This is a genomic window from Neobacillus bataviensis LMG 21833 (assembly GCF_000307875.1).
Taxonomy (GTDB): Bacteria; Bacillota; Bacilli; order Bacillales; family Cytobacillaceae; genus Neobacillus; species Neobacillus bataviensis.
In genome coordinates this window covers 1-43,708 of sequence record NZ_AJLS01000007.1, presented here as the reverse complement: position 1 = coordinate 43,708, position 43,708 = coordinate 1, and the positions used below count along the sequence as shown (strand labels likewise).

The 43,708-nt window shown below is 42.3% G+C and carries 28 protein-coding genes; 10 read left to right on the top strand and 18 right to left on the bottom strand.

From position 1 onward, the window contains the following. Positions 1-869, top strand: an 869-nt coding sequence (locus tag BABA_RS01325; RefSeq protein ID WP_007083313.1) for an LPXTG cell wall anchor domain-containing protein, incomplete at its 5' end; no start/stop codon positions are given. 113 nt (positions 870-982) lie between these two features. On the opposite strand, the gene BABA_RS01320 is transcribed toward BABA_RS01325, so the two are convergent. Then, the gene (locus tag BABA_RS01320) at positions 983-1,741 is read right to left on the bottom strand and encodes an N-acetylmuramoyl-L-alanine amidase (RefSeq protein ID WP_007083312.1); all 759 of its coding nucleotides are present in this window, start codon (positions 1,739-1,741) and stop codon (positions 983-985) included. Between the two features lie 256 nt (positions 1,742-1,997). After that, positions 1,998-6,278, bottom strand: coding sequence for a bifunctional 2',3'-cyclic-nucleotide 2'-phosphodiesterase/3'-nucleotidase (locus BABA_RS01315; protein ID WP_007083311.1), 4,281 nt, complete (start codon positions 6,276-6,278; stop codon positions 1,998-2,000). 459 nt (positions 6,279-6,737) lie between these two features. On the opposite strand from BABA_RS01315, the gene BABA_RS01310 reads away from it, so the two are divergent. Continuing rightward, a complete protein-coding gene (locus BABA_RS01310; RefSeq protein ID WP_007083310.1) occupies positions 6,738-7,331 on the top strand; it encodes a hypothetical protein in 594 nt (197 codons plus the stop codon). 32 nt (positions 7,332-7,363) lie between these two features. Here BABA_RS01310 and BABA_RS01305 read toward each other — a convergent pair whose 3' ends face one another. Next, entirely contained in the window at positions 7,364-8,272 is a 909-nt protein-coding gene (locus BABA_RS01305; protein ID WP_007083309.1) for a CPBP family intramembrane glutamic endopeptidase, read from the bottom strand. 324 nt (positions 8,273-8,596) lie between these two features. Here BABA_RS01305 and BABA_RS01300 point away from each other — a divergent pair, with 324 nt between their 5' ends. After that, positions 8,597-8,905: a DUF4359 domain-containing protein gene (locus tag BABA_RS01300; RefSeq protein ID WP_007083308.1), complete on the top strand. Its 309-nt coding sequence runs from the start codon at positions 8,597-8,599 to the stop codon at positions 8,903-8,905. A 17-nt stretch (positions 8,906-8,922) separates the two neighbouring features. On the opposite strand, the gene BABA_RS01295 is transcribed toward BABA_RS01300, so the two are convergent. The 3 genes from BABA_RS01295 to BABA_RS27080 are packed head-to-tail and all read right to left on the bottom strand — an operon-like array spanning position 8,923 to position 11,783. Then, positions 8,923-10,689, bottom strand: a complete 1,767-nt coding sequence (locus BABA_RS01295) for a hypothetical protein (RefSeq protein ID WP_007083307.1) — start codon at positions 10,687-10,689, stop codon at positions 8,923-8,925. Then, positions 10,682-11,641, bottom strand: a complete 960-nt coding sequence (locus tag BABA_RS01290; protein WP_007083306.1) for a hypothetical protein — start codon at positions 11,639-11,641, stop codon at positions 10,682-10,684. The genes BABA_RS01295 and BABA_RS01290 overlap by 8 nt, the downstream gene beginning before the upstream one ends. After that, a complete protein-coding gene (locus BABA_RS27080) occupies positions 11,634-11,783 on the bottom strand; it encodes a hypothetical protein (RefSeq protein ID WP_157273071.1) in 150 nt (49 codons plus the stop codon). The genes BABA_RS01290 and BABA_RS27080 overlap by 8 nt, the downstream gene beginning before the upstream one ends. A 203-nt stretch (positions 11,784-11,986) precedes the next feature. On the opposite strand from BABA_RS27080, the gene BABA_RS01285 reads away from it, so the two are divergent. From BABA_RS01285 to BABA_RS25910, 7 genes are all read left to right on the top strand, one after another. Further along, the gene (locus tag BABA_RS01285; protein ID WP_007083305.1) at positions 11,987-13,768 is read left to right on the top strand and encodes a vWA domain-containing protein; all 1,782 of its coding nucleotides are present in this window, start codon (positions 11,987-11,989) and stop codon (positions 13,766-13,768) included. Positions 13,769-13,852: 84 nt separating this feature from the next. After that, on the top strand, positions 13,853-17,245 hold the full coding sequence (locus BABA_RS01280) for a tubulin-like doman-containing protein (RefSeq protein WP_007083304.1): 3,393 nt from the start codon (positions 13,853-13,855) through the stop codon (positions 17,243-17,245). A 291-nt stretch (positions 17,246-17,536) separates the two neighbouring features. Next, positions 17,537-19,894 (top strand): hypothetical protein, encoded by a 2,358-nt coding sequence (locus BABA_RS01275; protein ID WP_007083303.1) that lies wholly within the window; start codon positions 17,537-17,539, stop codon positions 19,892-19,894. A 26-nt stretch (positions 19,895-19,920) separates the two neighbouring features. Beyond that, positions 19,921-21,198 carry a vWA domain-containing protein gene (locus BABA_RS01270; RefSeq protein ID WP_007083302.1) on the top strand — a complete coding sequence of 426 codons (1,278 nt, stop codon included), beginning with the start codon at positions 19,921-19,923 and terminating at the stop codon, positions 21,196-21,198. Positions 21,199-21,218: 20 nt separating this feature from the next. After that, on the top strand, positions 21,219-21,857 hold the full coding sequence (locus BABA_RS01265; RefSeq protein ID WP_007083301.1) for a hypothetical protein: 639 nt from the start codon (positions 21,219-21,221) through the stop codon (positions 21,855-21,857). Between the two features lie 13 nt (positions 21,858-21,870). Beyond that, complete coding sequence (locus tag BABA_RS01260; protein ID WP_007083300.1) at positions 21,871-23,139, top strand: TRAFAC clade GTPase domain-containing protein; 1,269 nt, start codon at positions 21,871-21,873, stop codon at positions 23,137-23,139. After that, positions 23,136-25,922 carry a GAP1-N2 domain-containing protein gene (locus BABA_RS25910; protein ID WP_007083299.1) on the top strand — a complete coding sequence of 929 codons (2,787 nt, stop codon included), beginning with the start codon at positions 23,136-23,138 and terminating at the stop codon, positions 25,920-25,922. The genes BABA_RS01260 and BABA_RS25910 overlap by 4 nt, the downstream gene beginning before the upstream one ends. A gap of 231 nt (positions 25,923-26,153) precedes the next feature. On the opposite strand, the gene BABA_RS01250 is transcribed toward BABA_RS25910, so the two are convergent. The 12 genes from BABA_RS01250 to essC all read right to left on the bottom strand — a co-directional run bounded on the left by BABA_RS01250 (position 26,154) and on the right by essC (position 43,229). Beyond that, positions 26,154-30,572, bottom strand: coding sequence for an Ig-like domain repeat protein (locus tag BABA_RS01250; RefSeq protein WP_007083298.1), 4,419 nt, complete (start codon positions 30,570-30,572; stop codon positions 26,154-26,156). Between the two features lie 15 nt (positions 30,573-30,587). Beyond that, a complete protein-coding gene (locus BABA_RS01245) occupies positions 30,588-31,136 on the bottom strand; it encodes a hypothetical protein (RefSeq protein WP_007083297.1) in 549 nt (182 codons plus the stop codon). 1 nt (position 31,137) lies between these two features. After that, positions 31,138-33,093 carry a protein kinase domain-containing protein gene (locus BABA_RS01240; RefSeq protein WP_007083296.1) on the bottom strand — a complete coding sequence of 652 codons (1,956 nt, stop codon included), beginning with the start codon at positions 33,091-33,093 and terminating at the stop codon, positions 31,138-31,140. Between the two features lie 6 nt (positions 33,094-33,099). Next, entirely contained in the window at positions 33,100-33,879 is a 780-nt protein-coding gene (locus BABA_RS01235; RefSeq protein ID WP_007083295.1) for a PP2C family protein-serine/threonine phosphatase, read from the bottom strand. Positions 33,880-33,912: 33 nt separating this feature from the next. Further along, a complete protein-coding gene (locus tag BABA_RS01230) occupies positions 33,913-35,160 on the bottom strand; it encodes a DUF6382 domain-containing protein (RefSeq protein ID WP_007083294.1) in 1,248 nt (415 codons plus the stop codon). Between the two features lie 81 nt (positions 35,161-35,241). After that, positions 35,242-35,544 (bottom strand): pore-forming ESAT-6 family protein, encoded by a 303-nt coding sequence (locus BABA_RS01225; RefSeq protein ID WP_007083293.1) that lies wholly within the window; start codon positions 35,542-35,544, stop codon positions 35,242-35,244. A 39-nt stretch (positions 35,545-35,583) separates the two neighbouring features. Next, positions 35,584-35,886 (bottom strand): WXG100 family type VII secretion target, encoded by a 303-nt coding sequence (locus BABA_RS01220; RefSeq protein WP_007083292.1) that lies wholly within the window; start codon positions 35,884-35,886, stop codon positions 35,584-35,586. A gap of 15 nt (positions 35,887-35,901) precedes the next feature. Beyond that, positions 35,902-36,093, bottom strand: coding sequence for a hypothetical protein (locus BABA_RS01215; protein WP_007083291.1), 192 nt, complete (start codon positions 36,091-36,093; stop codon positions 35,902-35,904). 18 nt (positions 36,094-36,111) lie between these two features. Continuing rightward, positions 36,112-37,575 carry an Mbeg1-like protein gene (locus BABA_RS01210; protein WP_007083290.1) on the bottom strand — a complete coding sequence of 488 codons (1,464 nt, stop codon included), beginning with the start codon at positions 37,573-37,575 and terminating at the stop codon, positions 36,112-36,114. 5 nt (positions 37,576-37,580) lie between these two features. Beyond that, positions 37,581-38,255 carry a hypothetical protein gene (locus BABA_RS01205; protein WP_007083289.1) on the bottom strand — a complete coding sequence of 225 codons (675 nt, stop codon included), beginning with the start codon at positions 38,253-38,255 and terminating at the stop codon, positions 37,581-37,583. A gap of 104 nt (positions 38,256-38,359) precedes the next feature. After that, on the bottom strand, positions 38,360-38,611 hold the full coding sequence (locus tag BABA_RS01200; protein WP_007083288.1) for a hypothetical protein: 252 nt from the start codon (positions 38,609-38,611) through the stop codon (positions 38,360-38,362). Beyond that, the gene (essC, locus tag BABA_RS01195) at positions 38,604-43,229 is read right to left on the bottom strand and encodes a type VII secretion protein EssC (protein WP_007083287.1); all 4,626 of its coding nucleotides are present in this window, start codon (positions 43,227-43,229) and stop codon (positions 38,604-38,606) included. Before essC ends, BABA_RS01200 begins: the two co-directional genes overlap by 8 nt. Between the last annotated feature and the right edge of the window lie 479 nt (positions 43,230-43,708).

Genomic DNA, 43,708 nt, shown 5'->3' with positions numbered 1-43,708 from the left:
CTGGCGATGTTTATGATGAAAAGGATGTTACAAGTGACGTATATCAAGACTGGGCAAATTTGTATCAAACAAATGAAAGTGGAGATTTCGAACTAGATTATTCGAATATCTCAGAAGACCTAGCATTAGGAGCTTTTATTTCAAGTAGTGAAAAAGAGAAAATTTTAAAAGAAAATCCAAATGCAAAAGTCATTGTAAAAAAAGGGAATTTAGTAGTAAGCTTTCCATTAAATATGTTACCAATTGACCAAGACTTTGCACTAAATATTTTGAAAGATAGTAAAGACTATGCTAATTCTTTAAGCCCAGTTTATGATTTCATTATTGTTAAAGATGACAATACATTCGTAAAAGAATTTAAGGATCATCCAGTACAATTAAAATTTATCATTGATCCATCCAAGGTTACTAACTGGGATGATGTGAAAGTAAAATATATTGATGATAAAGGCGTCATGCAGGATGAAGTAATTAAGATTATTAGCATTAATAAAACAACAGGTGAAGTTGTTGCTGAAGTTACCCACTTTAGTAAATATGGTGTATTCCAAATCGCTTCTTCCACGAATACCGGTTCTACCGACAATGATACTTCCAATACTGGTTATACCGATAAAGGTTCTTCCAATAACGGTACTTCCAATACTGGATCTACAAATGGAACAGCTAGTGGCAGCACATCAACAAGTCAAACTTCGACAACTACAAACACTAACTCTGGTTCTACCAACAGCGTTTCAACAGCTGGGAATACATTACCGGACACTGCCACAAACAGTTTCGACCTATTAGCCCTTGGACTTTTATTAATTAGTCTAGGTGGTATTGTATTATTTGTTAGAAGGAAAAACTCCTTAAAAGTAAATTAATAGTAAAAAGGGATATAACTTAATCTACTAAGTTATATCCCTTTTTTATCCATCATAACTTGATTCTTGTATTTTTTATGCTTATGCAAAGTTTCAGCATAGGGTTGAACTGATTAGTTTCTAATCAATGATAAATACTGTCCATTATTACCAAATATCCAGTTGGCCCCGCCTACATTATGCCAATCATTTACATTTGCATATACATCGAATATTTCTCCTTTAAGAGCTTTTCTTGTGACTGCTGCTCTTAGATCGGGAGCCTGTCTAATATTCAATCCATCAACAATAACCTTTACTTTACCAATTATCCCATTGTCAGTAGGTACGTAAGGGGCCACTGTTTCCCCCAACAGTTGGGAAAAAACTGCTGCTGGAGGCTGGGATCCATTGACAAGGCCTATGAAATCATTCCATGTTATACCCTTTTCCCCACTTCGAAGATTTCTTGGACAGTTCTTGCCTGTCCAGTGATTATGTTGGACGACATTTGAGATTGAAATATTGAATTGTCCCATCAGTTGCTTTGTAACTTCAGCTGTGTTCTGAACCGCCTTTCGGAAATCCCCATCGGAATTAACGCAAATTTCAATATGAATGGACAATTTATTACCTGATCCGTTACGGCCATCCCCAGCAGCCCAAGCTATTTCATTGAACGGGATGGATTGAATTGCTTGCTGATCATCAATTTGAAGGTGCCATGATGCGGAACGGTCATTTCCCCGCTCTTGTAATCGAGCGTGGGCGTTTGCATTTGCTCCTGCATCCGGATTGTCTGTTTCATGGATGGTAATGTATTTAGGGGTCATTTTTATGCCCGGGCGAGTATCCTTATTAGACGCAGGAATAAATCGTTGAATAATATTCATACATATCCTCTCCTTTAATTAATATATATGCAAAAGGCTCAAAATTGGTTAGGGGTGTGCCAAATTCCTTCTTTTTTAGGCAATAGAAAAGGTGCCCCATCATTATGGCAACACCCTTTCTCGATTCTATTAAGATTGTAATCGTCGTCTGTTTCGAATCATTAAGATTATCGCAATGGCATACAGCAACACTCCCCAAAGGAAGAGGTAGTTAAAAAAAGCAACCTCACTCCATAAGGAGCAAGGTTGCTTTTAATTATGCTTGTAATTTACGTCTTCTTCTAATCACAACTGTTAAGCCTGCTGCCACAAATAATATCCCTAAAATTAGGAAGTTATACATATTCGTTGCTGTATTCGGTAAGTCTTTTCCTTTAACAGGTGTTGGTGTGCTTGCCGATAATTGTGTTTGGTTTCCAGCTACTTCAAATACAGTAAAAATGCTAAAGTGGTTCGTTTTCACTTCCACTTTTCCATTACTATAAGTGGCACCAGGAACTAGTTCCCAAACCTTCGCTGTTTCATTATAATAGTAAACTTTTAGATTATTAGTGTTTTTAACTTTGCTAGGATCGACATTAAATGTCAATGTAATTGGTTCAACAAACTGATGAATTTCCTTGCCATCAATTATAATCGTAAATTCATAAACTGGAGATTTTGCATTGCTCATGTCTGACATACGATTTAATTTTACAGCAAAATCTTTACCCTCAGATAGAATACTTAAAGGAATGGATAGCTTCACATTATCATTATTCACAGATAATGGGATCCCTTTTTCTATCAGTTGAGCAACTTGCTCTTTTGTTAATTTTAGAATAATAGATTTTTCTTTACCTAAATCAAAGGATAAACTCCCTTTTTCCTTTGCTGCCTTTTCAAGTGCTACTGTAAGTTCGTTTGTATTCACTGTTGCTTGTCCGGCATTTATCACTGGTTTTACCATTACCACAGTTCCATTTACAGGCACTTCCGGAGTAGGAACCTCTGGTGTAGGAACTTCTGGTGTAGGAACTTCTGGATCAGTAACTGAATCTGCAAGGGCTATTCTGCCTTCAATTTGTGCTGTAATTGATCCCTTTTGTGCTTTTACGTAATTGATAGATGCATCTAGGTCAGTCATCCATACTGTACGCTCTTTTCCTTGCTTAAGAACGACAAACCCATCTCCGCCGTCTGCCATAAAGTTATTCACAGCGACTGAATATATAGCTTTAGGGTCAATCTTTTTCCCATTTGGAAGGAAAATATCAAGAACTTTTTCCCCAATTGGTAATTTTTCTGACCAAGTATATTTCAGGCCGGAAATCTGCATTATCTTTGCACCATTTGTTGACCATTGTTGGTTCAGTAATGTTCTGACTTGTTCACCCGTTATTTTCAATGTAACCAAATCATTGCCAAACGGCTGAATGGCGAATAAATCTCCCCATGTAATCTGACCCTTTTTAAGGTTATCGCGGATACCGCCTACATTCATAAAGGCAAAATCCGTTTTAGTTACGTCACGCATACCATCGGCAATGAGGTTACCTAGTGCCGTTTCACCTGCGGCGTTCGCTGTACGAGTGATTTCGACTGCAGCTTCGCCAACAACTTGTCCCGTAATTGGGGCAATGTCAGCTTTGTAAGCATCAAGTTCTGCTTTAATTTTTGCATCTGGTGTAATTCCCTTTTGGAATGTTGATACAATCTCAGCTTTTTTCGACACGATATCATGTGTAACAGGGTCGATTGTTAAATCCACATCAGAGAAGGCAGTGCCATACGAATAAGATTGTACAAGTAATTTTCCATTTACTGTAGAATTTAAATATTTATGGTCGTGGGCACCAAAGATTACGTCGACTTCATCGTCTACCTTTTTGGCCATATCCACTACTTTTCCAGTTGGATTTGAGCCATCTGTTGCAGATGTTCCAGGATCATGAGCAAGAACTACAATGGCCTTTACGCCTTTTGACTTTAATTCTGCTGTATATTTATTGATTGCCTCTACTTCATCCGTAAATTTAACTCCGGCAACACCGCTTGCTGTCACAATGCTTGGTGTTTCTGTTGTAACAACACCGATAAAGCCAATCTTTTGTCCGTCTACTTCTAAAATTTCATATGGTTTCAAGATGTTCTTTCCTGTTTTTTCATACACGACATTGGCCGCAACATACGGGAATTGAGCACCTTCAAATGAACCATACTTCTCAGCAGTCGCTGTATGTGGTCCGCCATTGATTAGGCGCAGCATTTCCGTTACACCTTCATCAAATTCATGGTTACCAATCGTACCAATATCAAAGCCAATTTCATTTAGGAAACGAATAGTAGGTTCGTCCTGCAATAGTGCAGATACCGGGCGGCTTGCTCCAACCGCATCCCCTGCTTGCACCATCAAGGTATTGGCTGGGTTAATGGCTTCTCTTTGTTTTAGGTAAGCAGCCAAATATTCAATTCCCCCAACTACTTCCCCGTTTACTTTTGATGTGTAATCTAATTGTCCATGGAAGTCATTGATTCCTAATAATTGCACATGGACATCTTTTCCAATTGAATAAATACCCCATGTACCAGCACTGTCTTTTTCTGTACCAATTGTTTTAATTGTATCAGACTTGTCAGCATATACTTTTGCTTCAGGAGCCGATCTAAATGTTAATTGAACGGTTTTATTAACCGGAGCAATCGACCAGTTATTATCTGCACTAGGGTTAACAGTTCCTTGTTCTTGAATATAGTTGACTAATACTTGTCGGCTTTCATCCGGTGAATTGACTACAACTTTTGCAATTCCGCCTTTAAGTCCTGGGAAGTCGCCACCACCACCGGCACGATAGTTATTTGTTGCTACAATAAATTTCTGATCATCCTTAACAGGTGTCCCATCAGGCATGGTTAAGCTGATAATACGGTGGGAATCGGCATCGGCTAAAACTCCTTTTGCCGTATATCTAGCCGGTTTTGTAATATCAACCTGATAGTTGACACCATCAATTACATCAAAGTTATAGGATGGAAATGACTCATCAATAATATTTTGCGGATGTGCGTCATTCGGATTGACTGTTTTAAATTGTCCAGCAGACATTTCCAGCCATTCTCTAACTGTAGATCCGGTCACCTCTACCGCTTTAAGGGTATTAGGGTATAAGTACAAATCATTGGCACTTTTAATAGAAAGATCGCCTGTAGCAATATTTGTGTAATATCCAGGGCCACTTCGCCCGCCTGCTTTAAACGGAGCTCCTGCAGATAATACCGGGATATCAATTAATTCAGGATTCTTTTCAGCAATCCATTTTTTTACATAGGCAGTCTGAGCATTGTTCACAATTTGTATTGTCGGGTCGTCTTGAACTTGAGCAAAATAGCTGTACAATGGAGCGGACGTTTTTCCAATTGTTCCACGAACATACTCCAAAGTACCTTCGTGTTCCACTTTTACATCATCAATAATTTTTTGATCCTGAGCAGTGTCTGCTGCTACAGCACGATTGACTGATTTCGAGGCAGCTTTATCAGCCGTCCATTTTCCATCTTTTTGTACTAATGCTAGATCAAGTACCCCTAGGTTATTTCCCCAGAATCCTGCTTCAACAGCTGGTGTACTGTTAAGATGGCCAGTTTTATTGTCAACACCCGTTTTACCATCAAATGAAGCATCTCCAGGGAAGTTCACATGGGCATGTCCAAATAGAAGGGCATCAATACCGGCAACTTTACTCAGTGAGTAAACGGCATTTTCAGCTTCCATTTGACCATCATTGGTAACATCACAACCGGAGTGTGCAATCGCCACAATGACATCTGCGCCATTATCTTTCATTTCTTTTACATATTTATTGGCTGTATCAACGATATCTTTGACAATTACTTTTCCAAAAAGATTATCGCGATCCCAATTCAAGATTTGTGGCGGTGCAAATCCGACAACCCCAACTTTTATTGTAGATTTATTGCCGTTTGCATCAATGATTTCTTTATCAAGAATTTCGTATGGCGTGAAATAATTTTGATCATTGTCAGGGTTTTTGTCCCCATCATCTTTATAAATATTCGCATTTACGATTGGAAAATCAGCTTTCTTAGTGACTTGGTTTAGATAGTCCAAGCCATAATTGAATTCATGGTTTCCAACAATTCCTGCGTCATAATCTAAGTAATTCATTGCCTTGATAATCGGATGTGTTTCGTCTGCCTTAAGCGGATTGACTTTAGCTACATAGTCTGCAAGCGGATTTCCTTGAATCAAGTCACCGGCATCAAATAACATGGAATTTTTTGCTTCAGATCTTGCTTGCTGAATCAATGTTGCTGTTTTAGATAATCCAAATTTAATGTCTTTGCCAGAATCAAGATAATAATCATAAGCGAGTACATTAGAGTGGAGATCTGTAGTTTCCAAGATACGCAGAGTGGCTGTGTTGGATGCGGCTTCTGCGCTTACTTTATATGTATTAAATGGAGCAGCAATGGTTGTAAACATTAAAGCAGCTGTTGCGATTTTGCTTATTTTGCCGAAATATGTTCTTTTTTTCATTCGGATGTGCACCTTTCCTTTACATAGTTTTCCAGCTTCTGAAACAACAATTTTTAAAGAAATCCTCTCCTTTTTAGGTGATCGACAAAAAGCATACTTGTAAACGCTTTAATAATAATTTAATGTAAATAGACTTGTGTCGAATTCCTAAGAATCTCATACTCTCTTATTATATATTGCCGAATTGTGAACGAAAAGAGAAATTTTTATTAAATATTATAATTCCTTCCTGTTATAATATGGTAATTTGATAAATGGCTTCTGATGCTTAAAACAACAATAATCCTCATTTCTCGGGAAATACCACTGATTTTCGGCAGTATATTTCGATTCGAGTCGAATGGTAATGAAAAAATGGTATCGAATTTAATGAATTTGGAGAATAATTGGTTTTTTTGTCGCATTTTATAGTAAAATAGTAATAGTTTTTCATCTATTCGTGAGGACGGAGGGCTGTGGATGCTGACTGCTGCTCAACACAAATTGAAACGGGAACTCGAAGAATTGCAGGCAAACGCCCTATTCCACTCCGAACCCGAACCCTTTCCACCCGCACGGAAGAATGTGATGAAAAAGCGGGTCTATATAACCATGGGAATTTTGGCAGTGATCGTCATTTGCTCATTTTTTATGATGTCGATTTTGACTCCCAATCATAAAAAAATTGTTTCCTATTTATCAAGTGAGCAACAGTATTATCGAAAAAGCGAGAAACTGTTTAGCGAATATACGTTAGGTGACGAGCAAATAAAATCAGACCAGGATGCACTTTTGAAAAAAGTATCTATTCTCGAAACGCCTTCTGGTTTGAAAGACCATAAACAAGATGTGCTAGATGTGATGGAACAGCAGAAAGAAATGCTTACCCTATTTGCCAATTCAGGAAATAGCAACTTGCTAACTCTAAACAAAAAATTAATGGAATTGCATGTTAAGCAAGAACTGGCACTGGATAGTTTGCTAAAGGTTTTTAAGCGTGAGAAAATGAGGTACATAATAAATGAAGATGGCACAATTCAATATTGGGTAGATGGTAAAGTCTATACATATTAAAAAGGGGTTCCGTAGCTACACGGAACCCCTTTTTAGGATGATTCGACCGCTTGCCCCATTTCAGCTACTTCCAGCTGATGCTTCAAACGACTTTGATTTACTTTTTCTAACGTAAAAAGAATGACATGCACAACTAAAATAGCTAGCGCAAATAGTTCAACGGCATAATCGATATAGTACCACGACAATGTGGCAGTAATATCGTATAGTGCATGAACGAGGACGGTCACCCATAGGTTTCGTGTCCAAAGAAGTATTAAGCCAAAGATGAGTCCCATGTTGGCAAAGGTGACAATGGCGCCAATGCGCACCGACCATGGCTGCTCGGAATCTAGCGTATGGTCGATCCCGAACAGGATAGAAGTGAGAAACAGCGCGCCCATCAGGAAGATGTCTCTGCGGCCGCTCGCCCACCTTCGCGGAAATACCTTTTTAAAAATAACAAGCAGAAGAATGATATAGGCGAGGCGCCAAACCTCTTCTAAACCGGCAAGTGTATCGGCATATAGATCATAGCCAATCGTATCTATTTTTTCGAAAAGTGACCAAACAGCTTCGTCTGCAGTGGCACCGCTACCTACTCCGGCAGCCATCTGAATTTCGGTATAGTCTTGAACATAATGATCATAATCCGTGTTAAAGTCTTGAAACGTATAGGTTGAAAACATATTGATGACCGTGCTGCTTAGGAAGAAAATCAAGAAGGCCCCTGTGAATTGAAGGGTAAGCTGCCGTTTCGTTTTCAGTTGGGCCGTCGGAGGTTGAAGCCGCTGATGCAGTTTCAAGCCGATAAAAAGGGACGACACCATCATGGCATCATATAGAGTACTTGCCATACTGCTGTATCGCATAAAATAGAGGAGAATCTCTGCCCCAATGGTTACGTTGAGGATGGCAAAAAGTAATCTCTTCGAAATCGGTTTTGTTAAGTTCGTTGTCATCCACTAATCCCCCTGCCTCTCCTCTACTCACCTGAAAAAAGTAACCGCCAGAATTCCAAACCCATTTAAAAATAGCAGGAAAATAACACAGCCAAGCGCCCACTTCCATTTTCTTGTCACAGTGTTGTCTCCTTTACCTTTATTGGTTATGTTTAGCGGAACTAGAAAACGATAATAATAGTACTAATTTAACATAGCAAGAGTCGAGGGTCACCAAAATATTATTTCCTCTTATTAATGTACAGTGAAGTGATTTTTCACGGTGAACGAACATATGAATGTACAAGCTGTTAATGTATTTTTATGAGGATAGGAGTTCGAAACATGAGGCGTCTTGGATCCATCATATTGTCCATTTTTATTATCTTTGTTTTATCAGCTACAAATCCTGAGCGTGCCGAGTATATTGATTGGATTAATCACAAAACCATGGAGCAGTCATCCAACCTTATTAAAAAGGGGATTCTCTCTGTTGCGGGAAAATCCATCTTTGATGCTGGCACAACCAAGTCCGATTATCTCGTTTTCTCTGTCTATAAAACGGATTTTACGGATGTGGGGCTGGGCAAGGTTACGACGATTGGGGTTTTCAATCAATTTATCCCACTATCAAGCTTTGACAAGGGCCAGTAATCGTTACTGGCCTTTTTCTATTTCTCCACTTTCTCCACCGTGAAAACCGGAACGCGAATCTGCTCGCCGTTTTCGTCGGTCATATCCTCGTACCCATTCAAGGTTCCAATGACGGTATAACTCTTATAGATGGTAAAATCCGACTGCCCCTTTAACAATACATACATCTTCTCCCAGCGGTTTGTGGTATAGTTGTAGGTTTCTGATAGTGTTACCAGTGCCCCTCCGTTTGCTTTCGCCGCTGCATTTGCAGTGAAGCGCACCTTTTTCCCAACGTAATTAGTCACTTCGCTTACCTGAATATCAACATAATCTATCTTTATTTTTGAAAAACGATACACGCCCTGAGCATCCGGTTCGTAATAGGCAAGTTCACCCCCACCTTGGCCTGCAGGATTTTCCACTAATAAAAGCTGCTTGGATTCAACGGTGACGTTGTCTGCTTCTACATCAAGAATTTTCACCATTGCTTCTAAGCGGACTTCATAGGCCAAATAATGATGTTTCCTTTCCTTAGATTTGGTATCGATAGAAATTACCGGATCATTTGCTGAGCCATAGCTGCTTTCTAAGTTCAGTGAAGTGACTGTCGGCGCGCCTTCAAGAGTTCCCTCAGTAACCGTCAGCGCCTCTTCTCCCTTCCGCTTGCCAAAATAAATTCCGCCGTCTTTGGAGATAGCGGCAATGACCATGTCTGCACCCCATTTGTTCTTCGCATTCACAGTGCTCGTGAATTCCTTTGTTGGATAGAGACGCTTTAGGAGGCGAACCGGCTCATGTTGATCCCAGGCAAGATTGGCATTAGTGATCAATTGCTCTGTATTTTCTAATGGTTTAAGGGCTTCATAGAGGCTGATGGCTTCCTCGTATTTGTTGGAGGCGACAAGACTCTTTGCTTTGTTAAGCAACTCCCCTTTTGTTTTTTCGATAACGGAAAATACCTTGGCATCCTTCATATTTGAGGATAGGTTTTTAATTGCGTTTGCTTGCTCAGCAAATGCCGCATAATCCTTGTTTCCGATTGAGGCATTAAGTACCTTTACTAAATGGCTGTCAAGGATGTCCTGAAGCCAGCTGGAATCCATCGTGAACTTCGTCAGCAGCGCAAATTGCCGATTTCCTTCATCTACTGTTTCAGCAATGGAACCATTTTTCGCTATCAATCTCTTGATTTTAGCCGAGTAATAGTCCTGGAACACGGACTGAATTTCTTTTGTTTTGGACTCCCCATCCCCGTAGTACTCTGCAGGAATTTTTGTTAAACTGGCAAAAATCTCTTCCTCCTCAGCGTCTCCCTTCTGTAAATTATCTAGCTGTGTTTTCTTACTTTCGGAAAAATAACCTGCAAAATCCTGATCCAGCATTGTCAGAGTCAGCATCTCTCCATACATGTCCTGTTGAATCGTGGTGCCTGACACCCATTTTTCCCTGTTCTCCTGCCAGCGGTTGTAGGTATCAACGAGTTGATCAAGATCTTTTTGGTAGGCAGCTGCCTCTTTATCCAGGTCTTCCATGGCTTCACGAATCGGTGAGAGAATGGCGAGTTTCTGGTTGATGACTTGATTATGGTCTATGACGGATAGATTTCGCTTCGCGGCGCGGAACTTCTTTTCAGCACCAACTAAATTGCCGGACTGATACAATCTCACCGCTTCTTCATAATCAGCGATTTTTTCATGTGCCAGGATGATTTTGCCGCCGACGAGAACGAGCAGGATCGTGAGCAGCAGCAAGAAAAAGTTCTGCGACCTAATCACTTTTTTATAAACGGTTGATTTACGCATGACTGAAGGCCCTTTCTTTTCCGATACTAAAACGCTTGAAATCCGGATCATAGGAATACTTTTTCTCCACTAACCGAATGGTAGTTTCCTTAAGGCTGCCCCAATCGATTTCTGGATTGGCATGGATGATATTACACAGCCGTAAGACGCGTTCCTTTGGAAAATAATCTAGAAATTCTTCGATAAATGGGGCAAATTCAAGAATGTATAGCCTCATCCGTAAGGCTGTTCCGGCGGCAGCAATAAGCGAATCCATTCCGAAATCGATAACAATCGCATCTCGATAATGGATAAAGTAGGCAATCCCCTTTTTCGTCATCAGGGTACGATTGATTTTTACCACCTCTAGTGCATATTTCACAAAATTCTTATCATATGATGATGGAATAAGGGGTTCAAGCTCCAGTTCCATATCACTCCGAAGGGCAATCTTGTTTAATACCATCACGCGACGAATTTTTATGCGGTCTGTGGAAATCAAATCGCCAATTTCACGAAGCTTTTCATCAGCCTGCGCCAGTCTCGCTTCCGTCACATCTGCTTTCGCAAGGTCACTGTCAAACTGAATCCCCGCTTGAATTTTACGAAAATCAACCCGGAGCAGCTTTTTCAATTGATGGAAATACTCACTTTTCAGGAACATAGTGTTTAGAGCCATATAGCAGGTGCAAAAGATGAGGCCAGCGAATAAGGAATAGTACATAGTGTGAATCGTAGGAGCGAATAGAATGCCAAGACAGACAACGATTAATAGTCGAATCACTTCTGTTGTTACCCTTTTTTTAATAATAGATTTTACGAGACTTTCAATTCCAGCAAATTTCGTCCCGCAGGTTGGGCATGCTTCATCCTTTAAAACAGAATAACGATGGCATTTTTTACACATTTTTAGCTTTTGAAAACGATAGGTTGTTCGCTTTTTCTTCGATAACTGAACGGCTTGTTTAGCCAATGGAATCACCTTCGTTTAACATGATGACTAGTTCTTCATCAATATCTTTGAAATGGCCGCTGCTGCGTTTATTTTTCAAAAGTTTATAGGTTTTCCAAAGCAGGATTAACACTAGAATACTAGTAAATACGATGCTGTACATGATATTCCCCCTGTTTGATTGAAATAAAAAGTACATTACTTTTCCAGAATATTAAGTTTATTTTCATTATAATAGGAAAATTTTTAAAATTCTAGGGATTATTGCTTGGGAATATATTTATAACGATGATAAAATAGGTTCATAACAGGATTTTTTTGTAATATTTGCGCGAAATAGGAAACTGCTAGTGGAGGTGCACACAGATGATAAAAAAATGGATTAGTAGCTTTATAGTGATGATGTTCTTACTCTGCAACAGTAATTATTTAAGTGTACGCGCAGAGAGTCCCCTGCATTCCACTTCAAGGATTGAAGGGATGCTGGTCGTAGATGTCAGTAATTCCATGAAGAGCAGTGATCCGAGTAATATTAGCAGTGAAGCTATGAAAATGTTTATTGATATGGCTTCCCTTAACGGCGATAAAATTGGTGCCATTGCCTATTCTGATGAAGTAATGCGGGAAAAAGCACTGGTTAAAATCCACTCAGAACAGGATAAAAAGGATTTAAAGGATTTTGTGGACTCGGTTGAAAAATACACCTATACCGATTTATCTACTGGTGTGAAGGAAGCGGTAAAGGTGTTGGGTTCGAGCCATGAGCAGGGGTATTTCCCATTGATTGTGTTGCTTGCCGATGGGAACAACGAATTGAATCCGAAGAAGTCGAAAACCGTTGCCGAGGCGGATGAGGATTTAAAGAAGGCAGTTGCGGATGCGCGGGCGAAGGGGTATCCGATTTATACCATCGGCTTAAATGCAGATGGCAAGTTAAATAAAGATGCGCTCACCAATGTAGCGGAGAGCACTGGTGGGAAATTCTTTGAAGCTACTTCAGCAGATAGGCTTCCCGGTATCCTTAGTGAAATTTTTGCGAACCACTTAAAGTTAAAAATTGTTCCTGTCGACCAGTTAGTAGGAAATGGCGACTTTCAGGATATCAAGATTACGGTACCAAACGAAAATGTGTTAGAAGCAAATATTTCGCTTATGTCGGGCCAGCCGGTCGAGGTAAAGCTGATTGATCCGTCCGGTAGGGAGGTGGCGATTCCTTCCGATCAGGTGCTGCTGTCACGGTCAAAGACCTATTCGATGTTGAAGCTGAGGAAACCGGTGGAGGGCGATTGGACGCTGAAGGTCAAAGGCGTGCCACAGGACAAAATCGATATCAATCTTGTGTTCAATTATGATTTACAGCTGAAGCTTGCTCCTTTTGCTAAGCAAAGTTACAAGGCGGGTGAAACGGTGGAGATTGGCGCCGTTTTTGAGGATAACGGCACCGCAATTACCGATAAAGAAATCTATAAATCGATGAAAGCGACTCTTTATGTCAAAGACCTTGAAAAGGGAAAAACAGAGGAAGCCGTTTTAAATTCCGGGGATCAAGGGTTTACCGGTCAGTTCAAGCTTGGAAATTCCTCTAGCTATGAGGTAGTTGTGAAGGCGGAGGATTCTAGCTTTTTCCGCGAGACCGAGCCGCAAAAGATTACCGTGCAACATGCGGCGGCTGCGCCTGTGACGGCAAAACCGGTTAAGGTATCGTCCGAGGAAGAGAAACCTTTTCCGTGGCTTTATGTTTTTGGTGGTTTGGTAGGTGCCCTCGTGCTCGCAGCGCTTGCTTACCTCCTTTTAGGAAAAATAAAACAAGCGGGTCGCGGCTTTAGCGGCCAAATCGTCGTAGAAATGAAGGATGAGGATACTGGCGAACGCACCAGCCCGCAATTCAAGAAATTAAAGAGCTTTAAAGGTAAATTCCGACTGCACCAGCTTTTGTCGCTGTCACCAGAGTTTGCTGAAACGGAAGGAGTCGTTTTCAAACCGGCAGCAGGTGATGCGCTCCTGCTCGTCAATAATTCCGACTGCACCATTGAAAAAGGCGGCCGAGCCATTGACGCCAAAAAAGGGTTAGTAGTAAAGCGGAACGACCGCCTGCGGATCATTCCAAAAAAAGTTAATAAAACTATTTACGTTGAGTATATTGGATAGGGTGTCAGGCACCAATTGAATCTTTATCACGTTATTTATCGTCTTTATATATATGGATATTAACAGCCAGGGAGGAATTTGTGCATGAAAGCTAGTGTGAGAGAGCATATTCAGCAGTTGGATGTTTCGTTAGGCGGGGGCATTATTTCGGAGAAAATCCGCGTTGATACAATTGATAATCCGATGCTTGTCATCGGCCTTGGGGGGACGGGGATTGATGCCCTTCTTCGTTTGAAATACCAAGTGAATCGCCGCTTCAAGCTGCCGCAGGACCCGTTATCTAAAAAGAAAAAGGAAAAGCCGAATAACATTGAATTTCTCGCTTTCGAAACAAATGAATATGACCGCAATAAAAACTATAAAGGCATCGGCCTTGACCCGAATAAAGAATTTGTCCTCTTATCCAACCCTGAAATCGGCGGCCTCCTGCAAAACCGCAGCACGATTGAGCCGTACATAAAGGAATGGCTGTCACCGGAGCTGTTGATTACCGATGGCATCAGCGGGGCATCGGGTGTTCGCCAAGCCGGCAGGTTACTGCTGTTTACAAAAATCAATCAAGTTGTGCAAACGATCGAACGAAAAATCGAAGCTGTCCTTGAGGGAACAGGCAAACGATTATATGTTTTTATCCTGACTGGTCTTTCCGGTGGTACAGGCAGCGGCTGCTACCTCGATATTGCCTATATTACACGCGGGATTATGGAGCGGAAATTCGGCTCCACCGGTGTTGATAAGGTCAGCATCCTTGGGTACCTGTTCACGCCAGATGTGAATTTGTCCAAACGAGGCTTAAGCTCGCACACCGTCGAATATATTGAGAAAAACGGCTATGCCGCCCTTAAAGAACTTGACTACTGGATGAACTGTGATGAACGCAACGAACGCTTTGCAATGAAATACGGCAGCCTCTTAGATGTTAACTCCCCCATGCCGCCGTTCAATCTCTGTCATTTGATCTCCGGGACGAACCTGGAAGGCAAGTGGCTTGAGAACGCTTATGATTACTGCATGAATGTCACCGCTGAAAATATCACCAACTTTATGGCCAATGAAGAAAAGAAATCCGGAGAAGAGTTTGCCATCCACGACTACATCAGCAACATCCGCACCAATATCGCCCAAATGCCAAAGCCCTATGCCGCCAACTATCAATACAATATTATCGGCGCATCGATGGCGGAAATTCCGCTGGAAGAAATGACCACCTACATCGGTTATAAGCTGTTTGAAAAAATGAACACGATGTTTGATGCCGGCCCGGATCAAACGGAAGTAGAGCAATTTTTAGAAAAACTGCGCATCGACCCGGATTCCGTGCACCAGCGCTTCAATGATCGAGTCCCGGAACCATTATCTGGTTTTGAAAACAGTGACCGTTTCTCATACAACAATGTGATTAAAACATCCGTGATCAATTTGGATGAAGAATTGGAGCGCGAGTTTTTACTAAAAGCAAAGGATCAATATCGCAAATGTAAAAAACAGCTACCTGGGGAAATCATGGAGGAATTCCGCCGCCAGCTTGAGCGCTTTTTCCTGCATCCCCAAAAAGGGCCTATCTTTGCCTCCCGTCTGATTTACTCTAATGATGGCTTCTGTTTGTTGAAAACCCTGCAGGTCTATGTGGAAGGACTTCGCGACCGTTTAGAGCGGCTGCCAAAAGCAATTACTACTGAACAGGAGTATGCCTACAACAAACTCGAGGATGCCCGCAGCGCTTTTATTTCAAAGGATCGTAAAAAAAATGCCTACATTGAAGCCAAGCTGAATGAGTATCATGCCCGGGCGGAAAAGGCAAGAACCGAAGAAATGATTGAATTCTATGAGGATCTATACCAGCTGTTAAATAACCAGAATAACAAGATCTATGTGGTTTATAAAGAAATCTTAGAAACGCTGCGCGGAATTTTTGAAAAGAATGCCGATATCCTCGTTGATGGCGAGGAAGTAAAACAGGATAACGATGTCACCTATTATTGGCATCTTGTCAGTGTACCTGATGTCGCCCGCGAAATTCAGCGGATGTTTGATTCTAAAGACGGTGAATTATTGGTGCAGCAATGGTCGGAAATGCTCCTTGAAAAATCAAACTATTGGGTGAAGGAAACCGATGTAGATGTCGTTGGCACGGTCTCAGAATTCTTGACCGACCAGTTCGGGGAATTGATTACTAAGTCAATGGAGGACTTTTTACGGCTGAAATATGGCGATGACTTGCCAATCGATAAGATTATTGAAGACAAGATTGCCGCCCGTTTGGATCGCGATGCGCTGCCTGTCTTCCATCTTGCGAACAGCAATGGCCAGCTGCACTTCCCGCAATGGGGCTTTGTGTCAGTGCCGGTGAAGGCACCGAATATTTTCAATGGCATTAAAAATTTCGAGAAGCATTCACTCAGCCATTCCCGATTTACGATCAAAGAAAGTGAGCTGAAGAATCGGATATTCTGGCTGAATACAAAGAATGGAATCCCATTGTTTGCCTACTCGCCATTGTCTATCTATGAAAAATCCTATGAAAAAACAATTTTAGAAAAAGAAGGCGTCGGCCGCCACCTGGTGCAAACCGCGAAGGAAAACTGGGCCTACCTCCCTTCACCGATTCCGGAAAAATCATGGGGCGATACGTACCAGAACGAGAGGGTTAAACAATACAATTCTAGTGTACGTACTCTATTTGATCAGGCTCAGGGCATTGGTTGCATACAAGAGAAAAATGACGACCAAAATACGAGCGCACGGTTCCAGTGTCATTTTACGAAAGACGTGAATATTGGGGCGTTATTTGCTGCATATGAAGTGGATCCGAAGAAGTTAGAGAAAGCGAATCTTGGAAACTTGAAACAGGTGCTTCGTCAGTTGCAGGACATGGTTGCCGGCAGCATGGAAGTGGTCGGTTCGAGCGATATTTTTGGCAGCACGAATGTGGAGTTAGCGAGGGAAAACCTCATCCGTTCCCCTAAGCTGATTGAAAAAGTGAAATCAGAGGTGCGGAAATACCGCTTCATTCAGGAAAAGATTGCTGAGATTGAGCAGGTTCTAGCGTCTCAAAAGGACAAAGAAGTGACCATGACTCAATTTATTCAAGCCGTTTATACAAGAACCATTAAAAAACGCGGCGCCCTCTATGTGTACGATAAAGAGCTTGAGGAAGATGCATGGGAGCCGTTTGTGAATTTAACGAAAACGACGAAATTTGTGGAGTACGAAATCTATCAAGCTTTTAAGTCGCTTAATCAGAAACAAATGGCGCAGCTTGAAAAGAAATCGGAGCGCCGTAGCGTGGAGTTAATTAATCAAGAAAGTGCTGCACAGCTTATTTTCGCATTAGAGGAAATGGCTGCAGCCTATCAAAAGGAAAAGGAAACACTTGATTACGACTACAAGGAGTTTGCCAACGGCGAGGAATTGTACGCTTTTTATAAAGAGATGATGTTGAAGGTGCAGGAGATGCTAAGGCAGTTGAAATCGTAAGGGTGGCGGGTGGCGGGTGGCGGATAACCACTCGCTACTGTCGCATGGACACGCTTTACTATCGCATAAGCTCGCTTTACTGTCGCATAGCCACGCGTTACTGTCGCATGGACGCGTTTTACTGTCGCAAGCTCGCTTTACTGTCGCATAACTACGCGTTACTGTCGCATAGCCGCACGTTACTGTCGCATAGCCGCACGTTACTGTCGTTATACGTTTATCTTTTCCGGCCACAGGCACCACAATGCAGGTGGCCCGCCTCTTATCATACCCAGCTAGGGGGAATCAGCTTTGCGAGGACTTTTACAGAAGTATGCCAACACTTTTTCCATTCAATTAGAACAAATCAGCTTGTCGGAAAATGAACAGCGCAGCGTCAATCATCCGGTTGTCTTCTTATTCCTTGGTGACCTTGTCAAGGATGACCTGAGAACCATTATGACGATTAATGAAGATAAGTGGCAAAACAGTTCCGGCGTTTTATATTTTCACGCCTATCAAGCAGACACGATTACCGACCGTGAAAATGTGCTGTCCATCCAACTCTCCGGGGATGACTATGACCGCAAGTACCATCGCAAAGGTATGCACGAGGCCTTCCATCAAGATGAAAGCAAACTAATTGAACTAAATAAGATTTTTAGAAAGCTATCTTCGAAGATGGCAGAATACGGGAAGCAATATTCTTCGCTAAAGAAGATAAACCTTTGCGTGGTTACAAGAATTGATGATCCGGCCAATGTCCTCATCCAAGAAGTGACTTTGCTGCTAAAAAGTATTCTTCAAGAATCCTTTCGCCTCGTTGAAGTGGATTTATACGGATTGATGAAGGAAAAACAGGATGGTGAGAACTTTGCCCTCTCCACCTCCCTCGGGATTAGTTTTTTAAAAGAACTCGATGACTATCAAAATGATGAATACACGTTTGAGCAGGTGCTGCAGCTGACCGAGGATTACCTTAGGCTGCCTGTGAGCCACCCACCTTCCCCGCTCTTTGACATGGTGTATTTATTGAGTGATAAAAATGAAGATGGCTTAATTTCTAGTGACGCCTTTCAGAAAAATATCGAAATGATCAGCAACCTCAATCTGTTAAAAAATCGAAAGATGATTACCGATTATCATGAAAAAATGGACAGCTATCATCATCAAGATTTTAGAAGAGGAATGAAAGGAAACTCACAGGAACCCGTGTATGCTTCCGCCGGCTTTTCAAAAGTGACCCGGCCCAATAAAGCGATTGCCCTCCATGCAGCCCACCATTTTTTCAAAGAGCTGCTACTAGCAATGAACGCTGCATGCCAACAGCCACAGGAAAAAGTTCTCCATTTATTCGAGCTGTCTGAGGCATCCTTTCAAAAGTACTATCATGAAGGGCTTCCCTCAGCCGAAAAGCTTTGGGACATGAATGGATTAATGGGGGTCTCGAATTCGTATCAAACGGTAAAAAGAATGTCGGTTAGGGAGGCAGAGGAATATCTGTATGAAGGCGGGACGGAAATATTCTTTTTCAACAACTTTGAGGAGCCGCTCCGTGAGCATCTGCAAGGACTGAACCTGAGAGTCCATATTGAACGCTGTCTCTACGAAAATGTGATAAACCATGAACAATATGGGTTATTTTGTGCCATTCATTGGACCTCCGACAAACCTGGGACGGAAATGAGTGTATTGCATGAAATCGATAAATTGGAACGTGAAGCGAAAAATGAACGGATAGATAAAGAAGCCCGCCTCGAGCAGTATTATCAGCAAGTGGTTGATCACTGTGATTTTAACAAGAGCTACCTGCCGTTTTCGGACAAGAAAAATCTAACCAGCTTTGTGCGCTACTTTTTCGAAGTGGTTTATGGTACAAAGTATGAAATCCTAAAACTTCAGGTCAAGCAAGCGATTTTGAAGCAATACCGAACAGTGCTGGAAGAGCATCATCGCTATTTACGGACGAAAATAGAGTTGATTGACCAGGTAGAATCCTTGCTGAAACAAGCGGCAGCGGAAAGTCTTTATGATTCGGATGATGTGTTGGATAAAAATATTGCCGAATATTATGCCGGTATGATTGCTCGGATCACGGCAAAGCTGAAGGAAAAACGAGGGCCCTACTTCTTTTCAGAAGAGCGATTTTTTGGAAACCTGCTGCCATTACTGGAAAGTGGCAATCCAAAGACCCTCCTTGAACGATTGCTGCTCGTGTGCAATCGGGAGGTGCTGACCCAGGAGGAGTTCCACCGCAGCTTTGAGGATGAGCTATTAGAGCGGGCCAATGTCATGACACGCTATGAAAACCGGGAGATTCTTTCCAAGGAGGATTTGTTTAAGCAATTATATTTGCGCCTGCATGAAAATTCCTCCGTACACATTGAGGTGTTTCATTACACACAGGACCATCGCTATGAAGAAAAGTACTTCTTTGGGGATTTTTATAGCAAGTTCATGAAATTCGCCTTGGAAAAGGAATATGAAACAAGACAATATAAAGTCGGCTGTGCCCATGAAAAAAAATCAAGCGGGATTGAAAAACTGACCTTAATGGGTGGGTTCCGGCTGCGAGACCTTATGTACTATCGTAACGGTGAAAAATACTATAAGGCCTACACCGAAAATGGGTATGAATTTCACGCCATTAAAGCGGAAACATCCGTTTAGCAATAAACTTGTAAGGAGCATTGAATATGCCTGTCCGGAAATTTAGCTTTCTCTTTTTTGTATGCAGTATCATTGCTGGAATCATCGGTGCTGTTATGGGTGAATGGCTGCTCAATACCTATTATGGTGTTTGGCCCAATCTCCTGTTAATGGGTGTCTATTTTGCGCAATTGGCCCTTCTTTTCGGTCTCTTCTGTTTAATGGCCGAGCTCATTCACCCGGTGATTAATGTGCGCAGCTGGCGTTTGGAATATTCGGGGTTTTCGTGGAAGGTACTCGCCCCTGCCACTCTCGTCATGTTGTTTGCTGCAGGTCTTATTTTTCAATTCTTATATTCTCTTAATTTTTCAACGGTCAAACCGCCGGACGATATCGTGATGGTGCTGGATATTTCCGACAGCATGAATAAAACGGATCCGAAACACGAAAGCCTGAAGGCGGCCGCAAAACTGATTGACCATATGAAGCCCAGCCATCGAGCCTCCGTCATTTCATTTAACAATGGGGCAACGGTCACGAAATCGATGTTCCCCATCAGCGATAAAAACGAGAGCACCGATGCCCGCGAGCAAATCAAGGGATTGAAATACGACGGGGGCACTGATATTGCCAGTGCATTGAAGACCGCAATGAAGGAAATGGACGACAACCACATGCAAGGCCGGAAACCGATGGTGATTTTGTTTTCGGATGGCTATAGTGAACTGGAGCTTGATGCTGTCGTCAAGCCCTACCAAGATCAGGAAATCATCATTAATACCATTGGCATGAGTAAAATAGACAGCGGTGGAGCCCGGCTCCTGAAATCGCTTGCCTCCCGTTCTGGCGGATCCTTCCATGATATCAAAAGGGCAAATGAATTAACAAACGTGTTTGAAAAGATTTACTTAGAGAACCAAGACCGGCTGCTGATGACGGAACGGTATGGCTTGTTTAAAGACAGCCTGTATCTCGCCGTACTAAGAGTTGTATTAATTACCATCATCGGCGGCTTGTTTGGCTTAGCGCTTGGCATGATCTTTGATAACCGTTATTTGGCAAAAAGCTACACGGTGACAGGGCTGATTTCAGGAATTTTGGCTGGGCTTGTACTCGAGATGGGTTTACAAGGCTCCGCCATCTTGTCCGGGTTCCCCTCACGCATGATTGCCGATATCCTGTTAACGGCATTGACCGGCCTGGGAACAATGATCATTCCGATTCGTGAAAAATTCTCCGGTATAACAGGGAGGCAGCCGACTGGGGCTGATTTTTCCGCCAAAGATCCATCGGCCAAACGGGATCGGTTTAGCAAAGGATTTTAATAGATTGTGGGTGATTGCAGGTGAACTGGGAACCTATTTCTTCCCCTAATCAGGAAATAAAGGATGTAAAACAGACCATACAAGATGCAGAGGTTCGCTTGAACTGGTTCTGGTCAAACGAGATTGACTTTGTCTACATTTATAAAACCGCTTCAGACAACGTAAAGCCGATCAGCGAAATCGATGAGCGCGATATAAAGCTTTACACCCGTGAAGAATATAAAATCAATCAAGGGTATGTAAGCAAATTAGATACAATCGGCCGGACTGCCTATCGCATCTTCCCCTGTCAGAAACGTGACGGGAAGCTTGTTGTTTTCAAACAGGAAGACGAAAAAAATCTTATTACTATCACGGGGGCGAGGGCAAAGATTTATTTTTCCATATCCTATAAAAATAAACTCTTTCAACCTCGTAAAAAAGTAAAGTTGGCCATCCACACCGAGCTTCCACTCGAAAAAGAGCTGCTGGTCTATGTCAAAAAAAGCGGCGGCGTGCCAAGTTCGCTTGAGGATGGAACGGTCTATCCGTTTGTTCGCGACTTCCCGGCCGGGAGAACCGTCTCGCCGGAAATTGAAATGGATAAAAATGAGTTTATCAGAATCTTTTTTAACAATGGAAAGAACACCGCTCAGCATTATGAGCTAATTCCTGAGTAGAGGGGGCATGATCATGTTCACATTATTAAAACGAATGTTTGAAAAAAAACAGCCGCCAAAGGAACGGCTGCCATTTTACGATATTGTCTGTCCGTACTGTTTTTCCAAATTTCATCATGAGGATGTCGTCTTCCGCGCCGCCCATCACCGCGATGATGATGAGGCCTTAGCATTGCAGGAAGATGAATTGTTGAACAATTACCGGGGGAAATTCGGACTTGCTCCCATAGATGAACTAGAGGCCATTATTGATCCTTCGATGATTCCTGATGAAAACAAGATTTACACGGATCGGATTCTTATGGGGGTATCCGATAAATACGCAGTCGTGACACGCAATCGCCTCTGCCCTTCGTGTCATAACGACCTGCCGATCACGGCTGGCAAGCACCCAAGCAACATCGTTTCGATTGTTGGCGCCACCTCAGTGGGAAAATCGGTATATATGACATCGCTGATTCACACCCTTCAGCATGTGACCGCCAATAACTTTGATGCCGCCTGTATGCCACTTGATAATGAGATAAGTAAGCGATTCCGGGTAAACTATGAGATTCCCCTTTTTGAAAATGGAAGCCTGTTACAATCAACCGAAAAATCGAACCGGCAGGAGCCGTTTATTTTTCAATTTATTTTTAAAGACGAAGACCAAGCACCGCTGACTCTCGTATTTTTCGATGTTGCTGGTGAAGGAATGACAGACAAAGACTATCTTAAGCTGCATGCCTCCCATATCAAAAATTCTGCCGGGATTCTGTTCTTGGTTGACCCGATGCAGATCCGCGCGATACGTGAAAAGCTGATCCTCAACATGGGTGAAAATCCTGGGAAAATTGTTGGCCAAGGGGATGAACCGCGTGAAGTGGTGATCTCTCTGTTCGGGGACTTTATTGCCCATCTGGAAAATAGTAAAACTGATATCCCGACGGCGGTAGTGTTGACAAAGAGTGATCTTTTAAATGCTTTGAAAGATGATGATGGTGAATACGTCAGCACAAATAGTAACGTGTTTCGCAATGTCATACACCGGGGCGGCCTTAATTTAGCGGAATATGAAAATATCAACGGTGAAATTCGGAGATTTTTAGCAAAAGTCGATACACCATTTGTCAATGCCCTTGATGTTTACTTTAAGGATACTTCCTACTTTGCCGTGTCAGCGCTTGGGAGTAACCCGGTCGACCAACAGGTTAGCGGGATTATTAGTCCAATCCGTGTCGATGAACCGTTCATATGGCTGCTTTATAAGCTAGGGTATATTGAAGGGAGAAATGGTCAGTGAGCGGTAACATTCAGCAGCAAATGTATACACGAGAACGTGGCGGAATTTTCCACGCCACCGACGGATACGACACGATTGCCATGTCTTCGGGTCTTGATCAAACGTTCGTAAAAAAATATTTACATCCGTTTTGTCTGTATCATGCACCGAAGGCCTTAAGCGAGCGCGGCGAGAAAGACCCCTCCCTATATCCTGAGGCCGTGACCTTGTTTCAGCCGGAAACCGGGGAACTTGTCATTGGCCAAGCCGTGTTTGTACCCGCTGATTTTACTGGTTCGCGCAGCACGTATTTTATGCATAACTATGTCATTCCCGCCGGACGAAAGGATGAATGGATCAAGCAGCCGGAGAAGCTTTTTCAAATAACAGATTTTCAAACATCCTATGTTACTGCACTTGGAAAAAACCTTCCTGAGCGGGAAGTTCTTGAGTACGGCTCCCGTGCTGTAAAAAGTGAATTGCTAGCGACATTAGGGATTTCGGAGGAGCATTTCAAACAACTGTTATTTGCCGTCATGTCCTCGATTGCCGGCAAGAAAAAGGTGTTTATTTCTCTGATTGTTCCTTTAAAGGATTATACAAAATATGCGCTGGAGCTGCTGGAACTGATCTATCTATATTTACCCTATGCGCATCGCCGAAAGTTAGGGGCGATGACGTTTACTAGTGAACCTGACGCGAAAAATTATATCCATGTGATGTTTTTTGAGCCGGGAACATTAAATACCAGGGATCGTGCCATCGAAAAACAATACATTTTTGATTTTGCGAATAGCCGGATTTCCGGGGTCGATCTTTCCGGTCAGCAGCACGAGTATTTGGATTTCGCCATGCACCAATTTTCCGAATCTACGCGGATGAATGATTTTTTTGAGTTTGCTGAAATGGCCTTGTCTGGGTTACCTGAAGGTCAAAAGTTGGAGTTAACAAGCTATTACCAGTTAACCGCCATTTTTCTAACGCTCACCTTTCCTGATGCCCCTTTTTATGAAAAAAACAAAATCGGCTTTCTGCAAAGTTTGTTAACGTTTTTACAGGTAAACAGTGATGAAAAGCCGGATTTAAAAGGATTGTTTTTGAACCTGATAAAGGAGGAAAAATTCACCGCTTCCGTCGATTATTTTCATGCAGTAGTTGCCGTTAATTCCTTTGTACAGTCGGATGAGGTGTTTTCTTTTCTCCTTGAAACACTTATGAATTATCAAGATGATCCGCTTTACGGACGGTTATGGAAAACGATTGAACAGGACATGCCTACCCATGAGGCACTTGTCATGTTTATGAATGAGCATTCCGATTATCAGCAACTTTTTGAACTATATCTGAATGAACGGTTCAAACAACACAAGCAGATGGAGGATATCCTGGTAGAAGTTAACAGAATGGTGGATACACCCTATTTACTAGAGCTTGAGCCATTTAGGCTAATTTTAAGAAAAAAAATCACTTCTGTAGTTGAATCATCAAATGTTCCAATCAAATCCGTACTGGCACTGAAGAAGTTTAGTATCGACCATCGCCAGTTAAAGCAGGACATGCTTGATAATGCCATGTTTGCCTTATTACGTTCAATTCGCTTGCAGGATCTTACATTAGATGATATCAAAGCATTCGGGGAGATTTTTACAAAGGAAATGAATGTAAGGGAAATGAAAGATGCGAGGGTGAAGGAAAACTATTTGGTCACCAATGCCCTTTTCCAGTTAATTAGCTTCCCTTCACGGGCTGATTCGTACAGCTTAAAACCGTTAACGATTTATGCACGCGAGCAGATTAGAGAGATTCTGAAAAGATTATTACGGGACAGGCTTTCTTTAGAGCAATTTCCGTTACTCTATGTTGCCTTTGGTACAGAGGGTGATGGTTTGGATAATCAAGGGGTTTTGGGTTACTTGATTAAATATAGTGATGATAAAACGCTTTTGGCTTTCATCAGGGAAAAGGCTCGAATGGATGAAATGGACTACACGTTTAGAAGGTCATTACGAAGTTATTTCATAAATCATCCAAAATCCATTTGGAAAAATAAAGCTCTAAGGAAAGAATTATACTTAATCAAAAACAATGGCTTTAAACGGTTACTGAATGAAGTGGAAACAGAGACGGCCAGTCCAGTAGTGAAATTCCTTAGAAAGAATGGACTGAAGCTGCTAATGGCTCTGGTCATTGTTGGCGGAGTCGGCAGGGGAGTTTGGTTTGGCCTTGATTATCTTACCGGTAAAAACGATAAACCTAGGGCTGAAAAAACTAGTAAGACTTCCGTCTCTACTAAAAAAGGAACCTCGAGTGTGGCCGATCCTATTAACCTAGATACTTTTACAAAATGGAGCATGGGTGATCCCGATCAAACAGTAGAAATAAATCGAGCAGGCAAGCTAGAAACGATTACCTTCGAAGAACGTCATCCCAATGGTGTTTTACATTATGACCAAAATAAAGTGTGGCCGATAAAGCTGCCGGCTATTCTAGATCGAACACCCTTTGCTGGTAATGGTATGCTCTTGGCAGATTTTTCAACGTATATGATGCTTCATGACTTTGATGAGGATAAATCACCTGAGCTAGTAGTGGTGGTTAGTGATCAAAAATCAGACTCCTTTGTCTGGATTTTTAAAACTGACAATCTTAATTCAGAAGGCGATCCGCTCCAGCTAATCTATACTGCCAAGGGCCTTCAGGATGTTCAGTTGAAGGGGTCTAAACTCATACTGCCCAAAGGTGAGCAGGAATTAGTTTTTGAATATTCAACAGAGAAAAAAACATTTGTCCCACTACATCAATAGAGCGTCCATTATGGATGCTCTATTTTTTTGCGCGCCCTTATTCTAAAAATGGTATTTTGAATGGAAATGTCAGGTGATGACCTTCCTATTTGTAAGTTTGGCGGAATGATTGGTGAGTTTGGCGGAATTCATTACTAGTTTGGCGGAATTCCCAACGAATTTGGCGGAATGAGTACTAAATAAGTAAAATAAAAGCGATGGACTACTAACAATCCATCGCTTTTTATAACATTATTTATCTTCTTCCACTTTTCTTCTTCTAAAAATCGCAGTCCCGCCTGCTACTAACAGGAGTACTCCCGCAGCAATCGTTCCGGCAAAGAGTGGTTTGTTTTCGTAGAATTTGACGAGTGCACTCTTTTCGACAATTTCGAAAGGCATTTTGGAGATCTCCTCATTCCCTGCCTTATCGGTTGCGACTACTTCGATTACATACGGCTTAATGTCTTTAAGCGTCGTTTTGATGACTTGGGTACCATCTTTTGTCACCGCGTCACCCATAAACGATTCGCCGTTCACCGTAACCGATTGAATCGTGTCTTCCGGATGTTCCAGACGGATTCCCACGGTTACCGCTTCGTTGTACTTCTTGTTTTCCTTAACTCCCTCGTACACGACCACCGGCTTTGTTTTATCGATGATAAATTCCACGCTTAATTGCTTAATATTCCCAGCCATGTCCTTGACCTCAAAGTAAAGAACATGTTTCCCTTCTGTTTCAATCGGTGTTCCAATCGTATACGGCTCACCATCTAATGTCAGGGAAATGATATCATAATCACTCATATCTTTAATGAGCAGGTCAGGAATAATATTTTTATTAAAATACTGATCGGTAATCGGCTCCTTGAAGCTAATCACTGGTTCAGATTTATCAATCGTAAAAACAATCGTTCGCGCATGGACATTTTTTGCCAAATCGGTAATCGTCGCTTTTAAGACATAGTCTCTTTCGTCCGCTAGCTTCTGCCCCTTCTTAAATGGCTTGCCATTAAGGGTAACGGACGTATTGTTTTCATCTAAGTGAAGATCAGAATACTCAACGGCCGGCGTGACATTCTTATTAAAGAAGCCATCCACTACACCCGAAATCACGAGCTTCGGCCTTGTTGTATCCAAAGTGAAGCTAATATCTAACGTTGCTTCATTTCCGGCTTTATCCTTGGCCATAACATGATAGCTATAATCCATTTCGGTGGCCGCGGTCGGAATTTGCCCTTTGATATCCGCTCCGCCATTCAAGGTTACAGATACAATCGTATCTTCGGGTTGATCCAATGCAAATTGCGGCGTGAAGATTTTATTAATATACTCGCCATTTTGAATCACGCGATTTTCACCCTTGAATTTAGGGGTAATCACCGGCTTAGTTTTATCAATCGTAAATGTCACGCTGCGGCTAAAGCTGTTTCCTGCTTGGTCAACGGCTTCGACAGTTACTTCATATTTGCCTTCCTTGCTAAAAATATGACTAAGTGCGGCCGTTTCACCATTGACGCGGAAACCACCTGCATCGTAGCTGCTGCCATCTCTAGTTACTTTAATCGTGTTCTCTTTAAGGTTTTTATCCTTGATGGTGACATCCACTTTTTTGTCGGTATTATAAAAAGCATTATTTTCTACACCTTGAATCTCAATCGTGGGATTGTTTTGGTCAATCGTAAAGCCAAATGGTGGAATCACCGAAGGGTTTCCGGCTTTGTCCGTCAGTCCAAGCGAAATCGTATAGTTTCCATCCTCAGATAGCGACTTCGTTACATGGGATTTGACTAAAAGCGATGGATTCACCTTTGTTTCCTCAAAAACCTTTTTCCACTCACCAAGCGAAATGTCTTTCCCATCCTTTGTGACTACAAGCTTTAGATCCTCTACTGCAAAATTCCGATCCTCGGCGGCAATCGATACCTGTTTCCCCTCAGGGTAATAGTGGTAATTACCTGCATTCGTATCAACACCCGTAATCGTTAAACGTGGTGACGTTTTGTCGATGATGAACGCTCTTTTTTCCTGGACACCAACATTACCCGCCATATCAGTGGCTGCGAGAGTGATCGAATAATCACCATCTTCTGTGAACGTATAGGCGCCAACACCGGTATCCTTCGTTCCAGCCAACAATGCCAGCTGGCCAGTTTTTGAAAAAATAGAACCATCTTTCATCACAGATAATTCATTGCCTGAAACCAGCAGATTTGTGTCGCTGGTTTTAAACTGGAAGTCCGTATTTTTATTAAAATAACGCTTTTCAGTGAATACAGGGTCAATGGAAACGACCGGAACAGTATGGTCAATCGTGAACAGAATGGTCTTTTGCTCCGCCACATTTCCCGCTTTATCCTTGGCATCGATAACAATTTGATAATCGCCTTCATTTTGTTGGTCTTCCTTCGCAAAAGCAACCGTATAGACCGAGCTTTCCGGATTCTGGATCCATGTTCCGGTAACATTGTCCACCGGCACATAACCTTCTCCATTCTTCCTTCTAACATCAATGATCACATCGTTTGTCTCAAAATTTTCCTGTCGTTCATTGACAACAATCGAGACAGTTCCCTTTTGACCATAATGGCTGCCATTAAAATCAGCACTTAAGTCGGTATTTACGACTGGTGCAGTGGCATCAATGGTAAATTCTACTTGCTTCACTACCTCATGGCCTGCCGCATCCTTAACTGTTGCTGTGACACGGTATTCCCCATCGGTATTCTCGCTATTTCCAAATGGCAGTGCTAAGGTCGACGTTTCCCCTGTATTTTCCCATTTAGCAAAACGGTCGTCGTGGAAAGCCGAATACCCGCCATCCTCACCCCGTTTTTCCACCAAATAGGTGACCTGGTTGGTCTGATAATTCTTTTCCCTTACCTCTAGAGTGACTGTGCCATTGTTTACAAAAGCACCAGGCTCAATTCCTGTAAGCGATGCTTCAGGTGCCTGTGTGTCAACGAAAAAGTCGATTGGCCCAATCGATTCGCTGTTTTCCAATCCGTCAATTGCGCTAAAGGAAAGCTGATAATTCCCGTCGGCTAATGTTTCATCCTTTTTCAAGGTGGCAATCGTCCCCGATTCATCTGCATTCAAGGCGATATTTTTCTGATTTAATGTAAGTACTGTTTTACTTAGATCCAATGTCAAATCACTTGCCCTTACAGCAAAACTTCCATTATCAACATGCTGCTGATTCTGTAAAGGTTTACCGCCAACAGAGACTTCAAGCACCGGTTTTTGGCTGTCGATCGTGAATGGAACCTTTTTAGTCGCCTGATTTCCGGCAATATCGCTTGTGGCAACCGTCAATTCATATAGTCCATCCGCAAACTCTTGCTGGGATGATGCCGTTTTATGGACATCGGAAAAGGTTGGTGGTAATGTGATCCCTTCCGTTTGCCCGCCAATTGATTTTTTCGTCATCGTCATTACAGTTGCATCAGGGTTTAATTGTTGGTCTTCGGTTATGTTGATTGCGACTGTTTTCTTTTCTTTATATTTTTGATTGTTTTCGACACCTGTAACAGAGATGACTGGTGCACTTTTATCAATGGTAAATGATAACGGATAGGTGAACTCATTTCCTTGGTTATCGATAATCGTTGCCGTTCCCTTGTAATGCCCTTCCTCTTTAAGCGTAAGATAGGCGATTCTTTTTTTCTGGAATAATGTTGGCGTAAAATCCACATTGTTTTCAAGGCTTTCCCCGTTATGTGTCCTTACCAGGTTGGCTTCCGCCTTGGTTATTTTTCCATCATCTTCAAATCGAATGGTCACATCGTTAGAATAGAATCCGTCTTGGTCGATGACGGACATTTTCGGTTCACCTTTATTGATGGTAAAAGAGACGCTTTCTTTGTCACTTTCATTTCCAGCTTGATCGCGCAGATATGCCGTTACATCGTATTTACCAGACCAAGGGAATTCGATTCTACCCAATCGGTCATTATTCGGATCCCAATTAATCTTTGCTGGTTCTCCATCCCCGTCTTCATCCACAACTACGAGGGCGGATACCTGATCATGAGTGAAATTCTCTTCCACTACCTCAAGATTTAAAACGACAACCCCGTCCCTTTCGCTGTAGACGGATTTATTGATCCCGAAAAGGTTGATGATTGGCTTAATAGTATCTCTTTCAATGCTGAATACGGCTGGTTTTGCAGTAAAGCCCCAGGTATTATCAGCAAAATCGACCGTAACATCTAAATGGCTGTCACTTTTAGAAGGCAGGGTGATTTCCACCTTATATTCACCTTGAAAAACACCTTCATCAAGAATTTTACTTACCTTAACATTGCTCGCCGCTTTTCCATCGTAGGATGCGTTCAGGGTAAATGGCTGCTCCACTTCTTCAGGGGCGGGCGGCGCCGGGTCTGATGCTCCTTCCTCGTCTGGCTTCTCCAAAGAGTTGAGATAATTGTCATAATCGTCTTTTAAGTCGACTGTAAACGACACAACATCCTTTTGGTTCGAAAACCATTCAGGCTTAGGAGCTTTATCGACATTCCAGGTTTGATTATTGAAATTGATGAATCTGGTTGTATCGTTTTGCGATAATACATGATTCGTAAAAATAAGGGCAAAGATGAGCGTGATGGTGATCAAGCTCGTCCATACCAGCCATTTATGATGCCTATAGCTTTTATTGATCAATTCTCCCATCCTAATAATCTCCTTTTAAATTGTTGCATCTGTATGGACAATGACCACGTCTCGTTCTTTTATAAAGTAGCTAGTCAAAACCGGTTCCGATAGTATGGTTGTTTCTTCCGCTTCTTCATTTAACAGTTCGGTCTCGTCCGATTCCACGGATAGCAGCTCCGTGGCCGCTGCATCGCTTGCAAGCAGTTCTGTTTCGTCTATAGCTGCTTCAGCTAGGAGCTCGGTGGAAGCTGCAGCTTCCGTCAAAAGTTCAGTAGAAGCAGCATCACTTGTCTCAACTGCAGCAGCCTCCGCCAGGAGCTCGGTGGCATCAGCGCCACCTGTTACGACTGCTTCCAGTTCAACATCGCGGCGGGGCTGAATTTCCCTCGTGATGGGCTTATTGAACTGTTCTTGACGGGAACGTCTGCGCTGCTGCAGTTTTTTAACCCATTTGTGAATGCTAAATCCAGTTAAATCCTCAAATGCCTCTGAAATATTAAATTTTATAAAAACAATAATTGAAAGAATGAGTGAGAGGATGGCTCCGGCGATGCCGCCATAAAACATGATTTGAAAGTTCATATTATCCCCCCTGCCCCACCAGATTCAAATTCACGTACCTTCTTGTCAGCTTCTTAAATCCCTCATCGTTAGCGGCATCCTTTAATTGGGATGCCTGTTCATACACCTTTAACGCTGCAGAATAATTCCGTGCCGATCCCTCTTTTGGTTGTTCGATATTGAGCAGCAAGTTTCCTAGTTTTACATAGGCATTAATACTAGAAGGGAAATCCTTGACAGTCTGTTCGAATTGTTCCGCAGCCTGCTCGCGCTTGCCCAATTCCTCGTAAAGCGTCCCAATTTTAAGCATATACTCCTCTTGATTCACATCCTCAGGATGACCAAGAAGATTGGTATAATGATCGATGGCTTCCTCAAAATCGCCAGCCGCAGCCGCTTTATCCTCCGAATTAATCGCTTTGCTATAGTAGGCCTGCGCCAGTTTCCGCTCAAAATCTTGTGCATATTTGCTTGTTAAGAAATCATCATCTAATTTGGCTAAGACATCGCTGGCCTTTTTGACTAATTTAATGGCCTTCGTATTGGCATCAGGGATTTGCGCTTTATAGGATAAGTAAATATTCGCTAATGAATTGTAGTTATCAATTTTTTTCGCATCATTACGGGCTTTATCTGTAAATTTTTCAAAGGCGTCCAAGTCACTGGCAAACTCATTATAGTCGATATTTAAACTGCCCATTGTCGTCGCTAATGACCGATAATATTCCACTTCCGGCTTAACCTCTGGGTCCACCTTGTTAAAAAACTCCTGGGCGCGAAAATAATCTTTTTCAACATCGAAATACGTCATTCCAACTTTAAAAAGGACCTCGCTATTTCGATTGATATTTCCATACCCGTCATCGATATATCTTTGAATATTCAACAGGCCTTTGTCCGCTTCCCCTTTTTGAATATACATATCTAGTAAATTGTTATAGGCCATCGCCCTGCCTTTATCAAGCTTAATAGCCTGTTCGAGAATTTTGCTTGCCTCGGCGTTTTTGCCATTTTGAATATTGCTGTTTGCCTCGTTAATTAAACTCATATAATCCTGGAGCTGCTCATTTTTCATCCCTTTATAGCCTAAGACAGAAGTGGTGGAAAAGCTTAGAAACAGAACAGCCGGGATCAGAAATACGGCTAACTTTTTATAAAGCTTGTGTTTATAGCCCTGGGTTAATTTGTTAATGTTCTGTAAATCATAGACCAGTTCTTCACAGCTTTGATAGCGCTGATCAGGCTCCGCATGGGTACACTTGGCAATAATATGTTCAAGCCCCTCCGGCAGTGCCGGGTTCCACGTACGAATCGGCCTCAATTCATAGGGCGGGTCACTCAAAGTTTTTCCCGTCACCAAATGGTAGAGTGTCACACCTAAACTATAAATATCGGTTCTTGCATCCGTTTGCTTACCGGATAATTGCTCAGGCGCTGCGTATCCCTTTGTCCCCAGATTCGTGGTATCGGTTGTATTTTCTGTTTTAAACTCCCTGGCAATCCCAAAGTCGATCAGCTTGATTTTTCCTTCAGGGGTCAGCATGATATTATCGGGCTTCATATCGCGGTAAATGATGGGGTTCGGCTTTCGTGTATGAAGGTAGCCGAGCACATCGCTCAGCTGCTTCGCCCAATCAATGACCTCATCGGCGGTAGCGATTTTCTCGCGCTTCAGCTTTTCTTTCAGCGATTCGCCTTCAATATAATCCATGACCACATAAATTTCGCCCTGGCGGTCAATGACATCATAGATCCGCGGCAGTGCGCCATGGTCTAATCTTTTTAGCATATTTGCCTCAATAACAAGGCTATTGATAAGGAGTTCATCATCCTTGTTGGCTCGCTTGCGGATATCCTTTACGACCAGCGATTTCTTGAGCCTGTTATCCATCGCAAGATAGACAATACTCATACCGCCGCGGCCGATTTCTTTCAATATTTCATAGCGTTCATCAATTATTGTGCCGATTTTAATCAAGGCGCTTCACCTCGGTGTTACTTTCGTTAGTAAAACGGTGATATTATCCGTTTCTTTCCGTTTCTTTATTAGTTCGACGAGCCCCACAACCGTTTCTTTCATCTGCAGCTCATTGGAAAAAAGATCCGGTTTTAAACTGAAAAATATCTCATCCTCGCTGATTTCATGGTAAAAGCCATCGGTGCAGAGCATGAACAAATCTCCTTCTTTCACCTCACCGCTTGATATGACAAGTTCTAGTTCTGGTGATGCGCCAACGCATTGCAGCAAGACATTTCGGCGCGGGTCAACCTTCGCCTGCTCCACCGTGATATTGCCCCGCTCCATTTCCCTCGCCACTAACGTTTGATCTTTCGTTAATGGAAAAAGACCATCGTGGATTTGGTAGGCTCTGCTGTCACCGACGTGTAATAGGAAGTATTTAGATTGAACAATCAACAGAGAGGTGATGGTGGTACCCAGCTTGATATTGGCCGCTTCCCCATAATCCAAAATTTTTCGATTAAGGACTTCCACGCGATGTGCTAATTGTTGCTTGATTACCGTTTCAATCTGCTCGTTGCCGGATTGGATGATCTTAGGAAGCTCCGTGTCGAACCAGTCCGACATCCCTCTGATGACGGTTGCGCTCGCCAATTCCCCTTGCGTGAGCCCGCCCATTCCATCACATACGATAAACAGGCCAATCCGCCCCATTGGGGTTTTTGCCGTTTTAAGCAGCAAGGCATCCTGATTGGTTTTCTTTTTGATTCCGGCGTCAGTATGGTAGGCCATTTGAAAAGACATCAACAAACCGCCTTTCTTACGAAGTATCGCGTATTAAAATAACTTAAAAACAAACTCTTCATTTGCTAGTGTTATCCGATCATCATGTTTGATTTTAACTTTTTCACTCTTTGCAAGCTTAATATCGTTCACAAAGCTCCCATTTGTCGAGCGGTTGTCCTGTAAAAAGTATTCGCCATCTTCCGTGAGGATATGGGCGTGGATACGCCCAACCGCTTTGTTGCTTGACTTATAATCGGCATTCTTTGGATCGCGGCCGAGTTTAAAAACATCCTTGGCAACCGTGATTTTCTCTCGATTGGCAAGAGTAAGTAAGAACGGCATCGGGGCAGAAACACCAAGTGTGGTCGTTCCTGCATCCGATACACCTAAAACGGTTGTCCCTTCATCCTGAAAATCCATTTCAGCCGCCATTCCTTTTCCATTACCTGGAACAATATGTATTTGTGTTCCGGCAATCGCGGCCGCAGCGTTGGTTTCCCCAAGCTCTGTTCTCGTCACCCGTTTGTACTGAATTTCTTCCTCAATTTCAAGCTTCTGGCCTGTTTGCTTATTCTCTTTCACACTTTTTTTGCTGGATGCTGTGACCTTATTTTGATCTTCAAGAAGAAGTTCAGCATTGCCTGGGCTGTAAAAACCAATACTTTTTCTGGCTGGTTCAGAAGAAAAACTCCTTCTTTTGACCACTTCGGTGACATTATGCATCGGTAATGGCTCCACCAAATCTTTTCCGAGCTCTTCGATCATTCCCTTAAAATCTAGCAGATCGATCTCTTCTGCCCGAACAAGATAATTATGAATTTTCATAAAGAAACTCAAATCATCCTCTTCGTCATACGGCGCCATCCACAGCAGACTTAATAGAAACTCCTTTACGGTGCCGGATTCGTAGCGATTATCTTTAATCGGCAAGTAAAAAAATAACGGCCTGCCCGATAACGGGTCAATATAAATATGCCTTTGATCGGCAACAATATTGCCGAGCCGCAGCCCAATTTTTTGGGAGTGAAATAGGGTTTCTACTATATGTAATAGAAATTTGTATAACCGTTCCTTTGAGAACCCTTTATAGAATAACGGCTTAATATGTTCCCATGAAGATAGATCATACCTAAATGAAACTTCTTTCTCTTTTTCGATGACAACCATTGACAACAAACCGAAGACTTGGCTATTTTCCAATAAGCCAATTTCATTCCTTGCTACTTCCTCATCGCTGTTCACCTGATAAAATAAATATTCTCGGCAATTCTCCAAATTAAAATCAATTTGTTTGATCAAGGCTGTCCGACCCCTTTTTTAAAATTCCAACTGGCATGGAAGGGAGCACGCTATGGTGCCCTTCCCCCCATGTTTTAACAATTACTTAAATTGACTGGCATTATTATTAATCGCTGCTTCTGTGGCATCATAATTGGTAACCGTGACATCCAAAAACTTAGAATAACTTTCAACCACGTCACGATAGTTATCAAATCGTGCTGAAAACGAATTGAAATTGGCACGAATCGTATTGGAAGCATCACTATTCCAAGTTTGCGATAGTGCATTCATTTCTTTCTTAATATCTTGTAATCTGACATACAAGTTATTGTTTAAATTTCTGATTTGGCTGGCGGTCTTACTGACTTCTCCAAGTGATATCTTAACTCCTTCAATCGTCATTGTATACACCCCCTATTATTAATAAAATGAAAGAAAAGATTAGTTCGATAGTCGTTTTGCACCGCTGATGACTTCGTTTTGTGTATCGCGGTACGTTTTTGCAGACGTTTTAAGGAAATGAGAGAACTCATCCATTTTCGCCTTCATTTTCATGAAATCGTCGGTAAAGCCTTTAATTTGGTTCACGTAGGCAAGATTATCAGCCCCTTGCCACGCAGCACCCATTGCTTCTACTTCTGTAAACAAAGATTTATAGAGTCTTTCATAATCAGCCGCCTGTTGATCAATGCTTGTAGCTGCTTTTTCAAGCTTCGCTGGATCCACCATAATCGATCTAGCCATATATTTCACCTCCTTTCAAATTTTCCTTAGTTCATGGGTGACTGCTCGGTACTTCCCCGCCGCACTTTGCAGGCTTGAGGCACATTGTACCGCGCCAATCCCTTTAAATTCCCTATTTATACCTTGCGAAATTTCATCAAGCTCCCTGGCTATTGCATTAAGTTCAGCGATAATCGTCTGAACCTTATTTTTCACCTGTGCATCCATCGATACCCCTCCTGCCTGCTAGCGAATCGCTTCTGCATTTCTTCGTATGGCAGCTTCGCCTTTTTCCAATAAATCCATTGTTCTATTAAGATAGTTAATATTATCAGTAAGTTTAAAATGAAAGTTAGTGATCAGGTCTGCTTTTAATACATGCCCCAAATCTAGTAAATCAGCCTCACGATATAAACTATCAATCATGCTGTTAACCTGCTGCGTTTTCCGCTTTACCGCCTGCAATCTTGAAGAATAGTAGGCAAGCCTAGATAGATCGACTTTCAAAATTGGCTCGACGGCAACGCTGTGCCCGCCGGTCAGTTTCCCCCATAGCTGTGCAGCGAACGACTTTGTTTTTTCGATGAATTGATTGAAGAATTGGTTTATCTCCTGCTTTAATTTCTGTGAAACCTTCATGACGGTAAAAATATAGCGAATGCAATCAATCTTGATTTGCATCAGCTTCTGATCAAGCTTTTGCTTCATCTCCAGTGCTTTGATCCCTGCAGTAATCAGCATTTGGAACACCGCCTGTTTGACGGATGCCATTGCCTTATTTGTCAGTGCTTCAAAGGATAACGGAAACATAAGCCCAGAGAAAATGAAGTTTCCAACCGTCCGGCCCGTTGAAGCACCGTCAGATGCCCCTATGAAATTCCCGTTTTCGTCAAACTCGACTACATCTAATCCATGGGCATCTAGCGCTAGCGTTCCATAGGCAAGGACGGCAGAAATGACGGCGAAGGCACTTAGCTTATTCTTCGTTTTAATCGTTTTATCGACATATGGAACATGCCCAAGTTGTGAGACCGCATCATCTTGATGAGCAATAAACATATTACGGTCGCCTTTTAGAACCTCCTGCTGATCCTTTGAGAGAATCCACCAGTTGATCGGAGCACCATTTACTTCATAGGCTTTCAAGTTTTTGTCTTGATTGAAAAACTGGACTAACACATAACTAGCTAAATTTCCGCCTTTGGAGTGGCCCATAACATAGGTGTCGCCCCCTGCTCCAAAAATATAATCTTTATAGAATTGCGCTGCTTCTTTTTGCTGCTGAATTTCCTGACCGACACCTGCATCGACATTCGATTTCCAATCCGATACGAGATGAAGCGGATTCCCCATACTTTCACTGCCTCTAAATAAGGCGGTGGCATTGCCTTCATCATCCTTAAAGGCATAACCGACAAAACCGGAATCCATTTTTCCCTGTTTGATCTCATCCCATGTTGGGTTGTTGTTTTGATATTTAGTTAACTGGATATTGGCCAGATCATCGCCTTTTGAGCTGTTTACGTATTTATAGATTGCTTGAAAAGGTTCATCATTTTTTAACTCTTTGTTTACATCAAGCATCCCATCTAATAGGGATTTCATGTCGATGGGATGTTCCGGATCAACCGGAATTTTATCTGGAACATCAATATAGGAAAACTGTAGCAGCAAATATTTCTCCTCATCCGTTAAATTAGAAATGGACATAACGATTACTCCTCGACCGGCTTATAATTTTTCATTAAATCATCGGGATTCTGAATGTTATAGCGTTCACCTACTAATAAATAGCCATAAACCTGTGCATCTAAGTTGGACCAAGGAAGATTATTCACATTTGAGGTTCTAATATAATCGGTCATTTTATCCTCAGATTTGTCAACAAACCCTGCAGAAAGTGTATAGTATTTTGTATGTAAATTTTTTATCACTTCCAGTGCCTGATACAATCCAGCACTATATTCATCTACATTAGGTTCGCCATCCGTTCTAATCGCCACTTCCAAAACGACCATGAGCCTATTATTTTCATTTTTAATATAATCATAAAAGGATTGATCCTTAAAACGGGCGTTATCCTCTGAAGAATTAACAAAGACCCTATAAATGCTCCCTTTTGGCAGTTGCTTTTCCAATTCATCCTTTAAGCTTTTCGTTAGTTCATCACCCCAAATAGCAGATATATAGCCATCATAGTAATGAATCTCTTTTGAACGACTTTGTCCTGCCTCAAAAAGCAATTCAGGTTTCTTCTCAGGATGAACAAATAATTTATCTTTTCCATACATCTCCGGAAATAAAAAGCTTCCCTCTTTTTTATGTTCAACGACAAACTTTTCACCATATTTATCTTCTAAATAATTTACAATTTTACCTTCTGAATTCATACAACCTGTTCCTCCTATTAACACAAGGATTAGTAGGAATATCAGCATAATCCTTTTTTTGATTTTCATTGGACACCGTCCTTCTTTTTTTCCAAATGAAAGCTTTACAGCAGCATTAGTTTCGTTCCGTTCTTGAAACCGAGCTCTTCCACAGTGGCGTTGATATTGAAGATTTCCCCTGTGCTCCTGCCGCAGAGAACGGTGTGTTCTGTGCCGGTAAAATACCCTTGCGACAGCTCGGTCATCGTATTTGCTAATAATAGGACGACCTCATGGAGTTTGCTTTTTAGCGGGAGGAAGATATCGAATGTCTGATTGGCTGCAGGGATAAACACTTCCACTAACACCTTATCCATACACTAACTCCTCCTCACTAACAGCCGCCGAAGACAAGAGCTTCACAAATACCGGCTTTCCTTTTTTAATCACATAACCAAAGCCGTTTGGCATTTCCTGATACATTTCGCTTGTCGTCTTGTTTGTCTTCAATACAAATTGATCAGTAATGCCGCCGCCGACCCAAATACCGTCACTTTGCGATACATGGTTTTTAAACCAGCTTTCATACGAAATCGTGTTGATGCGGTCGGCCTGATCACCGATGATCAGATGGACAGCGAGCGAGGCGCCTTTGTCTAAAAATACTGCCAGCTTATCCTTACCATCCGAGGATAAAGTGTTATTGATATCTATAAACGAATCGATTACACAGAAAATCGGTGCAAACACTGGCGGTGTCTTGCCTTCCGCCAGCACATCCTTTGTCGTGTTATTACGGTAGACAAGGGTATTGAACAGATAAACAACCGTCTCTTCGATTGCTTGAACGCCTGTCACATAGCGATAACTGCGGTTTGTATCCGTAAAGAAGCTAGTATGCGGGTCGATGGCAATGACTTCACTGCTGCCGCTTGCTGAGAGTACCTCGGCAGTACCCTGAATAAAGCCCGTACAATCCTCATCGTTATTCCCCGTAAGCACAAGATTCACAAAGGAATCGGTAAAATCAAAAAAAGCAATCGCAAGTGAGTTTTTCTCAACCGCAACTGGGATTTTCCCCGGATGATACGTTTGAAGTTCACCTGCAGCGAAATAATCCAGGTCGACTTTTTCCGGCAGAATCGGAATTCTTCTTGCTCTTGCGTTTTTCCACTGTTTATTTTGTTCTGCACAATAATTCGTCATAAAACGATACATATCCGTTGTGTCATCGGTAATAAGCGCGGTCTGGAATTCATACACACTGTCCGTTTTAAAAATCCCCCTGCCTTTGTGTTTCGATGGATACACTCCATCAACGCTTCCCAATACACCTGAGTATTCCGTCGTATCATTTAATTGCAAGACAAGCAGCTGTCTGAAGTTTTGCAGCAAACGATAGCGGATGGCTCCTGTATTTGCCGCGGTTACGACAAAATAGATACCGTATTTGAGTCCTTCACGTGTTAAGAAGGAAATCGATTCTTCATAGTCCTCGTACATCTCTGAAAAAGCAGCATAGTTATGGATTACGATAACAATCGAAGCGAGCGGCTGATCCGCCGATCGGTTATACGTGCCGAAATCACCGCCATAGTTTGCGAATAATTTCTTTCTACGATCAATTTCATTCGTTAACATTCTAAACAAATTAGTGATTTTCTCGCTTTCATGCGACAGAACCACATCACCGACATGCGGCGCCTCGCGGAACCAGCTTAAGGTTTCACTGCTGAAGTCCAATAAGTAGAAATTGACCTCTTCCGGTGTGTGCTCCTTCATGAGGGAATAAATCACCGTTGCCAAGAAGGCCGTTTTTCCGCTGCCTGCGACACCATAAAGGACGGTGTTGCCTTCTGTGGTAATTGGCAATCTTAAGATGTGCTGACTTTGAGTGGCCGGGTCATCGTATTCGCCGATTACCGGATTCAATACATAGTTTTGCTCTATTGTTACGCGATATTTTTCATGCAATTTCCCCAAAAAGATTCGGCTCGGAATCGGTTCAAGCCATAGCTGTTTTACCTGAACCTCTTCTTGGGAAGCCAAATGGGCCAGATAGTTCGTGATTTCATCCAATTGCTTCGGTGGATTCTGCCCTAAGACACTGCGCTTGTCAATTCGTGCGCTCTTAAGGACACGTCCGAGGTGGTCGATTACGACAATGCTGTCATCCACGTGCTTCTCCAATTTTTCCGCGGGATAATACGGCGCACCAGCCCAAGCAGACTGCCCGAGCATAAACACTTCATTAAATCCAACCTGCAGGTAGAAACGTCCTGTTGTCGATAATTCCGCTGCATCCGGCCGTTTAATAACCTCCATACTGTCCGCCTTCTCCTGCACCTTCAGACTGATTCTAAATTTACTGTTACTCCAAATTTGATCATCGACAACCCCTGACGGCTTCTGGGTCGCAAGGATCAAGTGAATCCCAAGACTCCTCCCAATCCGTGCCGCACTGACAAGCTGATCCATGAATTCCGGCTGCTGTGTCTTCAGCTCGGCAAATTCATCGGAAATGATAAACAAATGCTGAAGCGGCTCGGTGACACGCCCCTCACGGTAAAGCTTCTGGTATTTATATATATCAATGTTGCTCTCATTAACCCGCTTGCTTGTTTCGCTAAAAATCGCCTGGCGCCGCTTCAGCTCACTTTGAATCGAAATAAGCGAGCGTTTGACCGCAGCTCCGTCGAGGTTGGTAATCGTCCCGGCAAGATGCGGAAGATTGACAAACGCATTCGCCATGCCGCCACCCTTATAGTCGATTAAAATAAACGCCACTTCATCCGGATGGTAATTCACCGCAAGTGACAAAATAAACGTCATGATAAATTCACTTTTCCCTGAACCGGTCATCCCGGCAATCAAGCCGTGCGGGCCATGGAATTTTTCATGGAGATCAAGCTTAAATAATTCACCTTGCTGATCCACCCCGATTGGTGTTTCTAGTGTTTTCACCGGATCATTTTCTTTCCATTTTGTCAGCACGTTTAGATGTTCAATTTTACTAACGCCAAACATTTCTAAAAAGGTAAGCATTTCCGGCAGTGTATAAGCTTTATTTAATGAAGCAAGACTGATGTTGCTTAGTTGAATCGCCAGCTCTTCCGGATCATCCTGCAAATGGATATCAGGACGGAATGCGGTAAACTGACCAGTAATATCGTCCTTGTCAAAGATCTTCGCCGCTTCGTCATCCAGCTCAATAACCGCAGAACATTCCTTCGGTAAATTTTTCAATTCACCATAAAGCGTAATCAAGCTAAAGCCGATGTTCTTTTTCGTTCGTAACATCATTGTGAACATTTCCGCCTTAGCCGCCAAATCCTGATCCATAGAAAAAATAACATAATGCTGTGTTAAATTTGCTAATTCATCATCCGCAAGAGTCTGCCGCTGAGAAATTTCTTTTTCCAGCACAGCTGACAGCTCCTTCAATTCATTGGCATCAGTTGCCATGTAGCGGATGCTCTTCGCATCGTCCCACACATGCGGCAGCCATTTAACAAAGTCCCACATGTGCTGCTCTTGCCCGTCGTAAACAAACACCAGCTTTAATTCATCATAGCTATGTAAGGACGTTAATTGAAAAATCAAGCCCTCGACAAATTTCTTTACCTTTTCCCTGCTGCCAATAATCCCGCTTATCTTTTCTTCGATAAGAGAAATCGTAACAGGGACATCTGGTAAGACCTTTGGGGCTGCAGCAAGTTTCTGCAGCTCCTCTTGCAGTTCATCATCCTCCACGCTAAAGCGTTTTTCCGGAAATTTGATATCAGCATGGAGCGGCAGATTACCAAGACCTAAACGCAGCTTTAAAAAGTCATCCTGGCCAAGCGTCCGTTCCCACAGGTTCCGCTGCCGTGCTTGAATCCGTGCGGCACAATGCCCAATTGGGACGTGGTTCTTATGCAAAATCTCACTTTGCTTTTTCTTTTCTTCTTCAATGACCGCTGCCATTTCCACTAAGTAGGCACGATATTTTTCCTGCCTGATTTTTTCCTGCTTCGCCCGGGACTTTTTCTCATGCCTTTTTTGTAAAATCGGCCAAAGAATCGTTCCGACCAGCATGCTGAAAGACATCACCAATATCGGTATCGCCATCATGATATTTCCATTTGTCGACAGCACATTTTGCAGGGTAAATAGCCCCATAAACAAGGAAGCCATTCCCATTGTCAGCGATGGCCCTAACAATAGCATTAAAGGTGTTTCTTCCTGGTTAACCGGCTGTGGCGGCGGATCAATCTTGATCTCCGTTGTGGTAATGTCTCTCTTAAAACGAGGAGAGCGGTAAAAAAGCTCGGTTGTCTCGTCCTCTTGTTGAAACTCTTCTAGCTCGTCTTCATTTTCCGGGAGCGGCTGTTCAACCGTTAGCGGCTGAAACGCATTCCGCTCAAGATATACAAGGCGATGTGGGTTGTTTAATGACAACAATTTCCCATTGTAAACAATTTTTAATCCCATTATGTAGATAACATCGCCAATTTTTAATGTCCGCTCCGTTACTCTTTCCCCGTTCACGTAGGTGCCATTCGAACTTTGGAGATCACGTATGATTGCACCGCCATTGTTGTTATAGTCAATCTCACAATGGGAGCTAGACACTAACTTATTGGCAAAACAAATCTGACTGTCCTTCGAGCGGCCAATTTTTACTTTAGATGTGGTAATGTAGTGCTTTGTATAGATGTTTTGGTCTGGATCCGCGGGTTCAACATATAACAGTGATGGCGTATCATTTTCTCGTTTAATCGTGTAGGTACTAAATGGCTCAATGAGCTGCTTGCTCACTTTATGACCTTCAGCATTGTTCAAGAAGGCAGATTTATTGGACTTTAAAAACCATTGCCCCTCTTCAGCCTCAATTGCCATCATCTCTCTTTTTGCGCCATCTTGGTTCTCTGTTGTTAATATATATCGTCCGGTGACCCGCTCCGGCAGAACAAAGGTAAATGCCTTTTTGCGGTCAAATAACGTTAAAATCAATGAAAATCTCTCCCTAGTTCTTGCAAAAATCTAAGTTTATCAAATAGGTATTTTAATAGAAGTTATTTCTAGGTATCTCAAATTGAGCAATGCGCCTATTTTAGAATATCACTTTGTTAAAATTTTACTTCTTTATCATACCATTTTCTTAATAGGGCTAAATTCCTTTACTAATGGGTCAATAGAACTATTTTTGAAGGATATATATGTATGGATTGTTGTCCTTTTTACTTAATGTTCCTTATAAATTGGTTTGCAACTGGATATATTGGGGGGGTTATTGAAGTTTGGCGGAATTTAATTTGAAATTGGCGGAATTATGACTCAAGTTGGCGGAATTACTTGTGAAGTTGGCGGAATTACTCCGAGGTTTGGCGGAATAAAGTGTTAGTTTAGCGGAATCATCTCCATAAAGAAAATAGACACAAAAAAGAACAGCTGGTTCAGCTGTCCTTCTTCGTGCCTGGCAACGTCCTACT

Excerpts from the sequence above, each read along its gene's own strand:
- BABA_RS01285 (WP_007083305.1), top strand. The coding sequence starts at position 11,987 with ATGATAAAAAAATGGATTAGTAGCTTTATAGTGATGATGTTCTTACTC.
- BABA_RS01300 (WP_007083308.1), top strand. The coding sequence starts at position 8,597 with ATGAGGCGTCTTGGATCCATCATATTGTCCATTTTTATTATCTTTGTT.
- BABA_RS01305 (WP_007083309.1), bottom strand. The coding sequence starts at position 8,272 with ATGACAACGAACTTAACAAAACCGATTTCGAAGAGATTACTTTTTGCC.
- BABA_RS01315 (WP_007083311.1), bottom strand. The coding sequence starts at position 6,278 with ATGAAAAAAAGAACATATTTCGGCAAAATAAGCAAAATCGCAACAGCT.
- BABA_RS01200 (WP_007083288.1), bottom strand. The coding sequence starts at position 38,611 with ATGGATAAGGTGTTAGTGGAAGTGTTTATCCCTGCAGCCAATCAGACA.
- BABA_RS01215 (WP_007083291.1), bottom strand. The coding sequence starts at position 36,093 with ATGGATGCACAGGTGAAAAATAAGGTTCAGACGATTATCGCTGAACTT.
- BABA_RS01210 (WP_007083290.1), bottom strand. The coding sequence starts at position 37,575 with ATGTCCATTTCTAATTTAACGGATGAGGAGAAATATTTGCTGCTACAG.
- BABA_RS01310 (WP_007083310.1), top strand. The coding sequence starts at position 6,738 with ATGCTGACTGCTGCTCAACACAAATTGAAACGGGAACTCGAAGAATTG.
- BABA_RS01205 (WP_007083289.1), bottom strand. The coding sequence starts at position 38,255 with ATGAATTCAGAAGGTAAAATTGTAAATTATTTAGAAGATAAATATGGT.
- BABA_RS01295 (WP_007083307.1), bottom strand. The coding sequence starts at position 10,689 with ATGCGTAAATCAACCGTTTATAAAAAAGTGATTAGGTCGCAGAACTTT.
- BABA_RS27080 (WP_157273071.1), bottom strand. The coding sequence starts at position 11,783 with ATGTACAGCATCGTATTTACTAGTATTCTAGTGTTAATCCTGCTTTGG.
- BABA_RS01245 (WP_007083297.1), bottom strand. The coding sequence starts at position 31,136 with ATGAACTTTCAAATCATGTTTTATGGCGGCATCGCCGGAGCCATCCTC.
- BABA_RS01250 (WP_007083298.1), bottom strand. The coding sequence starts at position 30,572 with ATGGGAGAATTGATCAATAAAAGCTATAGGCATCATAAATGGCTGGTA.
- BABA_RS01320 (WP_007083312.1), bottom strand. The coding sequence starts at position 1,741 with ATGAATATTATTCAACGATTTATTCCTGCGTCTAATAAGGATACTCGC.
- BABA_RS01235 (WP_007083295.1), bottom strand. The coding sequence starts at position 33,879 with ATGTCTTTTCAAATGGCCTACCATACTGACGCCGGAATCAAAAAGAAA.
- BABA_RS01280 (WP_007083304.1), top strand. The coding sequence starts at position 13,853 with ATGAAAGCTAGTGTGAGAGAGCATATTCAGCAGTTGGATGTTTCGTTA.
- BABA_RS01260 (WP_007083300.1), top strand. The coding sequence starts at position 21,871 with ATGTTCACATTATTAAAACGAATGTTTGAAAAAAAACAGCCGCCAAAG.
- BABA_RS01220 (WP_007083292.1), bottom strand. The coding sequence starts at position 35,886 with ATGGCTAGATCGATTATGGTGGATCCAGCGAAGCTTGAAAAAGCAGCT.
- BABA_RS01225 (WP_007083293.1), bottom strand. The coding sequence starts at position 35,544 with ATGACGATTGAAGGAGTTAAGATATCACTTGGAGAAGTCAGTAAGACC.
- BABA_RS01270 (WP_007083302.1), top strand. The coding sequence starts at position 19,921 with ATGCCTGTCCGGAAATTTAGCTTTCTCTTTTTTGTATGCAGTATCATT.